Raw genomic sequence first — 52,671 nt, forward strand, 5'->3', positions numbered from 1 at the left:
GTGGACGCTGATGTGGACGCTGATGTGGACGCTGATGTGGACGCTGATGTGGACGCTGATGTGGACGCTGACGTGGACGCTGACGTGGACGCAGATGTGGACGCTGATGTGGACGCTGACGTGGACGCTGACGTCGATGCAGATGTAGACGCTGACGTGGACGCAGATGTGGACGCTGACGTGGACGCTGACGTCGATGCAGATGTAGACGCTGACGTGGACGCAGATGTGGACGCTGACGTCGATGCAGATGTGGACGCTGACGTGGACGCTGACGTGGACGCTGACGTGGACGCAGATGTGGACGCTGACGTCGATGCAGATGTGGACGCTGATGTGGACGCTGACGTGGATGCAGATGCTGACGCAGCAGAGCTCGCGATCGATGTTCGTATCCCTGAGGTTCGCGTGGGTGACACGCAGACCACCGTCGGAACGGGCTTCCAGCCTGGTGAGGTCGTCACCGGTGTGATGAACTCCGACCCGCTGGCGCTCGGCACGCAGACGGCCGACGCCAACGGAACGGTGACCTTCACCTGGGTCATCCCGCAGGGCACGGAGCTCGGTGCGCACACGGTGACGCTCACCGGCGCCGAGTCCGGCTCGATCAGCGGAACCTTCCGAGTCATCGCGTCCGGATCCGGCAACCTGCCGGCGACGGGTCTCGACCTCGGAGCCTCGGTTCCGATCGGCATTGCGCTCCTGCTTCTCGGCGCAGCTGGATATATGGTGAGCCGCAAGCGCACCGCAGCTAACGAGAACTGAGCTAGTTAGAACCGGCGGGCAGCCCGAGGTCTTCGGATCTCGGGTTGCCCGTCCGTTCGCTAATACAAGTAAGAACACGGAGAACGATGCACGCGAAATCACGGGTGTGGCGCCGATGGGTGTTGCTCGCAATGGGACTATTCGTCATCTGGCACATCTTTGCCACATTCCTCTGGGTCGCTCCTGCATCTCCTTTGCGTGAGGTGGTTCCGAAGAGCGCACTGCGAGGGTATATGTCGCCACTCTTTGGGCAGTCGTGGAGCGTGTTCGCGCCTTCTCCGATCAACGGCGACTACTACTTGGACATTCGCGCTCAGGTCAAGAACGGTGACGGAGATGAATCCGTGACAGATTGGGTCCGCGCAACAGATGTCGAGACGTCTTGGATTCGACACAATCTCACGCCGCCTCGCTCAGCCGGCCTTGCCGTCGATGTCACCCGTGGCCTGTACACGGAGTACAAGGATCTCGACGAGTCCAGCCAGGAGCTCGTCGGCTTGAACTGGCATAAGGATGCGTGGAACGAACGACTTGCGGAGCGGCTGACGGCGGAATCTTCCAACGCCCCCGACAAGTATCTCGAGGCGGAAGAGCGTGTCGCTGCGTACGCGACTCAAGTTGCTTACGCTGTTTGGGGTGACGACGTGGATAAAGTCCAGTTCCGAGTCTCTCGTCAAGCGGTTATCCCCTTTTCTCAACGCAACAATCCCGAGGCAACGCGACCCGAACCCGTCTCTCAGGACTACGGATGGCGCGGTTTGATTGAATACGATGGCCAATCGCGTGATCAGTTCCGCGATTATTTCTGCTCGGCTCCGATCGGAGTTTGCTGACATGGCATGGGTTAACGTGATCCGCAGAGTCCCTGGTTTCCTCTGGCTCATGGTGACGCACGCGCTTAGAGGAATCGGCGCAGGCCTCTCCCGACTCCTGGGATTCTGTGAAGAGTGGCTCACTGGGCGAAAGCACGCACAGTACGGCACCGCGATCATGCGGATTGTTCTGGGACTGGTCGGGCTCGGACTTCTGTTCTCGAACTTCGCCGCCCGATCTTACCTTTACGGTCCGGCTGCAACCTGGACGCAAGAGAGCGTCGATCCGCAGGCGGCTCTGCCGCGAGTCTGGTTGTTCAGCATCGTGCGGCACCTGTCTCACAGCATGTTGTTCATCACGCTGGTGTTCATCGTGCTGGCTGTTCTCGCAGCACTGATTGTGGTCGGATGGCGCATCCGGTTGGTTCTTCCCGTCTACTTCGTGCTCTGGGTGAGCCTGATCGAGACCAATGATGCGGTGAGCGATCAGAGCGACAACGTCTACCGCATCTGCCTGTTCTTCCTGTTCTTTGCAGATTCAGCGCGGCGACTTTCTCTCGACGCGCGTCGCAGAGAGAAAGCCGGCTACGTTCGCGGAGGCGTCCTCGTGCGTGCGTGGAAGGGCGCACCAGTGCTGCCTGAGTGGCTCACGAATGCGGCGCACAACCTCGTGCTCGTGATTCTCACCGCACAGGTTTCGATCATCTACGCATCGGGTGGTCTTTATAAGGCCTCTGGCACGCTTTGGGAGCAGGGCATAGCCGTATACGGGCCGCTCCAAACGCAGCTCTACGGCAGCTCTTGGCCGTGGCTCAGTGAGCTCGCCACCACATGGGGTCCCGCTGTTGTCATCGCGTCGTGGGGATCGATCATCCTGCAGGTGTCGTTCCCGTTCATGCTCATGAACCGCTTCACGCGAGTGATCGCACTGCTCGGCATCGTCGGTTTCCATATCTCGATCGCCGTCCTCATGGGGCTGCCCTGGTTCTCCCTCGCCATGATCTCCATTGACGCGATCTTCGTGCGCGACCGCACTTGGCTCGCGATCGGCCACGGAGTCACGAAGTCCTGGCGGAGCACCGCAGACCAAACTGCGGAACAAACCTCAGAACAACCGGCAGAACAACTGGAGCCCGTGGGCACTCGTCGGTCGGCAAGAGCAGCGGAGAAGCCCGCGACAGAACCCGCCGCCAGCATCTGACAGAAACGTGCTGAGTGGGGGAGCGGCTTCGGCTCGTTCCTCGCTCAGCCCGTTTCTCATGCGCTCACTGGCCGGGAGCTCGCCACTCCTCGACATGCACCTCGACGGTCGCGGCGGCGCCCAGAAGCTTCGAGACGGGGCAGCGGGCGTGCGCAGCATCCAGAACCTGACGCGCCTCGTCGACCGAAGCATCCGCCAGCGAGAGATACGCGTCGACGTGGAACTCGAAACCCGCCCCGGCGGATGCATCGTGCAGTTCGACCTCGACGCGAACCGCGGTGCGACTGCGGCCGGCGACGACGGCCTGCGCCGTGGCATTCAAACACGTCGCCCACGCCAGCGCCAGCAACTGTTCGGGGTCTGTGCCCGCCGGATCTCGCCGCGGGTTCAACGGCGACGACACCGTCACGGCGAGCCCGCCCGGAACCCGGGCGACGCCGTCTCCGCCGTCGCTGTTGATCGCCTCGGTCCGGTACCTCATAGCCATCAGGCCACTATAGTTGGACGCAGTACAGGTAATCCGGGCGATGAAGCCGTGGTCACACAGAACGGCACTCACCGATGGCACATACAGACACGATCGTCGCGTTCGACGATGTCGTCGTGCGCCACGGCGGCCCCGCAACACCTCCCGCCCTCGACGGCATCAGCGTCAGCATCCGACGCGGTGAGATCTTCGGCGTCATCGGCGAAAGCGGCGCCGGCAAGACGACCCTGCTCGAACTCATCAACGCTCTGAAAACCCCCACCAGCGGAACCGTCACGGTCGACGGAGAGAACGTCGCCGGACGCAACCGCGCAGCGCTGCGCGCACTCCGACGCCGCATCGGCGTCGTCTTCCAGGGCATCCACCTGCTCAGCAGCCGTACCGTGCGCCAGAACGTCGAAATCCCGCTCAAGGTCGCCGACGACACCCGGCGCACGCGCGCCGAACGCCGCGCCGCCGTCGACGAGATGCTCGCGTTCGTCGGCCTCACCCACCGCGCCGACCACTACCCGGCCCAGCTCAGCGGCGGCGAACAGCAGCGCGTCGCTCTCGCCCGTGCCCTCATCACCCGACCCCCGGTACTGCTCTGCGATGAACCCACCTCATCGCTCGACGCCAGCACCACCGGCGAGATCCTGCGCGTGCTCCTTAACGCCCGCGCCGAACTCGGCACCACCATCATCGTCATCTCCCACGACCTCGACGTCGTCAAAGCCGTCTGCGACCGCGCACTGCTGCTCGAAAAGGGGCGGATGCGCGAACTCTTCACGGTCAAGAAGAGCGACCTGCGCGCCATGCCCAGCTATCACGAGCAGGTCAGACGGGAGCTCATGTGATGACCTGGCTCACCGAACTCCTCGCCGACTACGGCGACGACATCGTCGAAGCCCTCGCCGAGACCGGCTACATGATGATCGTCTCCCTCGCCGCAGCGGTCATCATCGGGCTCCCGCTCGGCATGCTCGTCTTCCTCACCCAGCGCGGCGGCATCGCCGAGAACCGGCCGATCTGGACGATCGCGAACCTCTACATCAACATCGTCCGCTCCTTCCCGTTCCTGCTGCTCGTCGTCTTCCTCATCCCGTTCACGCGCGCCGTGATGGGAACGAGCTTCGGCACCGAAGCATCCACCCTGCCGCTGTGCTTCGTGGCCGTCGCGATCTACGCGCGCCTCGTCGAACAGATCCTCCGCGAGATCCCACCCGGAATCTCCCGCGTCGCCGTCTCGATGGGCGCCAGCCTGCCGCAGGCCGTCTGGCGCATCCTCCTGCCCGAAGCACGCTCCGGCCTCGTCTACGCGCTCACCTCCGCGGCCATCAGCCTGCTGTCGTACTCCACCGTGCTCGGCGTCGTCGGCGGCGGAGGCATCGGCGACTTCGCCATGCGCTACGGCTACCAGGAGTACAACGACGCCCTCATGTACATCACCATCGCGATCATCGTCGTCTGCGTGCTCGCCATCCAGGCGGTGGGGCATCGGGCATCCGAACGCCTCGACCACCGCTGAACCGTCCCTATATATAGAGAGCAGGAACCATGCGCACCTCCCGTCTCGGACTCGCCGTCATCCTCGGCGCCGCCATCGTCCTCACCGGATGCTCCGCGCCGGACACCGGCGAATCGGATGCGATCACCGACGAACCAGTCGTCATCCAGGTCGCCGCGGTCACCTCGCCCATGACCGATGTGGTGCTCGCTGCCGGTGAAGCCATCGAAGACGGCTACGAGATCGAACTCGTCGAGATCTCCGACTACATCACCGCGAACAACGTCGTCAACGACGGAGACGTCTACGCGAACTTCTCGCAGCACGTGCCCTACATGGAGCTGTTCAACGAGGCGAACAACGGCACCCTCACCGGGGTGCAGCCGGTCTACAACTTCGACATCGCCTTCTACTCGAAGACCCTCGATGACATCGCAGACCTGCCGGATGCCGCGACCATCGCCGTTCCCAACGACTCCGCCAACCTCGGCCGCGCGCTCAAGCTGCTCGACTCCGAGGGTGTCATCACGCTCGCAGAGGGCGTCGACCCCTACGCCGCGACCGTGAAGGACATCGCCGAGAACCCGAAGAACGTCGAGTTCCTCGAGGTTCCGATCGCATCCCTCAACGCCGCCTACGAAGAAGCCGATCTCGTCTTCCAGTGGCCGTCGCACATCGCCGCCCTCGGCCTCACGCCCGAAGAAGACGGACTCATCACCGAGACCGACGACCGCTTCGCCCTCTACCTCGTCGTGCGCGAAGAGAACGCGAAGTCCGCAGAGACCGAGGCCCTGAAGAAGGCCTTCGCCAGCGACGAGGTGCGCGAGGTCATCGAATCGAACGGAACCATCGACGTCGCGTTCTGAGTGGGCCTGTGGCGACGCGACAACCGGGGGCGGCCCGCGACCGCGGTTCACTTAGAGGGATCGCATAAGCCGCTTGGGGTCGTCTTAGAGGACTCCTACGATTGAAGCATCCTTACTTCTCTCTGAGGGGAAAACCATGGTCGACGCCGCTGTCCGCAATTCCGCCCCATCCGCCGCCGAAGACGCTCCGCGCATCGATGTCGAGCGGGTCACCGACCTGCTGCTCGGCACCTGGGCCGACACGCGTCGCACGGCCCGCGAGATGATCAAGGATCCCGCGTTCTGGCGCATCGACGAGCTCGGCAAGGACGAGCACCGCGAGCGCGTGCTCAGCCAGCTGCACCTGCTCGTCGAGCAGGGCGCGGTGCACCGATCGTTCCCGAAGAAGTTCGGCGGCGAGGAGAACAACGGCGCGAACATCGCCGGTTTCGAAGAGCTCGTCGCCGCAGACCCCAGCCTGCAGATCAAGGCCGGCGTGCAGTGGGGGCTGTTCGGATCTGCCGTGCACCAGCTCGGCACCGAGGAGCACCACGAGAAGTGGCTGCCCGGCATCATGGATCTCTCGATCCCCGGTGCGTTCGCGATGACCGAGATCGGGCACGGGTCGGATGTGGCATCCGCAGGGACCACCGCGACATACGACCCCGAGACGGAGGAGTTCGTCATCCACACCCCGTTCCGCGGGGCGACGAAGGAGTACCTCGGCAACGCCGCCGTGCACGGCATCGCCGCGACCGTCTTCGCGCAGCTCATCACGAACGGCGTCAGCCACGGAGTGCACTGCTTCTACGTGCCGCTGCGCGGGGACGACGGCGTCGACCTGCCCGGCATCACCCGTGAGGACGACGGACTCAAGGGCGGCCTGAACGGCATCGACAACGGGCGCCTCACGTTCGACCAGGTGCGCATCCCGCGCACCAACCTGCTCAACAAGTACGGCGACGTCGCCGCGGACGGCACCTACACGAGCCCGATCGACAGCCCCGGCCGCCGCTTCTTCACGATGCTCGGCACGCTCGTGCAGGGTCGCGTCTCGCTCGACGGCGCCGCATCGTGGGCGTCGGCCCTCGCGCTGCACATCGCCATCACTTACGGCTCGCAGCGCCGCCAGTTCGACGGAGCCGACGGCCAGGAGGTCGTGCTGCTCGACTACGGCAAGCACCAGCGCCGACTGTTCCCGCGCCTCGCGACGACGTACGCGCAGATCTTCGCGCACGACGAGTTCCTGCAGAAGTTCGACGGCGTCTTCTCCGGCCGCACCGACACCCCCGACGACCGCGAGGACCTCGAGACGCTCGCCGCAGCGCTCAAGCCGCTGTCGACCTGGCACGCGCTCGACACCCTGCAGGAGGCGCGCGAGGCCTGCGGCGGATCGGGCTTCATGTTCGAGAACCGCCTCGTCGGCCTGCGCGCCGACCTCGACATCTACGTCACCTTCGAGGGCGACAACAACATTCTGCTGCAGCTCGTCGGCAAGCGTCTGCTCACCGACTTCGCCAAGCAGTTCAAGGACAAGGATGCCGCGGCCCTCGCCAAGTACGCCGTCGGGCAGACCGCGGGCAAGGTGTTCCACGGCGCAGGGCTCCGCCGTTTCGGGCAGACGGTCGCCGACTTCGGCTCGACCGCCCGCTCGGTCGAGAACGGTCTGCGCGCCGAGCAGCAGCACGAGCTGCTCGCCGACCGGGTGCAGCAGATGGTGGCCGACATCGCCGGACGCCTGCGCCCGGCCGGCAAGGACAAGGCGCTCGGCGAGAAGCTGTTCAACGAGAACCAGACCGAGCTCATCGAAGCGGCCCGCGCGCACGGCGAGCTGCTGCAGTGGGAGGCGTTCACGGATGCCGTCGCCAGTGTTCCCGATGAGGACACCCGCCAGGTGCTCACCTGGCTGCGCGACCTGTTCGGCCTGCAGCTCATCGAGAAGCACCTCGCCTGGCACATCATCAACGGCCGCCTGTCGACGCAGCGCGCCGCCGCCGTGTCGAGCTACATCGACCGGCTGTGCCTGCGCCTGCGCCCGCACGCGCTCGACCTCGTGAACGCGTTCGGCTACGAGCCCGAGCACGTGCGGGCGCCCATCGCCTCGGGGGCCGAACAGCAGCGTCAGGATGAGGCCCGCGCGTACTACGCCGAGCTCGCGGCATCCGGCAACGCCCCGCTGTCGGAGAAGGCGATGAAGAAGAAGCAGGCCCGCTGACGCGAGCCGATGTCGGCGCCCCTCAATAGGCTGATGACATGACGTCACTGTCGAGGGGCGCCGACGGCCGCGCGCGCTGCGCGTGGGTCGGGGCGGATGCCGAGTACCAGCGCTACCACGATGAGGAGTGGGGCGTGCCGTTGCACGGCGATCGTGCGCTGTTCGAGAAGATTTCGCTCGAGGGGTTCCAGGCAGGACTCAGCTGGATCACGATCCTGCGCAAGCGCCCGCGCTTCCGCGCGGTGTTCGAAGGCTTCGACCCCGAGAGGGTCGCGGCCTTCGACGGTGATGCCGTCGAGAGGCTGATGCAGGATGCCGGGATCATCCGCAACCGGCAGAAGATCACCGCGACGATCTCCAACGCCGCCCTCGTGCGCGACATGGAGCCGGGTGAGCTCGACGCCCTCCTGTGGTCGTTCGCCCCGTCATCCGGCCCCCGCCCGCGATCATTCGACGATGTGCCGGCCGTGACGCCCGAGTCGACCGCGATGAGCAAGGCGCTGCGCAAGCGCGGCTTCCGGTTCGTCGGCCCCACCACGATGTACGCGCTCATGCAGTCGACCGGCATGGCCGACGACCACATCGAGGGATGCTGGCGGGCGTAGCCGTGCGACGCGAACTCTGCGCGTCAGGGGCGGAGGTCAGCGCTGAGCGTCGGCGAGGTGACGGTGGTCGGTGCTGAGCACCTTGACCATCACGCCGCGGCGGCGCAGCTCAGAGATCGTGCGCGTCTCCTCATCGCGATCGCGGCCCAGCGCGTGCACATTCGCCACGACGAGCACATCGCCCGACTTGAGGGTGGCGATGAACCGGGCGAGGCGATCGCTCCAGCTCTCGAGGATCTCGGGGGCCGGGTGCCGGAACCCCTCGATCGGTACACCGAAGCGGGTCAGCTCGTCACGCTGTTCGACGATCGACGGCATCCCCTCGCGGGAGACCACCAGGCCGACCAGGCGCGACTGCGCGGGGCGCGCGTGCCACCACGCGTGATCGTGCTGCAGCTCGGTGAAGCACTTCGAGCATTCGGTCGCCACATGCGGCAGATTCAGCGGGCTCGTCATCGCCTCATCGGCGTTCGAACCCGTCGTCACGTCACTCATGGTTTCCTCCTTCCTCCATTGTGCCCTGTGCCGGTTAAGAGCGACATCTGAACGGTGATCCCGGCGCGGCGGTTCCCGGGAAGCGGCGGGCGCGTATTCTGGCTTCGGTTCTCCGACGTTGGGATGGCTATCGGTATGAACAGTCGAATCGTACGCGCGGTGTTCGCCGCGGGCCTGGCCGGGGCGGTGCTCTCCGGGTGCAGTGCGCCCGTGGATGAGGAGCCGGTGGATTCCGGCCTCACCTGGCAGGAGGCGAAGGCGGCCGCTCAGGAGACCGAGCGGGAGATCGCCGCGCTGGTTCCGGAGGAGGACATCGTCAGCGTCGAGCAGAAGGAGACCGGGGTGCTGCTCTCCTGCGACGAGGAGAGCCACAACTGGAACGGTTTCACGACGGTGACGATGGTTCCCGGCGTCGATATCGATGCGCTCGTCAAGGACATCGAGGCGCACTACGCCGACGACCCGAGGTTCGAGAGCCGGTCCTGGATGACGCCCGGCGACACGTATGCGGTGCAGCTGATGGCCCTCGACACGGCAGCGAACTACATCATCTCCGAGGACGAGCGCGGCACGTTCCGCATCGAGTCGGGGTCAGAGTGCTTCATCCTGCCCGAGGACGTCTACCCGGGTGGGACGTTCTGACCCGCCCGCGCTGACACCCTCACAGCACGCCGAGCGCCCGCACGGCCTCCCGCTCGGAGACGAGCTCGGCGACCGTCGCATCCAGACGGCGCTGCGCCCAGGCATCCATTTCGAGCCCCTCGACGATCCGCCACTCGCCGTCCACTGATCGCACCGGGAACGACGACACGAGCCCCTCCGGCACCCCGTACTCGCCGTGCGAGACGACGCCGGCGCTCGTCCAGTCGTCGGTTCCGAGCACCCAATCGCGGGTGTGCTCGATCGTCGCGTTCGCGGCCGATGCCACCGAAGAGGACCCGCGAACCTCGATGATCTCCGCCCCGCGCTTCGCGACCCGCGGGATGAAGGTCTCCTCCAACCACGCCGGAACATCGCCCACACGCTCGGCCAGTGCCTCGGCGACCGGCCGGCCGCCGACCGTCGCATGTGAGATGTCGGGGAACTGCGACGCCGAATGGTTGCCCCAGATCGGCACCCGCCGGATGCTCGCCACCGGGGCATCCAGCGTGAGCGCCAGCTGCGCCCGAGCCCGGTTCTCATCGAGTCGGGTCAGCGCCGTGAAGCGCTCCGCCGGAACACCATCGGCGGATGCCGCGGCGATCAGCGCATTGGTATTGGCAGGGTTGCCCACCACGGTCACCCGCACTCCGGGCGACGCGTTCTCGGCGATCGCCCGACCCTGCGGGCCGAAGATCCCCGCGTTCGCGGCGAGCAGATCCGCCCGCTCCATGCCGGGGCCGCGCGGACGCGCCCCCACCAGCAGGGCGATGTCGCAACCATCGAAACCAGTGCTCGCGGCATCCGTCACCTCGACGCTCTCGAGCAGCCCGAACGCGCCGTCCTGCAGTTCGAGAGCCGCACCCTCGGCCGCCTTCATCCCCTGCGGGATCTCCAGCAGCCGCAACCGCACCCTCTCATCCGCACCCAGCATGTCGCCCGCGGCGATGCGGAACAGCAGGGCATAACCGATCTGCCCGCCCGCACCCGTGATCGTGATCGTCGTCGCCATGCGCCCGAGCCTACGACGGCTACGGCGCGGAGAACAGGGTGCGCGGTACCCTCACGGCATGACGTTCAACCCCGATGCCGACATCTCGACGCACAAGACCCGCCGTCCGGGCCGCACCGCCGCAGTCGCCGGCATCGGCGGCGTCGGAGTCCTCGGCATCATCGCCCTCATCGCCGGCCCGCTGCTCGGCATCGACCTCACCCCCTTCCTCGGCGGAGGAACCCAGGGCGGGGGAGCCCCCGCATCCGAGGAGAGCGCCGCCCTGCTGTGCGACACCGGCGAGGACGCCAACACCCAGGACGACTGCCGCATGGCCGGCGCCCAGGTGCTCCTCGACGACTACTGGGCCGACCACGTCGACGGCTACGTCGAACCCACCCTCTACGTGTTCACCGGTCAGACGCAGTCCGGGTGCGGCACAGCATCCAACTCCGTCGGACCGTTCTACTGCCCGCCCGACCAGAGCATCTACATCGACCCCGACTTCTACGAACTCATGCGCACGCAGTTCGGAGCATCCGCCGGCAACCTCGCCCAGCTCTACATCGTCGGACACGAGTGGGGCCACCACATCCAGAACATCACCGGCGTCATGGCCGACCACCCCGGCCGCGAGACCGGCCCCGGCAGTGATGGCGTGCGCATCGAGCTGCAGGCCGACTGCTACGCCGGCGCGTGGCTCGCCGATGCCGCGAACCAGACCGATGCCAACGGCGTGCACTACATGCAGGAGCCGAGCGAAGCGGAACTCGCCGACGCGCTCAACGCCGCCCTCGTCGTCGGCGACGACCACATCCAGGAGATGTCGGGCTTCTCCAACCCCGAATCGTTCACGCACGGCTCCAGCGCGAACCGCCAGTTCTGGTTCGCGAACGGCTACGAGAACGGCCTCGGCGTCTGCGACACGTTCGCCGCCGACGTCAAGATCAGCGACGTGTCCTGACCCGGCCGCGTCCCACCCCGCCAACCGCACTCCGCGCGGTACGGTGAAGGCACCGCCGGAGGACGGCGGATCTCATACAGCGGGGGCCGAGATGAACCTGGAAGCGCTTTACCCACCCATCGAGCCGTACGACAGCGGCATGCAACTGGTGGGTGACGGGCAGCGCATCTATTGGGAGGTCAGCGGAAACCCCGACGGCAAGCCCGTCGTCTTCCTGCACGGCGGACCCGGCGGCGGCACAGCTCCCTGGCATCGCCGATTCTTCGATCCCGAGAAGTACCGCATCGTGCTGTTCGACCAGCGCGGGTGCGGCCAGAGCATCCCGCATGCCAGCGCGCCCGACGCCGACATGCGCTTCAACACCACCGCGCATCTGATCGCCGACATCGAACTGCTGCGCAAGAACCTCGGCATCGAGAAGTGGCAGGTCTTCGGCGGGTCGTGGGGGAGCGCCCTCGCGCTCGCCTACGCGCAGGCGCATCCGGATGCCGTCACCGAACTCGTGCTGCGCGGCATCTTCACCCTGCGCCGGCTCGAGCTCGAATGGTTCTACGAGGGCGGCGCCGCAGCGCTCTTCCCCGACCTGTGGCAGGACTACGTCGACCAGATCCCCGTGCTCGAGCGCAGCCGCATGCTCGAGGCCTACCACCGTCGCCTCTTCGACCCCGACCCCGCCGTGCACGTGCCTGCGGCGAAGGCCTGGACCCGCTGGGAAGGATCGACCATCACGGTGCACCCCGACCCCGACAAGGTCGAGCAGATGACCGAGGATGCCACGGCCGTCGCGTTCGCCCGGATCGAGAACCACTACTTCGTCAACGGCGGCTGGTGGGAAGAGGGCCAGTTGATCGACGGCGTCGACGCCATCCGGCACATCCCCGCCGTCATCGTGCAGGGGCGCTACGACGTGTGCACGCCCATGATGACCGCCTGGGACCTGCATCAGGCATGGCCCGAAGCGACGTTCGTCGTCGTCGACGACGCCGGGCACGCGGCATCCGAACCGGGCATCGCCCGCTCCCTCCGCGACGCGACCGACCTCTTCGCCGACGACTGAACCGCCGGTGCGCTCAGGCGCGCAGCGCCTGAAGCAACGTCTTCGCGAGTGTCAGGACTCCGCCCTTCGCGCGGAAGCGCGTGAGCCCCTCGCTGACGACGGCACCCGAAGCCGCCGTGACGAACCACGGCGGCTTCGGGAGGATCGTGAAGCGCCCGCCGCCGTTGAGCAGCGGAAGAGAGCGGGGGAGCGGACGGAAAGGCCCCCGGATCACCGAACGCTCGACGCCATCGAGCAGCAGAGCATTGTGCACCACTCCGATGCCGCTGCCGACATCTGCCGTGGTGCTGCCTGGATAAGCGCCCCAGGTGAGCGTCGGGATGATGAACCCGAACGCCGTCCACGCGTTGATCGCGATCGACCCGTAGCGCAACTCGGCGATCGCCCGCTCGAAGCCGCTGCCCAGGTGCTTCTGGGTGACCGGATCGATCAGCACATTCGCGCCGAGCGTGCCGTGCAGCTTCTCGTTCGCATGCGCGACCGCGGCATCGAGGAACTCCTGGCCCGTGCCGGGCAGCTCGACCACGCCGAGCACCGGTGCGAAGTACTCCGTGCTCTCGATCGCCGAGGCATCGTCATCGGCATCGAGCTCGACGAGCAGCCGATCGCCGAGCACGAGCGCATCCGGGTAATCGTCGTTCGCGGAATCCATGCGGGCGGCCGAGCCCGGGTACCAGATCGGCCGCTCCGGAGCCTGTGCATACGCGCGGCGCAGGGCCGCGTGGAACTGCTCGCGCTGCGGCCAATCCTTCGACAGGACGACCATCTGGCCAGCGATGCAGTTGTGCCCCGAGTTCTGCAGACGCATCGTCGCGATGTGCTCCGCGTGGAAGGTGATGTCGGCATCCGACCAGTCTCCGGGGACCACGATGATCGGCGAGACGCCGCCCAGTTCGGCCGTGATCGGCTTCTTCAGCTTCGGGCGATCCTCGCGGCGACGGCGCTTCGCGGCGGCATCCGTTCCCCACACGATCGCATCGAACGTCGCCGCCGAGCCCGTGATGTGCACGTGGACGAGGCTCTTGTGCGCGGTGAGATAGGCGCCGATATCGCCCGCGCCGCGCACGATGCGCAGGAACCCCGGCTCGATGAGGGGTGCGAAGGCGTGCTCGAAGACAGGCACGAGCGCGTCCTGCGTCGGGTTGACCTTCAGCAGCGCCGTGCGGTTGTGGGCGAGCAGCTCGTAGAGCACGTCGAGGATGGGGATCGAGGTGACGTTGCCGGCACCGAGCACGAGGCCCACGCCGCCGAACTCGGTCGGGGTGCGCTGGGCGAGGCCTGCGCTCGCGCGGGCCGTTCGCGGCGTCGTGCCGGGCTCGAGCCACACCTCGCCCGTGAAGCCGGACAGCAGGAACTTGTCGAGACCTGTCAGCGGGAACGCAAGAACGCGGGCCCGGCCGCCCGGCGCGCGGTCGATGCGCACGCCCTCGAGCGGGTTGCGGCCCTCGCCCATCCGCGAGAGCGTCTCGATGTAGGCATCGAGTGCGCCCATCACGCTGTAGGGCCCCGAGAGCCACTCCTCGCCGCGCAGCGGGTGGCTGCCGTTGAGGCCCTTCGACGCGTTCGCGGTGTGCGCCCACTCCTCGGCCGATGCCGCGACATTCGTGCGCACGGCGCGCAGCACCGTCGCGCGCTGCGCGACCGAGAGCGCCGACCAGGTGCGCCCGCCCTCGGCGAGATCGGCGATCGCGTCGTCGAGACGCTCGCGCACGGCATCGTCGAGTCCGGCGGATGCCGGGGCCGGGGTGGTCGCTGACGTCATTCGGGTCTCCTTCGGAGTGCCGGCGTCCGCGGGCGCGGAGCGCGCGGGCGCGGGATCAGATCAGCGAGAGTTCGCGCAGCTTGGTCGCGACGTCGTCGTTCGACGGCTCGACATGGTGCGAAGCATCCGGGTAGACGACCACGGGGATGTTCGTGCGGCCCGAGATCTCCTTCGCGACATCAGCGGCATCGGGGTCGGCGACGAGGTCGATGTACGTGTACGCGATGCCGAGCTCGTCGAGCTGCTTCTTGGTGCGGACGCAGTCGCGGCACCAGTCGGCGCCGAACATCGTGATCGTGTCAGAGGCGGGAGCAGTCATGATTCCAGGATATGGCGGGACGGGGACATCGGCATCCGAAATCAATAGTTGCCGACTTAGGTAAGCCTCACCTATGGTTGTGGGCGTGACCTCCGCATGTGAACATCTCGAAGATCCGGATTGGGCGAACATCGACGGGCCGGTGCTCATCGCCGGCGACGTCCACGATGTTCCCGTGATCAGCGAGATCTGCCGGCAGCTGCCCTGGGACACGATGGGCACCGTGATCCTGGAAGCAGCGGCGCGCATCCAAACGCGCCACATCGATGTCCCCGAGGGGGTATCGGTGCGCTGGCTCGTGCGGGGAGACGGCATCGAGGCGCGCGCGAGGGGCGAGCGTCTCGGAACTGCCGTTCATGGGTGGTGTGTGGAGTGGACGTGCTCTGAACCCCAGACACCGTGGACCGTATGGCTCGGCCCCCACACACCACCCAGAGTCGCGCAGATGGCGCGCAGCCTGCTCGGCGTGCACGCCCCGCCCGCGTAGCCTGGCGGTATGAACGCCACCCGCTGGGACCAGATCCACGCACCGCACGGCATCGCCTCGCTGCGGCACACGCACTGGCTCGACGGCGACCCGCAGGCCTATGAGGGGGCGCCCGGCCGCTGGCATACCGGCGACGGCGCGGTCATCGGCACCGGAATCGATGGAATCGGAGACATCGTCCTCGCGCCCTTCGCCGAGACCGTGATCGGCGCGGTGAAGCTGCGGGCCTTCGCCCGCGACGGCGCACTCGCCCTGCGCGTCCACGACCCCGAGAACCCCGCCCGCGTGCAGCTGACGGGAATCGAATCCTATGCACCGGATGCCGCATGGGCACTCACCGGACGATACGAACCGGCCGCGGTAGGAGAGGAACGCCTCATCCGCAGCGTCGACGGGCACGAGAGCACCCATCCGGCCGGAGGGCGCGTCACGCTGATGATCAGGGGCGAGGAGCGCACGCTGATCGTCTCGGATGACGGCGGTGCGCTCAACGCCGTCATCGCCGATTCCTCGGCGAGCGGCGGAACCTATCCGTTCCGGTTCCTGCCGATCGGTGCCCCGGATGCTGCGGGCGCCGTGACCGTCGACTTCAACCGCGCCTACCTGCCGCCGTGTGCCTTCAGCGATCAGTACGTCTGCCCGCTGCCGCCGCCCGAGAACCGCCTGCCCATCGCCGTGACCGCCGGAGAACGCCGGGCCCTGCGCGCCGACTCCTGACCCCCACCGCTCAGCCCGCGACGAAATGATCGGGGGAGACCTCGACGAGCGGTCCGTCCGGCAGGGCCTCGGCCGCAGCCGGGCGCGCGGCCACCTGCGCCAAACGCTCGCGGGCGCGCACCGGATCCGGCAACAGCACCGCATCGAGAAGACGGCGCGTATAGGGATGCCGCGGAGCGGCGAACAGCTCGGCGGTCGGAGCCAGCTCGACGATGCGACCCCGACGCATCACCGCCGTGCGCGTCGCGATCTCCCGCACCACCGACAGGTCATGCGAGATGAACAGGTAGGTGAGGTCGAACTCCCGCTGCAGATCCTTCAGCAGATCCGTCACCTGCGCCTGGATCGACATGTCCAGCGCCGAGACCGGCTCATCGCACACGATGAACGCCGGACGCGGGGCGATCGCCCGAGCGATCGCGATGCGCTGCCGCTGGCCACCGCTGAATGCGCGCGGACGCTTGCGCACAGCATCCTCGTCGATGCCGACCGCGGCCAGAGCCTCACGGGCGGCAGCCTCGGCACTCGCCGCCGAGGCGCCCCGCGCCGTCAACGGCTCCATCACGCTCGCCAACGCCGAACGATGCGGGTTCAACGCCGAGAACGGATCCTGATGGATGATCTGCATCTCGCCCGAACCGGTGTGCTCGACAGCTCCCGCCGTCGGCCGCTCAACGCCGAGGATCAACCGGCCCAGCGTCGACTTACCACTGCCCGATTCGCCCACGACGCCGAGGGTTTCACCGGCGGCGATCTCCAGGGTCACACCATCGACAGCATCCAGGCTTCCGATCTTCCGGCCCCAGGCGTTGCGCACCGGGTACGTCTTGCGCAGATCGCCCACGCGGATGAGCCCGCCCATCAGAGCATCCCCTCATCGATCGCCGCCAGCAGCTGACGCGTGTACGGGTGCTCGGGCGCGGTGAACAGCCGATCGACCGGGGCCGTCTCGACGATGCGGCCGTCCTTCATGACCGCGACCGTGTCGCAGAGCGCGGCAACCACGCCCAGATCGTGCGTGACGATGACGACCGTGAGCTCGCGCTCAGCCTGCAGCTGACGGATCAGGGAGAGGATCTCGGCCTGCACCGTCGCATCCAGCGCCGTCGTCGGCTCATCCAGAAGCAGAAGACGAGGCTCGGCCAGCAGCGCCATGGCGATCATCGCGCGCTGGCGCAAGCCCCCCGACAGCTCATGCGGGTACCGGGCGAAGACCCGTTCCGGGTCGGGAATCCGGGCCGCGGCGAGAGCATCAACCGCCTGGCGCTTCGCCTCCGACCGGGCGACACCGCGGCGGCGGGCGACCTCGACGAGATGAGCACCGATGCGCATGAGCGGATTGAACGACGTCAACGGGTCCTGGAACACCATCGAGATCGGCAGGCGGGAGTGATCGTAGCGGCCCGTGACATCGGCACCGTCGAACGCGATGCGCGACCAGCGACGATCCGCACCCTCGGGAAGGATGTCCATGATCGCCCGCAGCATCATGGTCTTGCCCGAACCCGACTCGCCCACGATGCCGAGGATCCCGCCCGCCGGAACGTCGAGGGACTGTCCGTCGATGACGCGGAAGGGTCCGCCCGTTGTCGGCAGATCGATCGTCAGATCGTCGATGCTCAGGATGCTCATACCGCCGTCTCCTCGCTGACCTTGCGCCGCAGCGCATCGCCGAGGACGTTGAACGACAGCACCGTCAGCATGACAAGAAGACCCGGAACGACCGCCAGCAGAGGGCTGCGCGCCAGGGACCCCTGCGCCGATTCGAGCAGGCTGCCCCACGAGGCCATCGGCGGCTGGATGCCCAGCCCCAGGAAGCTCAGCGCCGATTCGGTCAGCATCGCCGCCGAGATCGTCGCGGTCGCCGCGACGATGATGGTCGGCAGAGCATCCGGCAACACGTGCCGACAGATGACGGTGCGGGCGCGCTCGCCGACGAAACGGGCATAACCGACATAGGTGCGCTCACGCAGCGACAGGGTCTCCGCGCGCACGAGCCGTGCCGTCGGCATCCAGGAGAACAGCCCGATCACCACGATGATCGTCCACAGCCCCGGGCGCAGGAATACGCTCGCGACGATGACGAGCACCATCCACGGGATCGACGACAGGAAATCGACGAAGCGCATCAGCACCTCATCGACCCAGCCGCGGGCATAACCGGCCGTGAGGCCCACGACCACACCGATCGCCGTCGACGCGAGCATCGCCAGAACGCCGACCAGCAGCGAGATGCGCCCGCCGTAGATCACCCGCGACAGGTAGTCGCGTCCGACGTCGTCGGTACCGAGCAGATGGGCAGCGCTCGGACCCTGCCAGCGGATCGCGAGATCCGTCGTATCGGGGTCGAGGGGAAGAAGAGGAGCCAGGATGCTGATCGCGATGACGAGCGTCAGGAACACGGCCGCGGCGATCTCCGACGCGGAGCGCAACGGACGCGTGCGGCGCGGCTTCGGATCGTCGATGATGACGGGGACGGTCATGCTGCTCCTCCCAACCGGATGCGCGGATCGACGAGCACGTACAGGATGTCGGCGATCAGGTTGCCGATGATCACCATCAGCGCCGACAGCAGCAGCACCGCCAGGATCACCGGATAGTCCAGGCTCTTCGTCGCAGTCAGGAAATAGGGGCCGATGCCCGGCCAGGCGAACACCGACTCGGTGATGATCGCCCCCGTGATGAGCATCGGCAGCGCCAGCCCCAGCTGCGTCACGATCGGCAGCAGAACGTTGCGGCTGATGTGCACCCCGAGGATGCGGCGGCCCGGCGAACCGTAGGCGCGCTGCACCAGAACATAGTCCTGCGACAGCTGATTGATCGTCGCCGAACGCACATAGCGGCTGAGCTCGGGGAAGAACGCCACCACGAGCACCGTGAACGGCAGCACGTAGTGGGCGAGGAGATCCAACGGATCGCCCTGCTTGCCCACAGTGTTCATGCCGATGATCGGGAACCAGCGCAACAGGTAGCCGAACACGTAGATCATCAGCAGCGCGAACCAGAAAGACGGCGTCGCGATGCCGATGCCGGCGACCGAATCGATGATGCGATCCGCCCAACGGCCCTTTCGGGAGCCGGCGATCAGCCCCAGGACGATCGCGACGACGAGGGCCGCGAGGTATGCGGGGCCCACCAGCAGCATCGTGTTCGGGATGCGGGCCGCGAGCTCGGAGCTGATCGTCTGCCGGCTCGTCAGCGAATAGCCGAAATCGCCCTGCAGCACGTTCCCGAGCCACAGCAGATACTGCGTGATCACGGGCTGATCCAGACCGAACTTCGCCCGCATCGCGGCGACCGTCTCATCCGACATGTTCGGAGTCGTGATCGAATCGACCACGTCGTAGGGCGCCAGCTGGATCAGCAGGAACACCACGAACGACAGCAGCAGGAGCATCGGGACGACCTGCACGAGCCGTCGGGCGATGAACCTGATCACGGGGTTCTCCTTCTGCCGGGTGGGTTCTCCGGCGGACAGACGGATGCCGTGAGCCGGCTTGTGGCGCAGCTCACGGCATCCGTCGACGTCACTTCTCGGTCAGCAGACCGAAGTTCTCCAGCGTGTAGATCGGGACCAGCCCGGCCTCCTCGACACCGCCGATGCGCGAGTTCACGGCGAGGATCTTGAGGTTGTCGGTGATCGGGTAGATCACGGCATCCTCGGCGATCTGCGCCTGAAGATCATCGTAGATCGCACCACGCGCCTCAGCATCCAGCTCGGCGACACCCGCATCGAACAGCGCATCCGTGGCCGGGTTGGAATAGTGGAAGAAGTTCGACGACGCATCCGTGCGGAACAGCGCGCTGTACGCGTCCGGGTCGGCGCCCATGATGTAGCCGCCCAGGAATGCGTCGTACTTCGAGTCGGCGCCCTTCTCGAACTCGGTATAGATCGACGCGGCCTCGACACCGGCCAGCTCGACCGTGACGCCCGCGGCCTTCAGCTGCTGCTGGATCAGCGTCGCCTGCGTCGTCTGCGCCGGATCCGAACCCGCATAGGCGAGAGTGATCTTCGTACCCTCGGCAGCGGATGCGGCATCCAGATCCTGCTCGTACTTCTCGACGTCCTCCGTCGCGAAAGCGTTGCTCGGAGGCAGGATCGTGTACGCGTTCTCGTAGTACTCGTCCGACAGGTACGCAGCGTCGTTGAGCTCATCGCGGTCGAGCGCGAAGAACAGCGCCTGACGCACCGCGGGGTCGGTCAGCTTCGCCAGGTTCAGGCCCAGGTAGGCGACGCGGCCCTCGGAATACGGGTAGATGTCCAGGCCCGCGCCGGAGAGCTCATCGATCTGATCCGGCGTCGCGAACGAGGCATCCGCCTCGCCCGTCTGCAGTGCCGTCTTCACCGTGTCGGCGTTCGGAACGATCTGCAGCGTGACGTTCGGAATGTTCGGGGCATCGCCGTAGTAGTTCTCGTTCGCCTCGAACGTCAGGTACTGGCCGCGCTCATAGGCCGTCAGCGTGTACGGGCCCGAGCCCACAGCGATCGGATCGAGCTCGGAGCCCGAGAAGTCGGAGACGTCGCCGTAGACGTGCTCGGGGATGATGTACGTCTCGGTGGCGATGTTGCTCAGCGCCGCGGCGCTGATCGACGGCAGGGTGAAGACGACCGTGCGCTCATCCGTCGCCTCGGCCGTGATCGGCTCGCCCGCCACCCACAGCAGATCGGCGGCGCCGTTCTCACGCACCGCCTTGTTCGTGTAGGTGAAGACGACGTCGTCAGCGGTCAGCGGCTCGCCATCGGACCACAGCAGGCCCTCCTTCAGCGTCACCGTCACCGACAGGCCGTCATCGGCCGGCTCGATGCTCTCGGCCAACTCGTTGACGATCGTGCCATCGCCCTCGACGCGGGCCAGAGGGGAGTAGACGAGGTTCGTCGTGCTCAAGCCCCAGCGATCCCCGACATTGATCGGGTTCAACGACGTGGGGTCGCCTCCGATCACATAGGTGATCGATCCGGTCGCGGCGCTGTCGCCGCCCGTGGAATCGGTGCCTGCCGAGCACGCGGTGAGCGCAAGGGCGGCAGCGGTGATGAGTGCGGTGACCGCGAAGCTTTTCTTCGTCATGACTTCCTCAGATGTGTATGCGCGAGTATGCGCACATCCAAAGCTAATCGCGCCCGGCATCCAGATATTCCCGGATTGCCGCGAATGACGCCGGATGTCAGCGGGATGCCGCGGCGCGAGCCGGCGCGGCCCCGGCAGTGATGGCATCCAGCGCTCGCCGCAGAGACGTGCTCGAGGTGTGCGCCGTATACGGGAAGTAGACGACCTCCACACCCACCGTCGCGAACTCCCGCTCCAAGCGCTCGCCCTTCTCCGTGGCGCGCCAGTCATCGCCCTTGAAGAAGTGCGTGAAGCCGACCTCGCGCCACGCATCCATCTTCTGCGGCGCCGTTTCGATGAAGACATCGTCGACGAAGGAGATGTGGCGCACGATCTCGGCTCGCTCAGCGGTCGGGACGACCGGTTCGATGCCCTTCACCTGCCGCAGCATCTCATCGCTGACGACACCCGCGATCAGAACATCGCAGTGCTGCTTCGCATGGCGCAGAAGGTTCAGATGCCCGACATGAAAAAGGTCGAAAGCCCCCGCGGCATAGCCGATACGCGTCCCCATGATCTCCCCAGATCAGAATCCCCAGTCGCGGCCCCCACGGCCGCCGCGCGACTCCCACAGCCGCGCGAGGCCCAGTTTAGCGCGGCAGGCGCTCCCGCGACAGTGCACGAGCACGATGCCCGGCGTGGGACGATGGAGGACGTTGTCCTTGTTCTGTCGGAGGGGTGGGCGCGTGAGCACCGCTGTCACGATCATCGTGCCGACGTTCAACGAGCGCGACAACGTCGCCGAGCTCGTCGCCCGCGCATCCGCCGCCGTCTCCGGCCATGAGACGGAGATCCTCTTCGTCGACGACAGCACCGACGACACAGCCTCTGAAGTCGAGCGTGTCGGCGCGACCGCGAACCTGCCCGTTCGCGTCATCCACCGCGACGACAACACCGGGGGCCTCGGCGGCGCCGTCGCCCTCGGCCTGCGAGAAGCCGCCGCAGATATCTGCATCGTCATGGACGGCGACCTCCAGCATCCGCCCGAGCTCATCCCGGCCCTGCTCGACCGCTTCGCGCGCGGCGACGCCGACGTCGTCGCCGCGTCCCGCTACATCGGCGGCGGAGACTCCCGCGGCCTCGGCACCGCCCTGCGCCTCGGCGTCTCCCGCGCCTCGACCTGGCTCACCAAAGCCATGTTCCCGCGCCGCCTCGCGCGCAGCACCGACCCCATGACCGGCTTCTTCCTCGTCGACCGCAGCCGCATCGACCTCGCCGCACTCCGCCCGAGCGGATTCAAGATCCTGCTCGAGATCCTCGCCCGCAGCGACGTGCGCATCGCCGAAGTTCCCATGTCGTTCGGTCAACGTCACAGCGGCACCTCCAAAGCATCCCTGCGCCAGGGCACCACCTTCGTCATCCATCTCGCCCGACTGCGATTCGGCAAGATGTCGCGCTTCGCGATCATCGGCGGCATCGGCGCCATCGCCAACATCGGCATCATGTGGCTGCTCACCCTCGCCGGGATGCCCTACATCTGGGCGGCGATCGTCGGCGCCGAAGCCACCATCGTCGGAAACTTCCTGCTGCAGGAACGCTTCGTCTTCCGCGACATGCGCCCCGAAGCCCGCGGCGTCGGCGCACGCTTCGCCGCATCCTTCGCCTTCAACAACGTCGAAGCGGCCCTGCGCATCCCGATCATGGCGCTCATGGTCGAGACCTGGCACATCTCCAGCGTCCTCGCCACCGCGCTCTCGCTCATCGTCGCGTTCTTCGCTCGCTTCCTCTTCCACTCACTGTTCGTCTACGCGCCCCGACGCGGTCGCGAACGCACCGGCACCGCCGCGAACCGCATCATCGACGCCATCGACGCCGAAGCCATGCGGCCGGGGGAGCTGTAAAGACACCCGCGATCTACTATGGATGCGATCGGCATCGCGCCGGAGCTTGTGGGGAGCTGTGAAGAGAGCGATTTTCGAGGCTAAAACGCGCCTTCTGATGCGGACGGATCGTCGTGCATATGCGGAGATGATGCGCAACGAGGATCTGAGCGCCGCCGAACTGGAGCGTCTCATCGACGAACGCAGCACGCGGATCGCGGTGCACGCATTCGATCGCTCGCCGTTCTATCGGGACCTCTACAGCGCTGCCGGCTTCACGCGTGCCGACGTCTCGGAATCGCGAAACTTCACCAGTCTGCCGGTCGTGACGAAGGGCGCCCTCCGCGCCGTCGGGGACGAGGTTCTCGCACGAGGCGTCGACGGTAAACGAGCGCTCCGGTCGCAGACCGGCGGCAGTACGGGAGCACCGCTGCATGTGCGCAATGACGCCGCGGCCCCGACCGCAGCGATGTGGTGGCGCATGTACCGCTGGTGGGGCGTTCATCCCGCCGATGACACGGCCTTCATCTACCGGCGCATGGAGCAGGGCAAGCAGGCGGTGCTGCGCCGGCTCCAATGGTGGCCCAGCCGGCACATCCACCTCGACGCCCGTGCGATCACCGAAGAATCGGCAGAGGAGTTCCTCGCGGCGTGGCACCGCGTCCAGCCCGATCTCCTCATCGCCTATGTCGAAGGGGCCACGGCCGTCGCCGCCCAATTGCAACGCTCCGGCCGGCAACTCCAGACGACCGCGGTCTCGGTGACCGCCGCGATGCTCCAGCCCGGCCAGCGGGATCTGATCCAGCAGACGTTCAACGCTCCCGTGTACGACACCTACCGGTCGGCCGAGATCCCCTGGATCGCCGCGGAATGCGGCGCGCACCGCGGTCTTCACATTGCTGCCGATCAGCGACGGGTCGAGATCGTCGACGAACATCGAGCGTCGGCTGCCGCGGGAGAGCTCGGAACAGTCCTCGTCACCGACTTCAGCAACGAGGTCTTCCCCCTGATCCGTTATGAGATGGGGGACCGCTCGCGAATGCTCGAGGGGGAATGCCCCTGTGGGCTGCCCTTCGCCCGGATCGATCCGGTGCAGGGTCGCGTCGCCGATGTCCTGCGCACGCCATCGGGAAAGCAGGTGACCGGAGGGCTCAGCGGGCTCTTCCTGGATGCGCCGGGATCCATCCGCCAGATGCAGGTGATCCAGCATCCGGACTTCTCGGTGACGCTGCGCTACGTACCGCTCGAGCTGCACACCGCCGAAATCGCCGCTGCCACTGCAGCACGCACATTGCGCGCACTGCTCGACGATGAAGCGTCCGTCACCGCGGTCGCCGTCGAGGCGATCGAGAGCTCCGGAGGCAAAGCGAGGCTCGTGATCTCGGAGCTCTCTGGCTGAGAGTCCTGTGAGTATCGCGCCAGCAGCTCCCGGTGGGCAAATGTAGGATGTTCCGGGAGCTGCGCCCTGTCTGGGAATGGGGTGCAGACTGGGGACTGGGGAGATTCGTGGCAGCGACGCACTGGACGTTGGAAGACCTCTACCGGGGAATCATGAAGTCATGGTTCGTCTTGGTGGGGGTGATAGTGGTGTTCGTGGCCGCCGGCGCGGCGATCTTCGCGGTATACCCGCAGAAATACACGGCAGAAGCGCAGCACACCGTCGAGCCGATCAGCGTGCTGTCGTCCGGTTCGAGTTTCAACACCGTCAACATGGAGACCGAGCGCGTCATCGCGACCTCGACCGCGGTGCTCAAACGTGCCGCGCAGAAGCTCGTAGGAACATCCGTCGAAGCTCTTCGTAAGAACACGGCGATCGAGGTGCCGCGCAACTCGCAGGTGCTGATCTTCCAGGTCACCGCGAATGCGCCGCAGATCGCGGCCGACCGCGCGAACGCCCTCGCCACCGCCTACGGCGAGGAGCGGGCCGATAATGCGCGCGCCGTCGTCGAGAAGACGACGCAGGAGCTCAGCTCCTCCATCGAAAAGCTGCAGACGGTGCTCGACTCCCCGGCCACGGGAACCAGCGAGCGCGCGGCGACCCAGCTGCAGCTGCAGGCGCTCCTCGACCAGCAGGCGCTGCTCACGGCGACGCCGTTCTATTCCGGGGCGCTCGTGACACCAGCGGATCCGCCGCTGTCATCGAACCGTCCGTCGGTGCTCGTCTTCGTCGCTGCGGGGATGTTCCTCGGCATTCTGCTGGGAGCCATCGCAGCGCTCATCGTCTCGCGGGTTCGCAACAGCCGCTACCGGGCGCCGGTGCCCGCCGTGCACCCGGGGACCTTCGCCCCGTTCCACTTCGATGAGGAACCCGCGCAGAAGGAATCCGGTGCTCCCCGCGAGCGATTGCGCAGCAGCGGGAAGACGAACGACGACTGATCGGGTTCCGGAAGCGAACTCCCGGAACCCGGCGCTGATCACTCTCCGGAGTACTCCCAGACGCGCACGTAGTCGACCGCGAAGTCGAGGTTCTGCGTCAGCTCACGACGGTTCGGATCGGGCAGACCCCAATACGCCTCGGACGGGCCGACATGCAGGTTCAGCCGCATGTGCAACGGCGAGCCGAAGTAGTTCGGGTCCCACAGATCCGGGTAGGTGTCCGGCGTCACGCGCATCACCTCGACGCCGTCGACGAATGTCGCGGCATAGCTCGGGGTGAGCTCGAACGCGTAGACGTAGAAGTCATCCCACGGAACAGTCGTCGCACCGTTCTCCGCATGCCGCCAGATCGCCTTGCGACCCGATCCGTCCGTCTTCGTGTGGACCGTGGTCGCAGCCGTATCCTTCAGCCAGCGGTCGTACTCGGCCGGCATCGTCCCGCCACGGCCCCAGGCCTCCATGATGTCGATCTCACCGGACTGCTCGTTGCGCAGCCAGAACGCTGCCAGGGAGCCACGGGTGTTGTCGCCGGTCGGGGTCTTGGCGCGGATCTCCCAGCGGCCGTACGACTGGGACTTCGCCACATCGCCGTCCTCGAGACCGCGCTGATCGAGGTAACCCGTCTTGTGCCAGAGGTCGGCCGGGCCGCTCTGCGAAGCGGGACGACGAGTGGCCGTGTCGAGCCAGTCGGCGCGGATGTGGAGCACGCCATCCGCCACGCTCACCTGGTCTCGGTCGACGACAGCCGCATCGAAGAGCAGGCCGAGATCGTCGCGGCCGCGGACGTTCCACTTCGCCGGGTCGACGGCGGAGTCGCCGGTGCCGTGATCGGGCGTCGTGAACTCATCACGCCAGACCGGTTCGCCCCAGCCCACGATGTCGGCATCGTCGGCGATCGGTGTGGAAGGCTCGGTCGGGTCGGTCGGGGAGGGCTCGGTCAGCACGGCATCCGAATCCTCGCGGACGAGATGCGCATCGAAGCTGATGTTCGGAGTGCTGCGCCAGTTCGACAGCACCTGCACGGCGATCGAGTTCTGCCCGGCGTGCAACAACGATGCCGGTACTGCGAAGGTCGTCGGCGATTGCCGGGCGGCGGTCGAAGACGGCGCGCTGGTCGCATAGCTGTTGTGCGAGATTTCTCCGGTCGGCGCGTTCTCGCGGCCGACCTCGACGCCGTTGACCCAGACGACGATGCCGTCGTCTGCCCACGTGTTCAGCCAGGACCATTCGGGAAGATCCGAGGTCAGGGTGAAGGTCTTCTGGAAGTACGCGGACAGCGGGCGGGTGTCAGCGGGGGCGGTGAACGTGGTGTTCACCGCACCGAGATCCCGGCCCTTGCCGAGCGGCGCTGTTCCCCGGTCCCACGCCTGCGTCGACGTGCGCCAGGTCGGGGAGGGAGCGTCGACCCCGTGGTAGTACGACCACGGGGATTCGCGCGGGATGATCGACGAGACGGTGGACTCCGGCTGCGTCGCGGCATGAGCCGACTGAGATGCGAGGAGAGATCCGGCCAGCACGGCCGCTGAAGCGGATGCTGCGATCAGGGAACGGACGAGGGCACGAGTGCGAAGGTTCGTTTTCATATCGAGGGGGCGAAGAAGCGCACGCCGAGTACCGGCGCGAACTCTTCAGGTCTCCTGGGGTTACGGATGCCTGCTGAGCCCCCTCGAAGCATCCTGACTGGGTAGGTTCAGCCCCCAGTGTAGATTTCCCTATCCCACAATTCCCTGATAAGCCCTGTCGTGCTGGTGATGGATGCCGCCGACGATGCACCGAAGACGATCGATTCGACGTTCGCGTGATCGTGGATCCACTGCAGAGCCGGGCGCGGTGCGATGGCGCCCGAGGCGAAGACCGACATCGCCACGGGGCGGAACGGCCGCTCCTGCAGTGCGCGTTCATAGGCGTCGATCCCGCCGGACATCCGGAACCCGATCTCGTTGATGTTGGCGCACACGATGGGGTTCACCAGACCGACGCGGTCGAGTGCGTCGAGGAGCATCGGCAGGTTCATGGTGATGAATGCCGGCTCCGCGCCGTAGCGCTCGCGCACATGACGGTCGAAGATGGCGAAGGCCTCGTCGAAGCCGAGCCCGAGCATCAGGTCGACGACGACGTTCTGCAGGAAGACGACAGGGGTTTTGAGCCCGTGGAACATCTTCATCTCGGCATCGATGAGCAGTGTGATGATGCCCTCGATGTCCTTCTGGAGGAAAGATCTTCCTCCGCGCATCGCGGCGTTGAGGAGGCCCTCCTCCGGCAGGAACTGACGAACGGCGCCGAGCATGCCGTTGTCGGTGATCGCATTGGCGTACTTGTGCGCGTAGGGCATGCACGGGTAGAAGCGGTAGTCGGCATAACGCTCGGGGTTCGCGCGCATGTGATCACACACCTCGGCGATGCGATCGTGGGTCGTGCACATGAGCGTTCGGATGCCGTTGTCGAACGCCGTGTCGATCACATCGATGATCGCCCGGGTGTCCTGGAAACGGATCGCCTGCGCGCGAGCCTTCTCCTCGGACATGTGGTTGATGCCGAAGAACTGGTTGTCGCCGAGGAGGAGCAGGTCCATCGGGGCCGTCGTGGTGGTGCTCATGCGCTCTTCCTCCGGCCGAACATGCCACGTTTCGGGGCTGTCGTGGGCAGCGCGGTGATCGGCGCGGCGACAGTTTCGCCGGCGGCGTCGCGCATGATCTGCTCGATGACGAGGTCGGTGTGCGCGGCGCTGGAGAATCCGTTCTGGCGTGCTTCCGTCTCGCCGGCGTGCACGGCGGCGATGAAGGATTCGAGCTGTGCGCTGTACTCCTCGCCGCGCAGGTAGAAGGAGACCTGCTCGGTGAGATCCGTCGTGTAGAAGATGTTCCACCCCGCGCGGTACCCCTCGGGGATCTCGGCGTCATCGCGCAGGTAGACGCGCAGCTCCTGGCGATCGGCGATGATGCGACCGCGAGTTCCCGAGATCGTGATGGACGTCGACATCTTCCGATAGGACTCGTCCGACCAGTTGACGGAGAGCTGCACGCTGAGCCCGTCGGCGTAGTCGAGGGTCGCATAGACCTCATCGTCGGTGTCGGCCGAGAAGATGCTGTTCAGGACGGAGCCCCGCACGCCCTGCGGTGCTCCGAGGTACCAGTGCACGAGGTCGAGGGGATGCGCCGCGTAGTCGTACAGGCACCCGCCGCCGGTGGCGCGCTTGCTGCGCCAGGTCGACCCCTTGGCCTTGAGCACGACGGGACCGTACGCCTCGGCGAGGGCGTGCGTGACGCGACCGAGGACGTTGTCGTCGAGCAGCCGCTTGACCTCTTGGAAAGTCGCGATGAACCGGTTGTGATAGCCCACCTGAGCGACGAGGCCGCGCTCGGCGGCGAGCCGCGCGAGGTCGCGCGACTCCGTCGAGCTGAGGGTGAGCGGCTTCTCGCAGAAGACGTGGATGCCGTGCTCGAGGGCCGTGCGTACGAGCGATGCGTGCGAGCCGGTCGGAGTCGCGATCACGATCGCTTCCGGACGGGCTGTCTCGATCATCTTCTCGATCGTCGAGAAGGTCGCCGCTCCCGTGTACTTGCTCAGCACATCGAGGAGATAGTCGGTCGAGTCGACCACTCCGACGAGTTCGACGTGCGTCAACGCACGGACGATCGCGAGATGCGAGAGCCCCATCTTGCCGACGCCGATGACTCCGACGCGAACGCGTCGGCTGACTGTTTCGTCTGACACGACGAAATCCCCTTCCCCAGTGATTCCCCAGATCGGCGCGTCCTCCCCAGGAGCGCCTGCCCCTTCCCACAGGGGCACTGTTGGCTATACTAGCCCGGACACGGACTGTTTCGTCAGTGTTTGTTCTGGGCGGGGTGGGACCCGACCCGAACCTGGGGATTCCGATCGGCGCGATGTTCTGCGCGCGCGACGGATGCGTCACATCTGGGGAGTGCGCGTGGTACCTGAGATTTCTGTGGTCGTTCCGACCCATAAGAGGCCGGAGCTCATGAAGCTCGCCGTCGAGAGCATCCTGAATCAGGGAACGGCTCGCCGGGGAGAAGTCATCATCGTCTTCGATGCCTGCCCGATCGAGGTTCCCGATGTCGAGATCCCGGACGGCTGGCAGGTGCGGGGCATCGCGAACAACCGCGTCCGCGGCCTGGCCGGCGCCCGCAACTCCGGCATCCTCGAATCCAACGGCGCACTCGTCGCTTTTCTCGACGATGACGACGAGTGGCTGCCGGGCAAGCTCGAAGCCCAGCTGCAGCGGATGGATGAGAAGCCCGATGCCAGCGCCATCGGCACGGCCATGATGGTCGACGACGGCGAGAACACGCACGTGCGGCTCGTCGAGAAGGACGACCTGACGCATGAGGACTTCCTGCGCGATCGTCATCCAGGCGTCCACTCGAGCAGCCTCCTGTTCCGGCGCGAGGCGCTGCTCAGCACGATCGGGCTCATCGACGAAGATCTGCCGCGCGCCTACGGAGAGGACTACGACTTGCTCCTGCGCGCCTCCGGGCACGGAGCAGTCACGGTCGTGAATGAACCCCTTGTGCAGGTGCGCTGGCAGGGCCAGTCGTACTACTTCGGGCAGTGGGCGGTGTATGCCGAAGCGCTGCAGTACCTGCTGCTCAAGCACCCGGACATCGCGACGATTCCGGCCGCGCTCGGCCGCATCGAAGCGCAGATCGCCTTCGCCCTCGTCGCGGACGGACAGCGTCGCGCAGGACGCTCCTGGGGATGGCGGGCACTGCGCCACAACCCCAAGCAGATCAAGGCCATGCTGGCGATCGCGATCTCGTGGCGGCTGATCACCGTCGATGCCGTGATCCGGATCGTGCGCCGTCGCGGGCGGGGAATCTGACATGAAGATCCTCATCGCCTGCTCATCGGGCGGCCACCTCACGCAGGCACTCGCCCTGAGAGAGTGGTGGGGCGAGCATGAGCGGTGCTGGGCGACGTTCCCCGTCGAGGACGCCCGGTCGAGACTCGCCGACGAGAAGGTCTACGAGATCCACTACCCGACCGTTCGCAACGTTCCGAATCTGCTGCGCAACGTCGCCCTCGCGCGCCGGGTGCTCGCCGCCGAAAAGCCCGACCTCGTCTTCTCGACAGGCGCGGCCATCGCGCTGCCGTTCTTCGCGCAGGCGCGCTTCTTCGGTGCGCGCACCGCCTATCTCGAACCTGTGGACCGCATCACTTCTCCCGGACTCAGCGGACGGCTGGTCTACCCCTTCGCCGACGAGTTCCTCGTGCAGTGGGAGAACATGCGGAAGTTCTATCCCGGATCGCGAAACGTCGGGGTCGTGCTGTGAGCGCCCCGCTCGTCGTCGTGTCCACCGGCACCTATCATCTGCCGTTCGACCGGCTTTCGCGATGGATGCAGGAGTGGCAGCGGCACCATGTCGACGTTCGCATCGTCATGCAGCACGGCCCATCGGCCGCGGTCAGCGGTGCCGAGAATGTCGAGATCCTGCCCTACGGCGAGCTGCTCGACCTGTGCCGGCGGGCGGACGCCGTTGTCCTGCAAGGCGGTGCCGGTGCGGTCATGGATATGCGTGCGCTCGGAATCATCCCGATCGTCGTGCCCCGGATCCCTGGCGATGGCGAGGTGGTCGATGATCACCAGCTCGTGTTCTCCGCCGAGATGGAGTCCCTGGGGCTGATCCGACGTGCGCTCGCCGAAGAAGAGCTCGGCGCGCTCCTCGACCGTGCGCTGGAGGGCGCCGGCGCCGAGCAGCCCGGAGACCTGTCGACACCCGGTGCTGGCATGGTGCGCGGCATCCTCGAGGGGCCGATCCAGCGCGTGCCGGTGCCGATGACCCTGCGTCGGCTGTGGCGCAGCGGCACGGGCGTGATCGCCGCGCGGATGCGGCGCTGATCAGACTCAGGCGCGGCGGCCGATCACCGGGATCTTCCGCCAGAGCCCGTCGATGTGCAGGCGGCGCCGCAGCAACCAGAGCGCACCCGCGTAGAGCACGCACAGTGCGAGGGCTCCGACGACGAGGATCACGAAGCTCGTCCCTCCCCACCAGCTGAAGAAAGCGCCGCCGACGCCGAAGACCACCACGGGCGGGATCATGGCGGGCAGCAGCCTCAACGGCTGCAGGTCCACCCGCATCCCGTGATGCACCTGGAATGCGGCGATGAGGTTGTCGATGACGGCGACGAGCACCCAGGTGACGGCGGCACCCCAGATGCCCCACCGGGGCACCAGGAGCAGGTTGCCGCCGATGCTCAGCCCGAGGGCCACGGACTTGTTGTACATCTGCCAGGTGCTTCGCCCGCCCTGCAGCAGGATGCTCTGCAGCATGCCGCATGCGGTCTGGAACATCATCGCCGCGGAGAGCAGAATCATCGGCGCCCACCCGATCACGAACTCGTCGCCGAAGATGGCCAGCACGGCCGAGCCCATCGAGATCAGGAGGAGGTAGAACGGCCAGTTCATGAGGATCATGACGCGCACGACCCGGGTGTGCAGCTGTGTCGCCTCAGCGACACGGTCACGTGCGAGAAGCGAGGAGATCGTGGGCGAGACCGCAACGCGCATGGCCTTGTCGACGACTCCACCGGCGCGCACGGCACGAGTCGTCACCGCGTAGACCCCGGCCGTCGCCGGCGAAGCGACGGCGGCGATGATCAGAACGTCCGCCCACTCCAGAGCCGTTTCCAGTCCCGAACTCACGGAGCGCGGTGCGTTGAAGCGCCAGAACGCGCGGAACGACGGCCGCTCGTCCGGAGTGTTGAGCTTCCTGCGCCGGAAGTCTCTCACCGCAGGTCCGGCGATGACCGCGGCCGTAATCACAAGCCAGACGGGCAGCGGCCACAGCCACGCCTCGAAGGCACCCCAAGCGGCGACACCACCGGCCGAAACCGCGAGCAGCACGGTCAGCAACCGGCTCGCCGGCAGGAGAACGCTCTGCAGCAGGGTGAACGCCGTGACGCCGCGCAGCATCCGGGCCGCGATCTGCAGCACCCCGATCAGGGCACCCAGCACGATGAACGGAGCCATGGCACGAAGGAGTTCGGCAAGATTCTCGGCATCGCCCGGTGCGGCCAGCCAGGTGGACAAGGCATCGGCGAAGAGCCAGACGGCGACGGATACGACGCCCGATAGCACGGCGACGGGGACCAGCGCGTGCCCGAGAATGCGCCACTCGGCGCCAACGCGGTCGAAGGCGCGTTGCTCGGCGATGAAACGGACGATGCCGCTGTTCGTGCCGAGCTTCAACACCTGCGTGGTGATCGTGAAGATGCCCATGGCCTGGAAGAACAGGCCCGTGCCGCTGGCACCGAGCATGTTGCCGACGATCGCAGTGAGCACCAGCGCGGCCACGGCCGCGAACGCGGAGCCGAACAGGCTGGTCACCCCGCTGCGCGCCAGGCCCTCACGCTTCATTCTTGGCCCGGGCGAAGGGAACGGGCTGCGTGGTCCAGTATGTGGATCGACCGAGGTACTTCTCGCGCAGCAGGACGGCCAGGGCGATGCCGACGAAGACAAGCTGCCGGTCGAGGCCGTAGAAGATCGACAGGAGCACCGTGACGACCACGCTCGTGTGGATCCACACCGCCGACAGGTTGGGCGCGTCGAATGTGCGCACAGCGCCCAGGACGATCATGCCGAGGAAGAGGAAGAGCCCCACCATGCCGAAGCAGAACATCGCGTTCCAGATCGCACCCTGAGTGCCGACATGAATTTCGCTCGTCAGGCTGGGACGGGGCGCACCATATCCGAGCACCGGGGACGCGAGCGTTCGCTCCCACGTCTCCATATAGAGGTTTCCGCGGCCGGCTGTCGTGTCGACGGTCTCCTGGCGCGCCATGATGCCGTCGAGGAACCCCGAGAGCAGGAGCATGACGGCAGCGGCCGCGCCGAGGATCGACACCCAGAAGAAGGCGAGCAGGCGGCCCCGGATGAGCAGGCAGAACAGGACATACAGGATGGCGCCGGCGATCCCCAGGAACAGCCCGCGGTTGGTCGTGGCGACAGCGGGCGGAATCGCCGCGACGAGGGCGATGACCAACAGCCACATCGCGCGTGCGGTCCGATGGCCGATCGCCGTCCCGATCGCGATCGGCGTGAGGACGGCCATCGCGGCGCCCCATCCGTTCGTGTAGGCGAAGGGGGCCGACGGGCGGACGAACGGCTCCTCTGCGCCCCACGGCGTCTGGATCTCGGCGAGCTTCGGGAAGACGAGCTCTGCCACGTAGTCGTTGCTCGTGAGCGCGCTCGGCATCAACCGCCCGACGGTCATCGTCAGCTGAAACTCGGGGAAGAGCATCCCGAGATACCCGCCCATGATGATGAAGACCCAGATGAAGGTGAGCCCGTTGAAAACGCGCTTCGGAGACAGGGATTCTCTCGCGTTCACGATGTACACCATGATGATCGCCAGTGCCAGGAACTGGCTGAAACGCACGCCCAGACCGACGCCTCGCCCGAGCTGATCGATCATCAGCGCGCACGGGATCATCCACAGCACGAACCCGACCCACGGCAGGATGCCGGGAACGAGCAGCACCCGTCGGCGCATGATGAGCAGCGCCACCATCGGAACAGCCATGATCACCGATGCGAAGGGCAGCAGACCGACCAGCCAGAAGAAGGGATAGCCCCACAGCACGGCGAGAATCGGCCAGGCCGGAAGGGTGCGTTCCTCGGTATCGAGGATCAGGTCTTCGCCGGTCGCGGGGATCAGCGACCGGCTTCGGGATGAGATGAGCGACGGCATATGCGGCGGGGCGCTCACACCTCCGTCAATTGGCGGTACTTGCGGCGGAGCGAGGCAGCGCAGATGACGACGTGCCATGCGAACAGAGCCGAGTACAGCAGGACGAAGATCATGGGGGCGCCGATCGCGCAGAGCAGGAGATAGGTTGTCGAGCTGTCTTGAGGCTGGCGGATGAGCGCATTCAGAATACTGCTCGATCGTTCGGGCGATGAGGCGGCCGAAGCCGGGAGGAGCTTCTCGGCGAGCAGCTGGGAGAGGAACCAGGCCGAGACCAGTACCGAGAAGAGTGCGGCGAGGAGGACGAGCGCCAGGGGGCGGTCCGCGCGGAGGAGGTGCACGGCGACCGCGATGTGCACGAGTGGGGCCCGTGCACCATCGACGACGTGGTCCAGCCACTCGCCGGCCGGTCCGCCGCGCTTCTGAATGCGGGCGAGCTGTCCGTCGGCGGAATCGAGGATGTAGCCGATGAGCAGCAGGAGCGCCGCGGCCGGGCCCGACCACCAGGCCGTCGATGCCGCCAGCACGACGATGCCGGCGGCCCCGAACAGCGCGCTCAGAGCCGTGACGCCGTTCGGAGCCCACCCCCAGTGCGCTGCCAGGACCGCGACCCGGCCTCCCAACGGGCGGTTGACCCACCGCAGATAGGCGGGCACATCCGTCGCCGGCTTGCGCGCCGAGGCGAGTGCCTGGCGCGCATCCTGGAGCGGGATACGACTCATTCGCGCTCCAGAGTCATCGACAGCTGGAACGTCAGGTCCGGAGTTGCCCGGTGATTCGCGTGGATCGACGCGGTCAGGACGTTCTCGCCCTCGTGGAGCAGCGCCGCCGGCACGGTGAATGTGAACGGATTGGCCAGTGCCGTCGTATGGCGCGGAGCGGCCGTCGCATACGAATTCTGCGTCAGGGTTCCGCTGGGCAGGTTCCCCCGCCCGAGCTCTGTGCCGTTGAGATAGACGACGACGGCATCGTTCGCGATGACCGTGACGGTCCCGTCGGCCAGGCCCTCGGGCTGTGGGACGTCGAACACGTGACGGAACTGCGCGCTCAGCGGACGGGGTGACAGCGGCTCCGGCTCGATGTCGGTCGTGATGCCCGTCACCCCGCGGCCGAACAGTCCTGCTCCCGCACCCCATGCGGTGTCGTCGAACCCGAGCGTGTTCCATTCGGCGGGGAGAGCATCGCTCGAGTACCGCCAGGTCCACTCGGACTGCTCATCCACGACGACTGGCAGCTCGCCCGGTGCGGGCGGTGCGGATGTGGTGACCTGGACCGCCGCCGCAGGAGAGCGCAGACTGCCGGGACCGGTTGCGATGACCTCGTAGGAATAGCCCGTCTCCGGCAGCAAACCGCTGTCGGTGAAGGTCAGGGTCGATGCATCGACGGTCCCGATCTCCGTGCCGTCGCGCTGGATCGCGTATCCGGTCGGCGCGGTGCCGCCGGCCGTGGCCCAGGTGAGCGTCGCGGAGTTCGCGGTCGTCGTCCCAGTCAGGCCCGTGACCGACGACGGAGGCGCAGGCATCTCGCCGCGCTCGGCGATGAACGACAGCTGGAAGCTGAGGTCCGGAGTCGCCCGGTGGTTGGCGTGAGTGGATGCTGCCAGCACATTCGTCCCGTTCACCAGCAGACCGTCCGGTACCGCGAATGTCACCGGATTGGCGATGGCCGTCGTGTGTCGAGGGGCCGCGGTCGCGTAGGAGTTCTGCGTCAGGGTGCCGGAGGGGAGGTTGGCCCGACCGAGCTCGGTGCCGTTGAGATAGACGACGACCGCATCGTCGGCGATGACGGTGACCGTGCCGTTCACGACGGATGCGGCCTGGGTCACCTCGAACGTCCGACGGAACTGGGCGCTCAGCGGGTTGCTCGGAATGTCGACCGGTTCGATGTTCGTCGTGGCAGATGTGACGCCGCGGGCGAAGAGACCGGTTCCCGTCGGCCATGACGAATCGTCGAAGCCGGGTGCGTTCCACCCAGACGGGAGTGCATCGTTCGAGTAGCGCCAGGACCAGACCGAGTCCGCATCGGCGAACGTCAGCGCGGTGTCCGGAAGCGGGGCCACGATGGCGGCCGGCGTCGATGCCGAGCGGTTCCCCGCGGCGTCTCGCGCGCGGACGAAATAGCTCGTCGGGGTCTCGGTGACAGGCACGGAATACGCTCGGGTCGGCGTCGAGGCGATCACCCGGCTGTCGCGCAGGACCTCGTAGGTGACATCACCGTTGTCGGTCGAGGGGCCCCAGGTGAGACTCGTCGTGTCGTTCCCCGCCGGGGTCGCGATGAAACCGTCCGGGGTGCTCGGGGCGCTGGTGTCGGTCGGCGCGAAGCGGACGTAGCCGCCGGACCACTGCGCAGTTCCGCCGGCGCGGACGGAGCGGCTGAAGTCGCCGCCGACCCAGAGCACTCCGGTCGAGTCGTAGAACGAGCCCCACGCGCCGTAGCCGGCGCGCGCCTGCAGTGTGGGGGACCATGCCGCGACGTAGTCACCGGTGACGGCATCCCATGCGCCGACGAGATTCATCTTGTCGGCCTGCGTCCACGCAGTGCCGACACCGTCCCACGTGAAAGCGTCCTGGTAGACCCAGTGCCCGCAGTGGCATCCGCCGATCACGAGCGATCCATTGGACTCGACCGACTGGAAGTCGCCTCCCGACTTCGTGATCGAGCCGCGCAGGAGCTCGAAGTCGTCGCGGGAGTACGCGAACAAGGAGTGCTCCGAGCCGCCGAGCCAGACCTTGTCGCCGGCCTCCTGCACTCCGAGCTGCCAGACGTTCCCCGTGACGTTTCCCGAGGCGTCCTTGCCGGACTTCGAGAAGGACGGGACCCACAGAGGGCTGACCAGCGGTGCACCCGATGCGGTCTGGATCGCAGCGGCGCTCGGCGTCGAGGTGCTCTGCTTCATCTTGAAGTAGCCGGAGAAGTAGGCACGGTCGCCCTGCTCGGAGGCATCGACCGACACCGACGTCCCGTTCAGGAACGCGTTCCACGAGGTATCGGGCTGGCCGGTCGCCAGGGCGATGCGCCCGCCGTTCCAGGTGCTGGCCGCGGTCGTCGACGTCGCCGCGCGCAGGTGCGTCAACGCGCCGGCGACGTAGAGGTAGCCGTCCTGGACGTCCAGGGCACGGATGTACGGGACCGACCCCGTCGTGCGGTGCTCGGCGACGACCTGCCAGCCGCTCAGATCACCGGTGCTCGGATCGAGGAAGGCGAGTCCGGTCTGGGCCACGCCGTTGACCGTCGAGAACTGGCCGCCGACCGCGATGCGCCCGTCGGGGAGTGCGGCGATCGCCTTGACCTGTCCATTGAGGACGGGACGGAACGTGGATACCCATTCACCGGTGTTCACATCGAATGCGGCGATGTTCGACTGCTGCACCTGGTCGGCGCCGGCCTGCGTGCGCTGGACGTACTTGAAGTTTCCGCCGACGAATACCTTGCCGTCGGTCTCGCCGAAGACGGCGACTTCCGTGTTGAGCTCGCCGGTACTGCCGTTCGCGAATCCCGAAACACCCCACGTCGTCGTGATGGCGTCGCTCTCGGGGATCGCGGCGACCGTGCTGGCGGGGGAGCCGCTCGCCGGGACCGTGCCGAAGTCGAGATCGGCGATCTTCAGCTTGGGGCGCAGATACGCCTGGGTGAAGGGGCGGGCGTAGCCCTGTCCGCTCGGACTCCACAGATAGGAGTCGGCGGCGGTGCTGCCCCTTACGCCAGAGCCGAACGCCCACCCGTTGAGGTAGCTGTGCGAGGACTGCTCGTTGAAGACGACGCGGTTCGTCTGGTTGTTGCTGCCGAAGTTGTTCGTCTGTCCGCCCGTTCCGGAACTGCCGTTGAACGAGTAGCGAGCGACGCGGTGCTCCGCGCCGAACGTCCAGACCCAGCGATCCCGCTGGACGAACGAGAAGCGGGTCTCCTGCCATTGCGTGCCGGCGGTGTTCGTCGCGCGGCGCAGACGCACGCCGTCGGCCAGGGCGTCGACCCGCTCGCCGTTGAGCAGGCCGTCGATGGTCGTCGACGGGAGCTGCGCGGGCAGGAAGGCTCCGGTGCCGGTGACGGTGTTGCGCAGCGCAGCCGGGGTGCGCAGGCCGTTGTAGCCTTCCTTCCACGCTTCGCGGCCGCGGCCGATCAGCACCCAACCGCCGCCGTCCGTGGTCTGGTCGCAGTAGAACTGCTCCGGCGCGACGAGTTCTGGCGTCACGAGCCAGTACACGCCGTCGGTGGACGCGGGGTAGTTCTGCTTGACCTCCCAGCACGACGCCGCGGCGGTCTCCTGCGTGAGACCATCGGGCAGCGGCGGAGCAGCCGAAGCGGCTACGGGGGTCAGCAGGGTCGCGATCATCGCGGCGATGGCCACGGCTGCGCCGGTCGTAGTGCGGACGATGCGCGATCGCCGCGGAGATGATGTGATGTTCATCAGGGTCTTCCGTCGATGAGGGTCTTCAGACTGTCGTGCAGTCCTGGACGTCCGGGATGTCGTGGGTGGAGATCTTCCACATGTCGTCGTCGAAGACGGCGCCGTAGATGTGCGCGACCGGGTGACCGGGGTTGTACAGGGCCCCGGTGAGGGAGTTCCCCGCGGCATCGCTGACCTCGATGTCGGAGACATCGATGCAGACCTTGAACGTGATGCTCGCCGGGGTGGCCGAGAGGTCGATCTCGCTACTGGATACGCTGGTGACCTTCGCCTCGCCGCTCTGCACGTAGCCGAGGTCGTACTGTTCGCGGGCTTTGGCCTGAAGTTCGCCGAGCACCCAACCGGTGGTGATCTGCTCCAGACCGACCGCGGAGCCGTCCCCGCGCTGCGCGATCTCGTCGGTCGCCGCGACGACGGCGTCGATCGCGTCCGTCGCACGCTGGATCTCGGCATCCTCGTCGGAGCCGAGCGGGCCGACGGCGGGCGCCGAGATGCTCGACAGCGGGTCCTCGGAGACGTTGTCCTCGTCTGCGGGGTCCGTCTCCGCGATAAGGGCATCGTCGTCCGATCCCTGCGGGTTCATCAGCATCGGCGCGACGAGTGCGATGCCGGCCCCGACAGCGAGAACAGCGAGCAATCCGCCGATGAGTGGAAGCAGACGGCGCTGCCGGCCGGTGGCCACCGCAACGTCGCCTTCCGGAGTCTCCATCAGTACGCCCCCTTCGGCTGGACCATCGCTCGGGCGGTGCGCCACATGATCTGCAGGTCGTTGATGACCGACCAGTTCTCGACGTATCGCAGGTCGAGGCGCACGCTCTCGTCCCAGGAGAGGTCGCTGCGGCCGGAGACCTGCCAGAGGCCCGTGATGCCGGGCTTGATGTAGAGCCGGCGGAACACCGTGCCGTCGTATGCGGTAACCTCGCTGGGCAGCGGCGGGCGCGGCCCGACGACGCTCATGTCGCCGACAAGCACGTTCCAGAACTGCGGCAGTTCATCGAGGGAGAGCTTGCGCAGCACTCGGCCGACACGGGTGACCCGGGGGTCGTCCTTCATCTTGAACAGCAGACCCGATCCCTGGTTCTGCTCCTTCAACGCGGCGAGCTGCTGCTCGGCATCCGTCTTCATGGAGCGGAACTTCACCATGCGGAACGAGCGTCCGTCGCGCCCGATGCGCTCCTGGAAGAAGAACACCGGGCCGGGGGAGTCGATCATGATCAGCACAGCGAGCACGGGCGTGAGCAGGGCGATCGGGATGAGCGCCAGACCCGAGACGACGACATCGAGCGCTCGCTTGAGCACGTGCATGCCGCCCTCGTACGTCGGGATCTTCACCTGGATCAGCGGCAGACCGTCGACCTGGCGCAGCGAGATGCGCGGGCCCGCCACATCGGCGAGACGACTCGAGAGCACGAGCTCGGCGGCCGTCCCCTCCAGCTGCCAGCTCAGCCGCTTGACGAAGTCGGCCTCGCCCTCGGGGCGGCTCGCGACGATGATCGTGTCGGCGCCGATCTCCTCGGCCACGACGGCCACGTTCTCGACGTTGCCGAGGACGGCATAGCGGGCGCCGTCGACGGTGATCTCGCGCGCGTTGCGGTCCAGCAGCGTCGTCCCCACGACGTTGTAGCCGTTCTCGCCGCTCGTGCGCAGAGAGCTGATGACGTACTCGACGTCGTCGCCGTCCCCGACCACGAGGGTGCGCGATGCGTAGGAGCCCTCGAGACGCCTCCGCTGCAGCCAACGTCGCCAACTCCACCGCGCGACGAGGAGCCCCAGCATCCCGGTCGGCAGTGCGATGACGAGCAGGGGCCGCAGGCCGTCCCACTCCGCGAGGATTCCTACGATCGCGACGCTCCCGAAGGCGAGGCCGCAGGCGTGCGCGACGCGTCGGTACTCGGTGGCGCCCGAGCCGAAGATCGTCGCGCAGCGCGTATTCAGCGCCGACAGCATGACCAGCAGCGTGATGCTGAGCAGGAGCGCCCCGCGGACGATGACCGCCGTCGCGGTCCCGAATGCGGTCGCCTGAACGACCGCCATGAGCACGACGACCGATGCGATCACCGCGGCGTCCGTGGCCCACAGCCGTGTGCGGTAGCGCCGCTCCCACTGCTGTCGACGCTCGAGCGTCGCCGATACGCGCGGTGCCGCCGCCTGCGGCGCTGCCGTCTTCGTCACGCGCGCGACGAACGGCGCGAACGCCGGCGCCGATCGAGTGATCTGCAGCGCATCCTCGACGGATGTCATGCTGCTCTCCGAGCCGTGAGCGTTCGCAGAATTCCCCAGTGCGACATGTGTTCCCCAGTGTTCCCCAGTTCGCGAGCAGACGGCTCGCGGTGATCGTCCGCATACCCGACCCCTCGGGCCCTGGAGCGTCGCCGTGATCCCACATCACGGGAGACTGAGATCCATTCCCACACGGATCTCATTCGCAGCAGGGACTGCGGACTAGCGGTCACTCTATCGGATCTTGACGAGCAACGGAAGATAACTCCCTCGAATGGAAGAAAGTCGTTTCCGCCCTCTTCAGGGCCACCTGAGGTAGACTTGGGGTGCACGTGAGAGATTTGCCGCGATTTCGGCGCCTCGCGATGCCACTGATCAGGGCCGTAAAGGACCGTTCGCACCGACGCGCACGGTATCCGCCCTCGATCTCGAGAACATCGTGGTGCGCTTACGCGCGCCCGCAGAAGCAATGAGCATCAAAACCATGAGCAGTACCACCACCCATTCACCACTGAGCTGGAAGCAGGCCGATCACGACGTCCACGTCGCCACGCGCGACGGCGAGTACGCCGGATTCGTCGAGGTCTCCGGCGACGACCACGTCGTGCACGACAACCGCGGGACCGAGCTCGGTTCGTTCCCGGCCCTCTCCGAAGCCCGCCGGGCGCTCGAGGTGACGCCGCGACGGCGCCCTCGTGGGATCCGTTCCGCACTGCGCCGGAGTCTCTCGCTGGTGCGCCCCTGAGCGACCCCGGTGCGCCGACGTCTCGCGGCGCGCATCGTATGCGCTGCGGCGTATACACCCCGGGTTAGCCTGGGGCAAGCGAACGGCATCCGCCCTTGGCTTTCACAGCTCAAGGGCTCCGGATCCGGGAGACGACATGTCTGCAATCGCCACCGAGACCACCAGTATTCTCGGACCGGTACGTCAGACGTACGCGGGGAACGCCGACTTTCCCCCGATGGCCCGGGCTTACAAGAACGTGTCGCAGGTCATCAAGGAGATGGGGCTGCTGCAGCGCACCCACTGGTTCTACCTGCTCACGGGCATCGGCATCCTGCTGGCACTCGGCGGATGCATCACCGGGTTCATCCTGCTCGGCGACAGCTGGTTCCAGCTGCTCATCGCCGGAGCCCTTGCGATCGTCTTCACCCAGATCGCGTTCGTCGGGCATGAGGCCGCTCACCGGCAGGTGCTGTCCTCGGGGCCGGCGAACTTCCGGCTCGCCCGCATCCTCATCGGTCTCGTCGGCATGAGCTACTCCTGGTGGGACAACAAGCACACCAAGCACCACGGCAACCCGAACCAGGTCGGCAAGGACCCCGACATCGCGGTCGACACGATCTCGTTCCTCGACGAGGATGCCGCGAAGTCGCGCGGCCTGATCCGCCTCATCACCCGCAAGCAGGGGTGGCTGTTCTTCCCCCTCCTGACGCTCGAGGGCCTCAACCTGCACTACCAGGGGCTGAAGTACCTGTGCACGAAGCCCGGCGTCGGCGGGCGCTGGATCGAACTGACGATCATCATCCTGCGCATGGCCGCGCTGATCGTGCCGGTCTTCCTCCTGCTGCCCCTCGGCATGGCCTTCGCCTTCCTCGGCGTGCAGTTCGCCGTGTTCGGCGTGTACATGGGGGCATCTTTCGCCCCCAATCACAAGGGCATGCCGATCATCGAGCCCGGCGCCCGTCTCGACTTCTTCACCAAGCAGGTGCGCACCTCGCGCAACATCTCCGGCGGCTGGTGGGTCACAGTCTTCATGGGCGGACTGAACTACCAGGTCGAGCACCATCTCTTCCCGAGCATGGCCCGCCCGCACCTCGCGAAGGCCCGCGACGTGGTGCGCGAGTACTGCCTGGCGAACGACGTCCCCTACACCGAGACGTCTCTCATCCGCTCCTACGCGATCGTCATCGAATACTTGAACCGCGTCGGTCTTGCCGCCGCTGATCCCTTCGACTGCCCCGCCGCGGCGCAGTTCGGGCGCTGACTGACTCCGCTCGCTGCGATCTGAGGCGACGCGTCAGCGTCGCACGCGGGCGCGGGATTTCGAGACTGTCCCGAGGGTCGCGCGCAACGGCGTGCCGAGGTAGAGGCCGAGGGATGCTCCGGCTGCCAGACCGATGCCGATCGAGCCCGCGAGGATCAGCGGGCCGATGCCGCCCACCATCAGTTCTGCCGTGCCGTCCGAGTCGACGACGCCCAGGAGACCGCGGAAGACCGCGGTTCCGGGAACGAGCGGCACGATCGCCGCTGTCGTCACCGCGACCGACGGTACATGCAGGTTGCGGGCGACGAGAATGCCGAGGAAGCTCGCCAGCAGTGCTCCGATGCCGCTCGCTGCCGCCGGGTGCAGATCGAAGCCGAGAGCCGTGCTGTAGGAGAGCATCGCGACGGTGCTCAGCAGCGCGCTGATGACGATGATGCGCATGCCGGATCCGTTGAAGACGGCGACGGCGACGGCGATGATGATCGCGCCGAGGATCTGCTCGGGGACCGTCCCGAAGGGGATCGCGTCCTTCGGCAGGGGGATCGTGAGGTTCACCAGGCGGGCGAGCTCCAGGCCGATGAGGATGCCGAGCACCACGCCGAGGGTCTGCATCGTGACATCGAGGATGCGGCCGAGGGCCGTGAGCGCGAAGCCGTCGATCGCATCCTGCGCGGCGGCGACGACCGTCAGCCCCGAGAGCATGAGCACGATTCCAGAGGCCACGAGGATCGCCGGGTTCACCTCGGCGAACGGCGGGAACCCGAGATCGCTGATCGCCGAGACGACGGCGGCCACCGCCGTGATGACGAACGCGCCGACGATCTGGCTGAAGAACAGAGGGACTTGGAGACGGCGCAGACCCGCCTGCGCGTAGGCGGCGCCGAGGGCCGCGAGGAAGCTGAGCGCGATCGTGATGGGCGGTGCCGCATAGAGCACGGCGACGCCGATCGCGAGGGCGGCGAGGGCGAATGTCACAACCGTCGGACGGTACATGAAAGGCACGCGCCGGATCGCTCGGAACGTGCTGCGCGCCTCGCCCAGATCCATGCCGGACTGGATATCGGCGAACAGGGCCTGCAAGCGCTGCAGTTTCGCGTGATCCGGAGACGCGGTCCGTACGACGCGCATGAGGGTCGTCGGCCAGTCCTCTTCACTGCGGTGGTACGAGACGCTGATCGCGTCGTACGTCACCTCGACGTGCACCCCCGACAGGCCATAGACCTTCGCGACTCGGGTGATCGCGAACGTGACATCGTGCGCGGATGCTCCGACCGCGAACATCGACTCGCCCAGACGCAGCGCCAGATCGAGGATCTTCACCGTGATCGTCTCGCCGAGAACCGGCTGGATCTCGGTCATCGCGACCTGGGCGGGGTCGGTGCTGATGACTCGTCGGAGCGAGCTCAGGAAGCGGGATGGACGGTCGGATGCCATTGATCCATTGTCCGTCTTTCTCCTGCTCGGATGCTTCACGACGGGGCGTGTGCGGCGTGTCCGAGGGCGTCGGCGAGGTCGATGATCGCGGTCGCGTTCTCGGCGGGAACGGCGACGAGCGCGCACGCGTCCGACTCCTCCTCGAGGCGGATCAGCGTCAGCCCGTGAGGTGCGAGGATTCCATCGGCGAGAGCGATCGCGGCATCCAGGTCGTCCTCGTCGTTGACAGGGGACAGATCGATTCCCGCGCGGAAGACGCGAGGCAGCGCCGGCAGAGCATCGGCCAGCTCCATGCCCGTGTCGTCGCTTTCGAGGTAGGCGAGCGCGCCGGCGTCGTCGAGCCCGCCGATGAGCGCCTCCCAGCGCTCGTCCTCGTCTGCGTCGTGCACGGCGGGCGCGAGCTCGGGGTCGTCGTCGAGTAGATCGCACAGCCGGGTCCAGTCCGCGATGTCGTCGCTCATGGCGCCTCCCAGAAGATCGGATGCTGGCGCCCAGCGTATCGCGCGGACCTGATCAGCGGCACGTCCCGAAGCGGTGCTCACGTGCGGCGAACCGGGTGCCGTGGTCCGAGTCAGAAGGGCGATCCCGCCAGCTCAGCCCGCAGTATCCGGGTGCCCTCCACGAGCGCGCGCATCTTCGCATCGGCGACGGTGCGCGACAGCGGCGCCATGCCGCAGTTCGTGCTCGGGTACAGCTTGTCGGCGTCGACGTAGGGGAGGGCGCTGCGCAGGACCGCCGCGACCTCTTCGGGCGTCTCGACCGCATCGGTGGCGACGTCGATCGCCCCGAGCATGATCTTCTTGCCGCGCAGCAGCCCGATCAGCTCGATCGGCACATGCGAGTTGCGGCTCTCCAGCGAGACGATGTCGATGGAGGACTGCTGCAGGCGCGGGAAGAACTCCTCGTACTGGCGCCACTCCTCGCCGAGCGTCTCCTTCCACGCGTTGTTCGCCTCGATGCCGTAGCCGTAGCAGATGTGCACGACCGTCTCGCAGCGCAGTCCCTCTGTCGCACGCTCGAGGGCGGCGACGCCCCAGTCGCGCACATCGTCGAAGAAGACGTTGAACGCGGGCTCGTCGAACTGGATGATGTCGACGCCGGCGGCCTCAAGCTCGCGGGCCTCCTCATTGAGGATCCGTGCGAACTCCCACGCGAGCTTCTCGCGGCTGCCGTAGTGCTTGTCGGCGAGGGTGTCGATCATCGTCATGGGGCCGGGGAGCGCCCACTTGATCGGAAGATCGGTCTGCGCGCGGAGCGCCCGCGCGTCATCGACGAACACGGGCTTCGTCCGCTCGACGGGCCCGACGACCGTCGGGACGCTCGCGTCGTACCGATCCCGGATGCGCACCGTCTCACGGTTCGTGAAATCGACTCCGCTGAGATGCTCGATGAACGTCGTGACGAAATGCTGGCGGGTCTGCTCGCCGTCGCTGATGATGTCGAGTCCGGCGAGGCTCTGTTCCGCCGCGGCGAGAGCCAGAGCATCCATCCTGCCCTCGGCGAGAGCCGGGCCCTTGAGGCGCCACGGAGACCACAGCTTCTCGGGTTCTGCAAGCCAGGACGGCTTGGGCAGGCTGCCCACGATCGATGTGGGAAGGAGTGCGTTCATCGGCGGTTGCATCTTTCGAGTCTCGTGCGATCAGATGGCTCGGGCCGTGGCCCACTCGGCGAGGATCTCGCGGTTCGGCGTCATGAAGTGCTCCTCGACGAAGCGCCCCTGCTCGACACCGAGTCGGCTGCGCTCCTCCCGGTCGTAGACGATCCCGGTCGGGGTGAAATCGGGGTTCTCGAGTGCGGCGCGATAGATGTCGCCGGCGACGGATGCCGCGTTGTAGACCTCGGGACGGTAGATCTTCTGGAAGGTCTCCATGGTGGCGATCGTGCCGATGAGCGCCAGGTCGGAGTAGTCGGCGACGAGATCGCCCTCGAAGTAGAAGGCGAGGGGAGCGACGGAGCCTGCAGGCATGAAGTACCGCACCTGCAGCCCCATCTTCGCGAAGTACCGGTCGGTCATCGAGTACTCGCTCTGGCGGTACTCGACGCCGAGGATCGGATGCCGGTACCCGGTGCTCCGGTAGGTCTTGCTCGTCGAGACGCTGATGCAGATGACCGGTGCCTGCGCGAACCGCTCGCGGTACGCGGCCGACTCGACGAAGTGCCGGAAGAGCTTGCCGTGCAGGTCGCCGAAGTCCTCGGGGGCGCCGGGGGCCGCGGCATCCGCGTTGTGCTCGGGCAGCACCACGCTGAAGTCGTAGTCGCGAACGTAGGAGGAGAAGTTGTTGCCGGTGATGCCGGGGATGCGCTCGCCGGTGGCCCGGTCGACGATCGTGACGTCGAGCATCTCGATGAGCGGGACGCCGGCGTCGGTCTGTGCGGCGTCCAGGTGCACGTCGGCCGAGACGATGTCGAGCTCGACGCGGTAGCGGTCGCCGTTCGGGTTCTCTGCCGATGCGAGGGCATTGCACCGGGCATCCATCATCTCCAGCGCGTTCAGGAGGTTCTGCCGGCGGCCATCGCCGCGCGCCAGATTCGCGAAGTTCGTGGTCGCGCGGGACCCCGCCGATGGACAGTAGTCCGCATCGAAGCGGGTGGTGCTGATGCTGAATGTGAACTCGGTAGCCATGATGAGCCGGTGCCCTGTTCCTTGACGTCGGACCGTGAGGAGGGTTCCCTCATCGGTCGGGCCAGTCTAAGAACGAGCGCCAGTCATAGTTTCATCAGTATCTTTCGGAGTGAAAGATAGGTGGATACTATGGCAAGAGTTCGACGCCGAATTCAGCGACCACGTCGCGCATCTCGGCCACGAAGCGCTCGGCCTGCCCGGTGAGCGGCATGGATCCATGGCCGATCCAGCCGATCTCGATCCGCTCGTCGATGTCGAGCGGCACGGATACGATCGACGGGTCGAGGTCGTCCGAGATGATGCCGGTGGAGATCGTGTACCCGCCGAGACCGATCATGAGGTTGAAGATCGTGGCGCGGTCACTCACCCGGATGTCCTGCTTCGACGAACGCGTCGACAGGAGCTCCTCGGCGAAATAGAACGAGTTGTTCGCGCCCTGGTCGAAGGTGAGCCGCGGGAGGTCCTCGAGATCGTCGAGGGTGACCTGCGCGCGCTCAGCGAGCGGGTTCGTGCGGGCGATGAAGATGTGGGGCGTCGCCAGGAACATCGGCGTGAACGCCAGCCCCGACTCTCGGAGCAGTTTGTCGATCACATCCCGGTTGAAGTCATTGCGGTACAGCACGCCGATCTCGCTGCGGAGCGTGCGGACATCCTCGATGATCTCCCACGTTCGGGTCTCGCGGAGGCTGAAGGCATACTCCGCGGCATCCGACGCCTTCACCATGCGCACGAAGGCGTCGACGACGAACGAGTAGTGCTGCGCCGAGATGCCGAGCAGTCGGCGAGAGGGAGCCCGCCCGAGGTAACGCTGCTCGAGGAGCTCGGCCTGCTCGACGACCTGGCGGGCGTAACGGAGGAACTCCGTGCCCTCCTCGGTGAGCGTGACGCCGCGCACAGAACGATGGAAGAGCGCCTGACCGACCCGCTGCTCGAGATCTTTCATCGCGGTCGACATCGTCGGCTGCGACACGAACAGCAGCTCGGCAGCCGCGGTGATGGAACCCTCGGCCGCGATCTCGATGAAGTACCGCAGCTGCTGCAGGGTGATTCCGCTCGCCGTCGCGCCCCGTGCCATCGTCGTAGCCTATCGGGGCTGTCGGGTGATCTAGTGTGGTGGGGTGTCGATCGATCGTTCCCGCATCCGGGTCAAGGCCATGCTCATCGCGCCGAACGCCGACGGGACCGCGCATGCGGTCAGCCGCAACACCCCGACGATCGAGAATCCGCGCGGGTATCACCGGCTGATCGGCGGAAGCGTCGAGCTCAGCGAGACGCATCGAGAGGCCGTGCTGCGTGAAGTCGATGAGGAACTCGGTGCGACCGTGCATGAGTTGCGCCATCTCGGCGTGCTGGAGAACATCTTCGAGATCGACGGCGTCTTCGGGCACGAGATCGTCTTCGTCTACATCGGGCGCCTCGACCCCGCGCCGGCGCAGGTCGGCGCGACCCTCATGGAGAGCGACGGCAGCATCGTGCCGGTCGAATGGAGAGCGTTCGACGAGGATGCGGATGCTTTGCCGCTGTATCCGGCCGGGGCGCTGGAGCTGATCGGAGTCGGCCGCTAAGTCTCTCGGGCTCGACCAGCGCGTTTCGTCTCGCGTTGTCCACTCAACGACCACGGAAGCGATCGGAATGGGGCAAAGCAAAACCCCCGCCATGTAGAAGCTAGGCGAGGGTTTCTGGAACCGTTGTAACGACGGTTCTTGTGGCTCCGACGGGCGTCGATCCCGTGACCTCACGATTTTCAGTCAGATTTGAGGTTCATGTTCTGGGAGTGGCAGTGCTCACAGGCGTGGAATTGCGGTGATCTGTGTGATCGACGTGATCACTCGAATCGCTGTCTGCATACGCAGTTGTGGTCAATTCGTGGTCAAGGTGGTCGTCCGGGAGCTGGAAACCGTGAGCGCGCAGAAAATCGGCCATACGCCGCAGCTCTGACGCAGCTTCGGCAGCTCGACGCCGAAGAAGCGAAAGATCGTTGGAACCCGGAAACTGCCCGTTGATCCGCACCGCATGCTTGAGCTGCTGTAGCTGGTGCTCCGTGAAACGGCGTTGCATCTCGTAGCCGCGCAGCGCGAGAAGCGCTCCAGTCTCTTCAGGGTCCCCGACTTTGAGATTCATCAGGATCGGATGGCCTTCGAACGGTAGCGAGAGCCACTCCAGGAATTCGACCCCAGACATAGTGGCGATGCCTTCGCTGACACCGGGAATCTCGGTTCGGTCGTAGGGACGGAGATAGTCCACGAGGAGCAGTTGAGGGGCAGCGTCAAGCGCCCGTGACAACTCCAGAAGCTCGACGACCGTGAGGTCGAGCTTCCGGCCGATCTCGACGTTGTTGATCACCTTGGCCGTCAACCGTGCATTTGGGATCGCTTCAGCAAGCTCACGGGCGGACCGGTAGCCACGACGTATTCGTAGCTCTCTCACCCGGTCACCGATCGTGCGAGCGAACGAGTCTTTCCCCGATTCGGACCAAACCATGCGTCCATCGTGTCTAGAACCTCAGACATTGTCATCGTCGACTCAGGTGCTCACATCCGACGAGCACGACGACACGGAGGGAACATGATCATGGAAGAGTCTTTGCTCACACCAGCGCAGGTAGCCGAGATGACCGGACTGACGACCGGGGCGCTGGCGCAGCTGCGCTATCTCAACCGCGGTCCCGAGTTCTACCGGCTCGGCCCGCGCACGATTCGCTACGCGCGCTCTGAGGTGCAGGAATGGATCCGCGAGAGCCGCGCTTCCACAGTCGGACGGTGATCCCGTGACTTCCGGTCTCATAAAGCTGGCGGAAGCGCTCAACGCCACGCAGGTAGCGATCCGCAGGTACTGCGTTCTTCCGAATGCGGCTGCCTACGACGCCGTGACGCTGTGGGCCGCCGCATCTCACGTAGTGCCGGCCCTTGACGTTGCCCCTCGGCTGGTCATCCGGTCCGCAGAGAAACGATCCGGCAAGACACGCCTACTCGAAGTGCTCAGCCTTCTCGTCAACGACCCGGTCCGTTTCGCTGACGTGAGCGTGCCATACCTCTTCCGTCGGATCGAGAAGGCGGGGGAGGCCCCACCGACGCTCTTGCTGGATGAGGCCGATGCCATCTTCTCCGCGGGCCGACCGAGCGAACGTTCGGAGGCTCTACGCGGCATCCTGAACACCGGGTTTCAGCGCGGCTTCGTGTACGGGAGAGTCGAGAAGCCGAACAACCAGCTGAAGGAGTATCGCGTCTTCGCACTCGCAGCGATCGCTTCGATCGGTGCTCTCCCGGATACCATCGAAGATCGGGCCATCGTCCTCACGATGAGGCGACGAACCGGCGCAGAACCGGTCGAGCAGTTCCGGCTGCGTGACGCCGGTGAATACCTCGCAGGAGTTCGTCACCGACTGCACGAACTCCTGGTAGATCGTGCCGACGAGGTTGCGGGCGTTCGGCCGGAGCTTCCCGTCGAAGACCGCGCAGCCGACCTGTGGGAGCCGCTTGTCGCGGTGGCTCATCTCGCGGGCGATGACTGGATCAACAGAGCGTGGGCGGCGGCGATCACAATCGTGGAGCAAGCGCGCGAAGATGAGAGCACCGCGAACACCGGCTTGATGCTGCTGGAGGCCACACGCGATGTCCTTCATTCCTACTCAGACGGCGCGTGGATCGGCAGCGGTAAACTCCTGGATGCTCTCGCCCGTAACCCTGAATATCGAGAGCTCATGAGCACGCTCGGTGTCGCCGGGATGGCCCGGGTGCTGAGGCCCTACGGGGTGCGGCCGCTGAACCATCGCCAAGGCGAGAATGTGCGCAAGGGGTACCGGCTCGCCGACCTTCGAGATGCGTGGATGCGCTATCTCCCGTCTGCACAATCGCCCGCTACAGGCGCTACACCGCTACATCCCCGCGATAACGGCATAACAGAACAAAGCGATGCCGCTACGCGCCCGCTACGCCTCGCTACCGGGGGAGGGCAAAGGGATGCGGAGCATCGCGCGGCAGATACCGGCTCCCGCATCGAGGAGGTTCCTCGTGCTCGTGCTTGAAACCTGCGGAGCAAGCTATACGGTTAGGGCCCCTAACCTGCTTTTCGATCCCGCTGCCGTGGCCTGCGAGTCGCTGCGCTGGGCGGTGATGACCAAGTGAGCGCGGGGCGGCGAAGGACAAACACATCCGAGGCGCGTGCGATCGTTCACAAGGTGCGTGTCAACGACGGTGAGGAAGCGGCGCTGATTGCGCGAGCCTCTGAGCAAGGCGTGACCGTCGCACGACTCTTGGTGGAGTCGGCGCTGGCGGACGGCGGGGGAGAAACGCGCGCGGAGCGCGAGAACACCCTCAGGCTTTACTTTCGAATCGAACGATTACTCGCAAATGTGGCGAACAATGTCAACCAGATCGCGAAGGTCGCGAATACCACTGGCGCCATCGATATCGGCGAGCTGCGTGCGCATCTCCGCGGAGCGCGTCAGGTTTACGACGATCTCGAAGAGTTGATCAGTCGGAGTGCGCCCTAATGGGCAACCCGAGTCAGCGTAAGGTCGCGTTCTACATCGACCGGGAGCTTGACGCTCGCATGCGTGCAGCGATGCTCCACACGATGGCCGTAGAAGGCCACCGCTCGCTGTCCGAGTTCCTCAGTCGTGCAGTGCTGTACGAGACGGTGCGGTTGGAAGCTCGACACAACGACGGGGACCAGTTCACTCGGATGTCAGAGGTGCGGATCCCGAGAGGGCGACCACTGGAGCACCATAGTCGCGATGACGGGCGTTGAACACTTCCTCGTAGACGCCATCCTCGATGAGCCCGCGACGTCTGGCATCGCTTACCTCGGACCAGGTGCCCGGGCGGTCGACAATCAGTGAGTCATAGCCGTCCGTCTGGCCCCCCTTGACGTACGGGAACCGGGTGAGCTCGTCAACGAGCTGCGGGCGATTGAGGAAGCCGGCGGCGTAGCGCTGGCAGATCTCGTACGGCGTCGCACCCGAGAATCCCTCGACCGGCATCGTCACCTTCGCTGCGGTGCGCAGCGCACTGAGCACGGACGGCTGGGCGATCCCGAGCCACTTGGCGATCTCTCGCTGGCTGTGTCGATGCTGGTCAAGTCGTCGCAGCTCGCGTCGGTAGTCCAGCTCGTCCATCTCTTTCCGGTGCCGCGCGCGCACCGCCGCGCGTGCCCATTCCGGAACCTCCGTGAAGACCATACCGATCACCCCGATAGATGATCCTATCAGTGGCGGGAGGGCGCTATCGTACGAGTGCTCGTCGCACGCTAGAAGTTCCGACTCCGAGCACACGCCCGATGCTCGCCCAGCTCAGCTGCTCGGCCCGCATGCGCTCGGCCTCCGCGATCCGCTCGGGCGTCATCACGCTCGGCCGGCCGCCGACGCGGCCCTGACTGCGCGCGTAGTCGAGCCCGCGTAGCGTGTTCTCTCGGATGGTGTCGACGCGGAGCTGCGCGAACACGGCGACGATGCCGTAGAGGGCTCGGCCCATCGGTGTGGTTGTGTCGATCATGGGCTCGGTGAGGCTGATCAGGTTCACGTGGCGGGCGTCGAGGTTCTGCAACGTCTCGATCAGGATGCGCTCACTGCCGGCGAGGCGGTCGAGCCGGCGCACTTTGAGCGTGTCTCCCGGCCGGAGATAGTCGAGGCAGGCGAGCCACTGCGGGCGATCTGAGACGCGGCTGGATTCGCCGTGGTCGACGAACACTCGTTCGCAGCCGGCGGCGCGCAGCTCGGCCTCCTGCGCGTCGGGATTCTGCTCGCGCTTGGAGACTCGGGCGTAACCGATTTCGTGTGCCATGCCGAAAACGGTACCGTCCGGATTTCGGACCGATTCGGTTTCGGCAGGGGGTTTCGGCGGGCTCAATCTCGGCGTGTCGTGGAGTGTGGAGTTGATCGCTCTTTGGCGGTTCTCTGTGGGCGTTATTTGTCCGGTGAGCATGCGCGGCGGCCAACGCCTACCGCTCCAGAACAGTTGTTCGTCCGGCAGGCACATTCCGTCAATGAGCGATCCGCGGCCTAGGTTTGGTCTATGAGTGGACACGGGAGCAACCAAGCGCATTTCGATCAGTCCGAGGTTGGACCTTCGTGTCGCGCGTCAGACTATGTGGCAGGGGTAGTTAGTTGCGGAAGCAGCGCCCCTGATTGAAAGGTCTGAACATGAGT

General features: G+C 66.4%; 54 protein-coding genes. 26 read left to right on the forward strand and 28 right to left on the reverse strand.

Annotated elements, in window-relative coordinates; genetic code table 11:
* From ACWAUG_RS10745 to ACWAUG_RS10755, 3 genes are all read left to right on the forward strand, one after another.
* Positions 1–765, forward strand: a 765-nt coding sequence (locus ACWAUG_RS10745; protein WP_460802395.1) for an LPXTG cell wall anchor domain-containing protein, incomplete at its 5' end; no start/stop codon positions are given.
* Between the two features lie 86 nt (positions 766–851).
* On the forward strand, positions 852–1,598 hold the full coding sequence (locus tag ACWAUG_RS10750) for a DUF5819 family protein (RefSeq protein WP_460802396.1): 747 nt from the start codon (positions 852–854) through the stop codon (positions 1,596–1,598).
* Positions 1,549–2,778 carry an HTTM domain-containing protein gene (locus tag ACWAUG_RS10755; RefSeq protein ID WP_460802397.1) on the forward strand — a complete coding sequence of 410 codons (1,230 nt, stop codon included), beginning with the start codon at positions 1,549–1,551 and terminating at the stop codon, positions 2,776–2,778. The genes ACWAUG_RS10750 and ACWAUG_RS10755 overlap by 50 nt, the downstream gene beginning before the upstream one ends.
* Positions 2,779–2,842: 64 nt before the next feature.
* Here the strand turns inward: ACWAUG_RS10755 and ACWAUG_RS10760 are convergent, their stop codons facing one another.
* Positions 2,843–3,265, reverse strand: a complete 423-nt coding sequence (locus ACWAUG_RS10760; RefSeq protein ID WP_298041341.1) for an OsmC family protein — start codon at positions 3,263–3,265, stop codon at positions 2,843–2,845.
* Between the two features lie 74 nt (positions 3,266–3,339).
* Here ACWAUG_RS10760 and ACWAUG_RS10765 point away from each other — a divergent pair, with 74 nt between their 5' ends.
* From ACWAUG_RS10765 to ACWAUG_RS10785, 5 genes are all read left to right on the forward strand, one after another.
* On the forward strand, positions 3,340–4,101 hold the full coding sequence (locus tag ACWAUG_RS10765) for an ATP-binding cassette domain-containing protein (RefSeq protein ID WP_298041343.1): 762 nt from the start codon (positions 3,340–3,342) through the stop codon (positions 4,099–4,101).
* Positions 4,101–4,772: a methionine ABC transporter permease gene (locus ACWAUG_RS10770; RefSeq protein WP_460802398.1), complete on the forward strand. Its 672-nt coding sequence runs from the start codon at positions 4,101–4,103 to the stop codon at positions 4,770–4,772. Before ACWAUG_RS10765 ends, ACWAUG_RS10770 begins: the two co-directional genes overlap by 1 nt.
* Before the next feature lie 29 nt (positions 4,773–4,801).
* Complete coding sequence (locus tag ACWAUG_RS10775; RefSeq protein WP_460802399.1) at positions 4,802–5,617, forward strand: MetQ/NlpA family ABC transporter substrate-binding protein; 816 nt, start codon at positions 4,802–4,804, stop codon at positions 5,615–5,617.
* Between the two features lie 136 nt (positions 5,618–5,753).
* Complete coding sequence (locus ACWAUG_RS10780; protein WP_460802400.1) at positions 5,754–7,811, forward strand: acyl-CoA dehydrogenase family protein; 2,058 nt, start codon at positions 5,754–5,756, stop codon at positions 7,809–7,811.
* A 38-nt stretch (positions 7,812–7,849) separates the two neighbouring features.
* Positions 7,850–8,416 (forward strand): DNA-3-methyladenine glycosylase I, encoded by a 567-nt coding sequence (locus ACWAUG_RS10785; protein ID WP_460802401.1) that lies wholly within the window; start codon positions 7,850–7,852, stop codon positions 8,414–8,416.
* A 36-nt stretch (positions 8,417–8,452) separates the two neighbouring features.
* Here the strand turns inward: ACWAUG_RS10785 and ACWAUG_RS10790 are convergent, their stop codons facing one another.
* The gene (locus tag ACWAUG_RS10790; RefSeq protein WP_460802402.1) at positions 8,453–8,911 is read right to left on the reverse strand and encodes a recombinase family protein; all 459 of its coding nucleotides are present in this window, start codon (positions 8,909–8,911) and stop codon (positions 8,453–8,455) included.
* A 135-nt stretch (positions 8,912–9,046) separates the two neighbouring features.
* Between ACWAUG_RS10790 and ACWAUG_RS10795 the strand changes: the two genes are divergently transcribed.
* Positions 9,047–9,553, forward strand: a complete 507-nt coding sequence (locus ACWAUG_RS10795; RefSeq protein ID WP_460802403.1) for a hypothetical protein — start codon at positions 9,047–9,049, stop codon at positions 9,551–9,553.
* Between the two features lie 19 nt (positions 9,554–9,572).
* Here ACWAUG_RS10795 and ACWAUG_RS10800 read toward each other — a convergent pair whose 3' ends face one another.
* A complete protein-coding gene (locus ACWAUG_RS10800; protein ID WP_460802404.1) occupies positions 9,573–10,562 on the reverse strand; it encodes a malate dehydrogenase in 990 nt (329 codons plus the stop codon).
* 58 nt (positions 10,563–10,620) lie between these two features.
* On the opposite strand from ACWAUG_RS10800, the gene ypfJ reads away from it, so the two are divergent.
* Both ypfJ and pip read left to right on the forward strand, forming a co-directional pair.
* A complete protein-coding gene (ypfJ, locus tag ACWAUG_RS10805) occupies positions 10,621–11,505 on the forward strand; it encodes a KPN_02809 family neutral zinc metallopeptidase (RefSeq protein ID WP_460802405.1) in 885 nt (294 codons plus the stop codon).
* Positions 11,506–11,596: 91 nt separating this feature from the next.
* Positions 11,597–12,562 (forward strand): prolyl aminopeptidase, encoded by a 966-nt coding sequence (pip, locus tag ACWAUG_RS10810; protein WP_460802406.1) that lies wholly within the window; start codon positions 11,597–11,599, stop codon positions 12,560–12,562.
* A gap of 13 nt (positions 12,563–12,575) precedes the next feature.
* On the opposite strand, the gene ACWAUG_RS10815 is transcribed toward pip, so the two are convergent.
* Both ACWAUG_RS10815 and ACWAUG_RS10820 read right to left on the reverse strand, forming a co-directional pair.
* Positions 12,576–14,324: an aldehyde dehydrogenase family protein gene (locus tag ACWAUG_RS10815; protein ID WP_460802407.1), complete on the reverse strand. Its 1,749-nt coding sequence runs from the start codon at positions 14,322–14,324 to the stop codon at positions 12,576–12,578.
* Positions 14,325–14,379: 55 nt separating this feature from the next.
* Positions 14,380–14,643 (reverse strand): glutaredoxin family protein, encoded by a 264-nt coding sequence (locus ACWAUG_RS10820; protein ID WP_460802408.1) that lies wholly within the window; start codon positions 14,641–14,643, stop codon positions 14,380–14,382.
* Positions 14,644–14,728: 85 nt separating this feature from the next.
* On the opposite strand from ACWAUG_RS10820, the gene ACWAUG_RS10825 reads away from it, so the two are divergent.
* Together ACWAUG_RS10825 and ACWAUG_RS10830 are read left to right on the forward strand one after the other, a co-directional pair.
* Positions 14,729–15,130 carry an SIP domain-containing protein gene (locus tag ACWAUG_RS10825; RefSeq protein ID WP_460802409.1) on the forward strand — a complete coding sequence of 134 codons (402 nt, stop codon included), beginning with the start codon at positions 14,729–14,731 and terminating at the stop codon, positions 15,128–15,130.
* A 9-nt stretch (positions 15,131–15,139) separates the two neighbouring features.
* Positions 15,140–15,847 (forward strand): DUF1684 domain-containing protein, encoded by a 708-nt coding sequence (locus ACWAUG_RS10830; protein ID WP_460802410.1) that lies wholly within the window; start codon positions 15,140–15,142, stop codon positions 15,845–15,847.
* A 10-nt stretch (positions 15,848–15,857) separates the two neighbouring features.
* Here ACWAUG_RS10830 and ACWAUG_RS10835 read toward each other — a convergent pair whose 3' ends face one another.
* From ACWAUG_RS10835 to ACWAUG_RS10860, 6 genes are all read right to left on the reverse strand, one after another.
* Positions 15,858–16,709 (reverse strand): ATP-binding cassette domain-containing protein, encoded by an 852-nt coding sequence (locus ACWAUG_RS10835; RefSeq protein WP_298040071.1) that lies wholly within the window; start codon positions 16,707–16,709, stop codon positions 15,858–15,860.
* Positions 16,709–17,479 (reverse strand): ABC transporter ATP-binding protein, encoded by a 771-nt coding sequence (locus ACWAUG_RS10840; protein ID WP_460802411.1) that lies wholly within the window; start codon positions 17,477–17,479, stop codon positions 16,709–16,711. Before ACWAUG_RS10840 ends, ACWAUG_RS10835 begins: the two co-directional genes overlap by 1 nt.
* Positions 17,476–18,330 (reverse strand): ABC transporter permease, encoded by an 855-nt coding sequence (locus ACWAUG_RS10845; protein WP_460802412.1) that lies wholly within the window; start codon positions 18,328–18,330, stop codon positions 17,476–17,478. The genes ACWAUG_RS10840 and ACWAUG_RS10845 overlap by 4 nt, the downstream gene beginning before the upstream one ends.
* The gene (locus ACWAUG_RS10850) at positions 18,327–19,286 is read right to left on the reverse strand and encodes an ABC transporter permease (RefSeq protein WP_460802413.1); all 960 of its coding nucleotides are present in this window, start codon (positions 19,284–19,286) and stop codon (positions 18,327–18,329) included. Before ACWAUG_RS10850 ends, ACWAUG_RS10845 begins: the two co-directional genes overlap by 4 nt.
* A gap of 88 nt (positions 19,287–19,374) precedes the next feature.
* The gene (locus ACWAUG_RS10855) at positions 19,375–20,913 is read right to left on the reverse strand and encodes an ABC transporter substrate-binding protein (protein WP_460802414.1); all 1,539 of its coding nucleotides are present in this window, start codon (positions 20,911–20,913) and stop codon (positions 19,375–19,377) included.
* Between the two features lie 97 nt (positions 20,914–21,010).
* Positions 21,011–21,466 carry an adenylyltransferase/cytidyltransferase family protein gene (locus ACWAUG_RS10860; RefSeq protein ID WP_298040061.1) on the reverse strand — a complete coding sequence of 152 codons (456 nt, stop codon included), beginning with the start codon at positions 21,464–21,466 and terminating at the stop codon, positions 21,011–21,013.
* 115 nt (positions 21,467–21,581) lie between these two features.
* Here ACWAUG_RS10860 and ACWAUG_RS10865 point away from each other — a divergent pair, with 115 nt between their 5' ends.
* The 3 genes from ACWAUG_RS10865 to ACWAUG_RS10875 all read left to right on the forward strand — a co-directional run bounded on the left by ACWAUG_RS10865 (position 21,582) and on the right by ACWAUG_RS10875 (position 25,148).
* The gene (locus ACWAUG_RS10865) at positions 21,582–22,793 is read left to right on the forward strand and encodes a glycosyltransferase (RefSeq protein ID WP_460802415.1); all 1,212 of its coding nucleotides are present in this window, start codon (positions 21,582–21,584) and stop codon (positions 22,791–22,793) included.
* Between the two features lie 97 nt (positions 22,794–22,890).
* Positions 22,891–24,171: a phenylacetate--CoA ligase family protein gene (locus ACWAUG_RS10870; RefSeq protein WP_460802416.1), complete on the forward strand. Its 1,281-nt coding sequence runs from the start codon at positions 22,891–22,893 to the stop codon at positions 24,169–24,171.
* Positions 24,172–24,278: 107 nt separating this feature from the next.
* Entirely contained in the window at positions 24,279–25,148 is an 870-nt protein-coding gene (locus ACWAUG_RS10875) for a Wzz/FepE/Etk N-terminal domain-containing protein (RefSeq protein ID WP_460802417.1), read from the forward strand.
* A gap of 38 nt (positions 25,149–25,186) precedes the next feature.
* Here the strand turns inward: ACWAUG_RS10875 and ACWAUG_RS10880 are convergent, their stop codons facing one another.
* From ACWAUG_RS10880 to ACWAUG_RS10890, 3 genes are all read right to left on the reverse strand, one after another.
* Positions 25,187–26,731 carry a glycoside hydrolase family 16 protein gene (locus ACWAUG_RS10880; protein WP_460802418.1) on the reverse strand — a complete coding sequence of 515 codons (1,545 nt, stop codon included), beginning with the start codon at positions 26,729–26,731 and terminating at the stop codon, positions 25,187–25,189.
* A gap of 107 nt (positions 26,732–26,838) precedes the next feature.
* Positions 26,839–27,744, reverse strand: a complete 906-nt coding sequence (locus ACWAUG_RS10885) for a hypothetical protein (protein ID WP_460802419.1) — start codon at positions 27,742–27,744, stop codon at positions 26,839–26,841.
* Complete coding sequence (locus tag ACWAUG_RS10890; protein WP_460802420.1) at positions 27,741–28,862, reverse strand: Gfo/Idh/MocA family protein; 1,122 nt, start codon at positions 28,860–28,862, stop codon at positions 27,741–27,743. The genes ACWAUG_RS10885 and ACWAUG_RS10890 overlap by 4 nt, the downstream gene beginning before the upstream one ends.
* A 217-nt stretch (positions 28,863–29,079) precedes the next feature.
* On the opposite strand from ACWAUG_RS10890, the gene ACWAUG_RS10895 reads away from it, so the two are divergent.
* The 3 genes from ACWAUG_RS10895 to ACWAUG_RS10905 are packed head-to-tail and all read left to right on the forward strand — an operon-like array spanning position 29,080 to position 31,008.
* Positions 29,080–29,991, forward strand: a complete 912-nt coding sequence (locus ACWAUG_RS10895) for a glycosyltransferase family 2 protein (protein ID WP_460802421.1) — start codon at positions 29,080–29,082, stop codon at positions 29,989–29,991.
* A gap of 1 nt (position 29,992) precedes the next feature.
* Positions 29,993–30,442: a UDP-N-acetylglucosamine--LPS N-acetylglucosamine transferase gene (locus ACWAUG_RS10900; RefSeq protein ID WP_460802422.1), complete on the forward strand. Its 450-nt coding sequence runs from the start codon at positions 29,993–29,995 to the stop codon at positions 30,440–30,442.
* Positions 30,439–31,008 (forward strand): glycosyltransferase, encoded by a 570-nt coding sequence (locus ACWAUG_RS10905; protein WP_460802423.1) that lies wholly within the window; start codon positions 30,439–30,441, stop codon positions 31,006–31,008. Before ACWAUG_RS10900 ends, ACWAUG_RS10905 begins: the two co-directional genes overlap by 4 nt.
* A 6-nt stretch (positions 31,009–31,014) precedes the next feature.
* Here the strand turns inward: ACWAUG_RS10905 and ACWAUG_RS10910 are convergent, their stop codons facing one another.
* The 6 genes from ACWAUG_RS10910 to ACWAUG_RS10935 are packed head-to-tail and all read right to left on the reverse strand — an operon-like array spanning position 31,015 to position 40,502.
* Positions 31,015–32,526: a lipopolysaccharide biosynthesis protein gene (locus tag ACWAUG_RS10910; RefSeq protein WP_460802424.1), complete on the reverse strand. Its 1,512-nt coding sequence runs from the start codon at positions 32,524–32,526 to the stop codon at positions 31,015–31,017.
* Positions 32,516–33,877: a hypothetical protein gene (locus tag ACWAUG_RS10915; RefSeq protein ID WP_460802425.1), complete on the reverse strand. Its 1,362-nt coding sequence runs from the start codon at positions 33,875–33,877 to the stop codon at positions 32,516–32,518. The genes ACWAUG_RS10910 and ACWAUG_RS10915 overlap by 11 nt, the downstream gene beginning before the upstream one ends.
* Positions 33,874–34,578: a CDP-alcohol phosphatidyltransferase family protein gene (locus tag ACWAUG_RS10920; RefSeq protein ID WP_460802426.1), complete on the reverse strand. Its 705-nt coding sequence runs from the start codon at positions 34,576–34,578 to the stop codon at positions 33,874–33,876. Before ACWAUG_RS10920 ends, ACWAUG_RS10915 begins: the two co-directional genes overlap by 4 nt.
* Positions 34,575–38,261, reverse strand: a complete 3,687-nt coding sequence (locus tag ACWAUG_RS10925; protein ID WP_460802427.1) for a fibrinogen-like YCDxxxxGGGW domain-containing protein — start codon at positions 38,259–38,261, stop codon at positions 34,575–34,577. Before ACWAUG_RS10925 ends, ACWAUG_RS10920 begins: the two co-directional genes overlap by 4 nt.
* Before the next feature lie 25 nt (positions 38,262–38,286).
* The gene (locus tag ACWAUG_RS10930; RefSeq protein ID WP_460802428.1) at positions 38,287–38,970 is read right to left on the reverse strand and encodes a hypothetical protein; all 684 of its coding nucleotides are present in this window, start codon (positions 38,968–38,970) and stop codon (positions 38,287–38,289) included.
* Positions 38,970–40,502 (reverse strand): sugar transferase, encoded by a 1,533-nt coding sequence (locus ACWAUG_RS10935; protein ID WP_460802429.1) that lies wholly within the window; start codon positions 40,500–40,502, stop codon positions 38,970–38,972. The genes ACWAUG_RS10930 and ACWAUG_RS10935 overlap by 1 nt, the downstream gene beginning before the upstream one ends.
* Positions 40,503–40,965: 463 nt before the next feature.
* On the opposite strand from ACWAUG_RS10935, the gene ACWAUG_RS10940 reads away from it, so the two are divergent.
* Both ACWAUG_RS10940 and ACWAUG_RS10945 read left to right on the forward strand, forming a co-directional pair.
* Positions 40,966–41,226 (forward strand): hypothetical protein, encoded by a 261-nt coding sequence (locus ACWAUG_RS10940; RefSeq protein WP_460802430.1) that lies wholly within the window; start codon positions 40,966–40,968, stop codon positions 41,224–41,226.
* 136 nt (positions 41,227–41,362) lie between these two features.
* Positions 41,363–42,469 (forward strand): fatty acid desaturase family protein, encoded by a 1,107-nt coding sequence (locus ACWAUG_RS10945; RefSeq protein ID WP_460802432.1) that lies wholly within the window; start codon positions 41,363–41,365, stop codon positions 42,467–42,469.
* A 33-nt stretch (positions 42,470–42,502) separates the two neighbouring features.
* On the opposite strand, the gene ACWAUG_RS10950 is transcribed toward ACWAUG_RS10945, so the two are convergent.
* From ACWAUG_RS10950 to ACWAUG_RS10970, 5 genes are all read right to left on the reverse strand, one after another.
* Positions 42,503–43,903 (reverse strand): threonine/serine exporter family protein, encoded by a 1,401-nt coding sequence (locus ACWAUG_RS10950; protein ID WP_460802433.1) that lies wholly within the window; start codon positions 43,901–43,903, stop codon positions 42,503–42,505.
* Positions 43,904–43,938: 35 nt separating this feature from the next.
* Positions 43,939–44,364 (reverse strand): DUF6630 family protein, encoded by a 426-nt coding sequence (locus ACWAUG_RS10955; RefSeq protein ID WP_298040019.1) that lies wholly within the window; start codon positions 44,362–44,364, stop codon positions 43,939–43,941.
* Positions 44,365–44,474: 110 nt separating this feature from the next.
* Complete coding sequence (locus tag ACWAUG_RS10960) at positions 44,475–45,512, reverse strand: methionine synthase (protein WP_460802434.1); 1,038 nt, start codon at positions 45,510–45,512, stop codon at positions 44,475–44,477.
* 30 nt (positions 45,513–45,542) lie between these two features.
* Positions 45,543–46,526 carry a putative oxygenase MesX gene (locus ACWAUG_RS10965; RefSeq protein WP_460802435.1) on the reverse strand — a complete coding sequence of 328 codons (984 nt, stop codon included), beginning with the start codon at positions 46,524–46,526 and terminating at the stop codon, positions 45,543–45,545.
* Between the two features lie 127 nt (positions 46,527–46,653).
* Complete coding sequence (locus ACWAUG_RS10970) at positions 46,654–47,601, reverse strand: LysR family transcriptional regulator (protein WP_460802436.1); 948 nt, start codon at positions 47,599–47,601, stop codon at positions 46,654–46,656.
* Positions 47,602–47,644: 43 nt separating this feature from the next.
* Between ACWAUG_RS10970 and ACWAUG_RS10975 the strand changes: the two genes are divergently transcribed.
* A complete protein-coding gene (locus ACWAUG_RS10975; RefSeq protein WP_460802437.1) occupies positions 47,645–48,091 on the forward strand; it encodes an NUDIX hydrolase in 447 nt (148 codons plus the stop codon).
* A 196-nt stretch (positions 48,092–48,287) separates the two neighbouring features.
* On the opposite strand, the gene ACWAUG_RS10980 is transcribed toward ACWAUG_RS10975, so the two are convergent.
* Entirely contained in the window at positions 48,288–49,007 is a 720-nt protein-coding gene (locus tag ACWAUG_RS10980) for a helix-turn-helix domain-containing protein (RefSeq protein WP_460802438.1), read from the reverse strand.
* Positions 49,008–49,091: 84 nt separating this feature from the next.
* Here ACWAUG_RS10980 and ACWAUG_RS10985 point away from each other — a divergent pair, with 84 nt between their 5' ends.
* From ACWAUG_RS10985 to ACWAUG_RS11000, 4 genes are all read left to right on the forward strand, one after another.
* A complete protein-coding gene (locus ACWAUG_RS10985) occupies positions 49,092–49,289 on the forward strand; it encodes a helix-turn-helix transcriptional regulator (RefSeq protein WP_460802439.1) in 198 nt (65 codons plus the stop codon).
* A gap of 4 nt (positions 49,290–49,293) precedes the next feature.
* Entirely contained in the window at positions 49,294–50,550 is a 1,257-nt protein-coding gene (locus tag ACWAUG_RS10990; protein ID WP_460802440.1) for a DUF3631 domain-containing protein, read from the forward strand.
* Between the two features lie 153 nt (positions 50,551–50,703).
* Positions 50,704–51,018 (forward strand): MobC domain-containing protein, encoded by a 315-nt coding sequence (locus tag ACWAUG_RS10995; RefSeq protein ID WP_460802441.1) that lies wholly within the window; start codon positions 50,704–50,706, stop codon positions 51,016–51,018.
* Positions 51,019–51,077: 59 nt separating this feature from the next.
* The gene (locus ACWAUG_RS11000) at positions 51,078–51,275 is read left to right on the forward strand and encodes a ParB family protein (RefSeq protein WP_460802443.1); all 198 of its coding nucleotides are present in this window, start codon (positions 51,078–51,080) and stop codon (positions 51,273–51,275) included.
* On the opposite strand, the gene ACWAUG_RS11005 is transcribed toward ACWAUG_RS11000, so the two are convergent.
* Positions 51,202–51,705 (reverse strand): hypothetical protein, encoded by a 504-nt coding sequence (locus ACWAUG_RS11005; RefSeq protein ID WP_460802444.1) that lies wholly within the window; start codon positions 51,703–51,705, stop codon positions 51,202–51,204. The two genes, ACWAUG_RS11000 and ACWAUG_RS11005, sit on opposite strands and share 74 nt — an antisense overlap.
* Before the next feature lie 43 nt (positions 51,706–51,748).
* The gene (locus ACWAUG_RS11010; protein WP_460802442.1) at positions 51,749–52,306 is read right to left on the reverse strand and encodes a recombinase family protein; all 558 of its coding nucleotides are present in this window, start codon (positions 52,304–52,306) and stop codon (positions 51,749–51,751) included.
* Between the last annotated feature and the right edge of the window lie 365 nt (positions 52,307–52,671).

It is taken from the genome of Microbacterium sp. GXF6406, from assembly GCF_054798215.1.

Bases quoted from the DNA above. Each gene is read 5' to 3' on its own strand.
- ACWAUG_RS10750 (WP_460802396.1), top strand. From the start codon at position 852: ATGCACGCGAAATCACGGGTGTGGCGCCGATGGGTGTTGCTCGCAATG.
- ACWAUG_RS10760 (WP_298041341.1), bottom strand. From the start codon at position 3,265: ATGGCTATGAGGTACCGGACCGAGGCGATCAACAGCGACGGCGGAGAC.
- ACWAUG_RS10765 (WP_298041343.1), top strand. From the start codon at position 3,340: ATGGCACATACAGACACGATCGTCGCGTTCGACGATGTCGTCGTGCGC.
- ACWAUG_RS10770 (WP_460802398.1), top strand. From the start codon at position 4,101: ATGACCTGGCTCACCGAACTCCTCGCCGACTACGGCGACGACATCGTC.
- ACWAUG_RS10775 (WP_460802399.1), top strand. From the start codon at position 4,802: ATGCGCACCTCCCGTCTCGGACTCGCCGTCATCCTCGGCGCCGCCATC.
- ACWAUG_RS10780 (WP_460802400.1), top strand. From the start codon at position 5,754: ATGGTCGACGCCGCTGTCCGCAATTCCGCCCCATCCGCCGCCGAAGAC.
- ACWAUG_RS10785 (WP_460802401.1), top strand. From the start codon at position 7,850: ATGACGTCACTGTCGAGGGGCGCCGACGGCCGCGCGCGCTGCGCGTGG.
- ACWAUG_RS10790 (WP_460802402.1), bottom strand. From the start codon at position 8,911: ATGAGTGACGTGACGACGGGTTCGAACGCCGATGAGGCGATGACGAGC.
- ACWAUG_RS10795 (WP_460802403.1), top strand. From the start codon at position 9,047: ATGAACAGTCGAATCGTACGCGCGGTGTTCGCCGCGGGCCTGGCCGGG.
- ACWAUG_RS10800 (WP_460802404.1), bottom strand. From the start codon at position 10,562: ATGGCGACGACGATCACGATCACGGGTGCGGGCGGGCAGATCGGTTAT.
- ypfJ (WP_460802405.1), top strand. From the start codon at position 10,621: ATGACGTTCAACCCCGATGCCGACATCTCGACGCACAAGACCCGCCGT.
- pip (WP_460802406.1), top strand. From the start codon at position 11,597: ATGAACCTGGAAGCGCTTTACCCACCCATCGAGCCGTACGACAGCGGC.
- ACWAUG_RS10815 (WP_460802407.1), bottom strand. From the start codon at position 14,324: ATGACGTCAGCGACCACCCCGGCCCCGGCATCCGCCGGACTCGACGAT.
- ACWAUG_RS10820 (WP_460802408.1), bottom strand. From the start codon at position 14,643: ATGACTGCTCCCGCCTCTGACACGATCACGATGTTCGGCGCCGACTGG.
- ACWAUG_RS10830 (WP_460802410.1), top strand. From the start codon at position 15,140: ATGAACGCCACCCGCTGGGACCAGATCCACGCACCGCACGGCATCGCC.
- ACWAUG_RS10835 (WP_298040071.1), bottom strand. From the start codon at position 16,709: ATGGGCGGGCTCATCCGCGTGGGCGATCTGCGCAAGACGTACCCGGTG.
- ACWAUG_RS10840 (WP_460802411.1), bottom strand. From the start codon at position 17,479: ATGAGCATCCTGAGCATCGACGATCTGACGATCGATCTGCCGACAACG.
- ACWAUG_RS10845 (WP_460802412.1), bottom strand. From the start codon at position 18,330: ATGACCGTCCCCGTCATCATCGACGATCCGAAGCCGCGCCGCACGCGT.
- ACWAUG_RS10855 (WP_460802414.1), bottom strand. From the start codon at position 20,913: ATGACGAAGAAAAGCTTCGCGGTCACCGCACTCATCACCGCTGCCGCC.
- ACWAUG_RS10860 (WP_298040061.1), bottom strand. From the start codon at position 21,466: ATGGGGACGCGTATCGGCTATGCCGCGGGGGCTTTCGACCTTTTTCAT.
- ACWAUG_RS10865 (WP_460802415.1), top strand. From the start codon at position 21,582: ATGCCCGGCGTGGGACGATGGAGGACGTTGTCCTTGTTCTGTCGGAGG.
- ACWAUG_RS10870 (WP_460802416.1), top strand. From the start codon at position 22,891: ATGCGGACGGATCGTCGTGCATATGCGGAGATGATGCGCAACGAGGAT.
- ACWAUG_RS10880 (WP_460802418.1), bottom strand. From the start codon at position 26,731: ATGAAAACGAACCTTCGCACTCGTGCCCTCGTCCGTTCCCTGATCGCA.
- ACWAUG_RS10885 (WP_460802419.1), bottom strand. From the start codon at position 27,744: ATGAGCACCACCACGACGGCCCCGATGGACCTGCTCCTCCTCGGCGAC.
- ACWAUG_RS10900 (WP_460802422.1), top strand. From the start codon at position 29,993: ATGAAGATCCTCATCGCCTGCTCATCGGGCGGCCACCTCACGCAGGCA.
- ACWAUG_RS10910 (WP_460802424.1), bottom strand. From the start codon at position 32,526: ATGAAGCGTGAGGGCCTGGCGCGCAGCGGGGTGACCAGCCTGTTCGGC.
- ACWAUG_RS10920 (WP_460802426.1), bottom strand. From the start codon at position 34,578: ATGAGTCGTATCCCGCTCCAGGATGCGCGCCAGGCACTCGCCTCGGCG.
- ACWAUG_RS10925 (WP_460802427.1), bottom strand. From the start codon at position 38,261: ATGAACATCACATCATCTCCGCGGCGATCGCGCATCGTCCGCACTACG.
- ACWAUG_RS10930 (WP_460802428.1), bottom strand. From the start codon at position 38,970: ATGGAGACTCCGGAAGGCGACGTTGCGGTGGCCACCGGCCGGCAGCGC.
- ACWAUG_RS10935 (WP_460802429.1), bottom strand. From the start codon at position 40,502: ATGACATCCGTCGAGGATGCGCTGCAGATCACTCGATCGGCGCCGGCG.
- ACWAUG_RS10940 (WP_460802430.1), top strand. From the start codon at position 40,966: ATGAGCAGTACCACCACCCATTCACCACTGAGCTGGAAGCAGGCCGAT.
- ACWAUG_RS10945 (WP_460802432.1), top strand. From the start codon at position 41,363: ATGTCTGCAATCGCCACCGAGACCACCAGTATTCTCGGACCGGTACGT.
- ACWAUG_RS10950 (WP_460802433.1), bottom strand. From the start codon at position 43,903: ATGGCATCCGACCGTCCATCCCGCTTCCTGAGCTCGCTCCGACGAGTC.
- ACWAUG_RS10955 (WP_298040019.1), bottom strand. From the start codon at position 44,364: ATGAGCGACGACATCGCGGACTGGACCCGGCTGTGCGATCTACTCGAC.
- ACWAUG_RS10960 (WP_460802434.1), bottom strand. From the start codon at position 45,512: ATGAACGCACTCCTTCCCACATCGATCGTGGGCAGCCTGCCCAAGCCG.
- ACWAUG_RS10965 (WP_460802435.1), bottom strand. From the start codon at position 46,526: ATGGCTACCGAGTTCACATTCAGCATCAGCACCACCCGCTTCGATGCG.
- ACWAUG_RS10970 (WP_460802436.1), bottom strand. From the start codon at position 47,601: ATGGCACGGGGCGCGACGGCGAGCGGAATCACCCTGCAGCAGCTGCGG.
- ACWAUG_RS10980 (WP_460802438.1), bottom strand. From the start codon at position 49,007: ATGGTTTGGTCCGAATCGGGGAAAGACTCGTTCGCTCGCACGATCGGT.
- ACWAUG_RS10985 (WP_460802439.1), top strand. From the start codon at position 49,092: ATGATCATGGAAGAGTCTTTGCTCACACCAGCGCAGGTAGCCGAGATG.
- ACWAUG_RS11000 (WP_460802443.1), top strand. From the start codon at position 51,078: ATGCGTGCAGCGATGCTCCACACGATGGCCGTAGAAGGCCACCGCTCG.
- ACWAUG_RS11005 (WP_460802444.1), bottom strand. From the start codon at position 51,705: ATGGTCTTCACGGAGGTTCCGGAATGGGCACGCGCGGCGGTGCGCGCG.
- ACWAUG_RS11010 (WP_460802442.1), bottom strand. From the start codon at position 52,306: ATGGCACACGAAATCGGTTACGCCCGAGTCTCCAAGCGCGAGCAGAAT.